The organism is Maricaulis salignorans, from assembly GCF_900103475.1.
Classification (GTDB): Bacteria; Pseudomonadota; Alphaproteobacteria; order Caulobacterales; family Maricaulaceae; genus Maricaulis; species Maricaulis salignorans.
Genome location: NZ_FNHG01000014.1, coordinates 1 through 57,671 on the forward strand (window position 1 = coordinate 1; position 57,671 = coordinate 57,671).

Annotated in this window: 50 protein-coding genes and 1 tRNA gene (1 of these 51 running past the window's edge); 27 read left to right on the plus strand and 24 right to left on the minus strand. The window is 61.2% G+C overall.

From position 1 onward, the window contains the following. Positions 1-353 (plus strand): transposase (locus BLT42_RS10875; protein WP_176780335.1); only part of this gene is annotated, 353 nt, incomplete at its 5' end. On the opposite strand, the gene BLT42_RS10880 is transcribed toward BLT42_RS10875, so the two are convergent. The 9 genes from BLT42_RS10880 to BLT42_RS10920 form a co-directional block, all read right to left on the minus strand. After that, positions 350-1,399: a DUF4760 domain-containing protein gene (locus BLT42_RS10880; protein ID WP_143024114.1), complete on the minus strand. Its 1,050-nt coding sequence runs from the start codon at positions 1,397-1,399 to the stop codon at positions 350-352. The two genes, BLT42_RS10875 and BLT42_RS10880, sit on opposite strands and share 4 nt — an antisense overlap. Positions 1,400-1,426: 27 nt before the next feature. Beyond that, positions 1,427-2,542 (minus strand): hypothetical protein, encoded by a 1,116-nt coding sequence (locus tag BLT42_RS10885; RefSeq protein ID WP_091770691.1) that lies wholly within the window; start codon positions 2,540-2,542, stop codon positions 1,427-1,429. Between the two features lie 156 nt (positions 2,543-2,698). After that, positions 2,699-3,136 carry an arsenate reductase (glutaredoxin) gene (arsC, locus tag BLT42_RS10890; RefSeq protein WP_091770693.1) on the minus strand — a complete coding sequence of 146 codons (438 nt, stop codon included), beginning with the start codon at positions 3,134-3,136 and terminating at the stop codon, positions 2,699-2,701. Beyond that, on the minus strand, positions 3,133-4,161 hold the full coding sequence (gene arsB / locus BLT42_RS10895) for an ACR3 family arsenite efflux transporter (RefSeq protein WP_091770825.1): 1,029 nt from the start codon (positions 4,159-4,161) through the stop codon (positions 3,133-3,135). The genes arsC and arsB overlap by 4 nt, the downstream gene beginning before the upstream one ends. Then, a complete protein-coding gene (locus BLT42_RS10900) occupies positions 4,161-4,634 on the minus strand; it encodes an ArsI/CadI family heavy metal resistance metalloenzyme (RefSeq protein WP_091770695.1) in 474 nt (157 codons plus the stop codon). Before BLT42_RS10900 ends, arsB begins: the two co-directional genes overlap by 1 nt. Continuing rightward, entirely contained in the window at positions 4,631-4,993 is a 363-nt protein-coding gene (locus BLT42_RS10905; RefSeq protein ID WP_091770697.1) for an ArsR/SmtB family transcription factor, read from the minus strand. The genes BLT42_RS10900 and BLT42_RS10905 overlap by 4 nt, the downstream gene beginning before the upstream one ends. Before the next feature lie 47 nt (positions 4,994-5,040). After that, positions 5,041-5,379 carry a DUF983 domain-containing protein gene (locus BLT42_RS10910; RefSeq protein WP_091770699.1) on the minus strand — a complete coding sequence of 113 codons (339 nt, stop codon included), beginning with the start codon at positions 5,377-5,379 and terminating at the stop codon, positions 5,041-5,043. Next, the gene (locus tag BLT42_RS10915) at positions 5,372-7,108 is read right to left on the minus strand and encodes a SulP family inorganic anion transporter (protein ID WP_091770701.1); all 1,737 of its coding nucleotides are present in this window, start codon (positions 7,106-7,108) and stop codon (positions 5,372-5,374) included. The genes BLT42_RS10910 and BLT42_RS10915 overlap by 8 nt, the downstream gene beginning before the upstream one ends. Before the next feature lie 64 nt (positions 7,109-7,172). Continuing rightward, positions 7,173-7,448 (minus strand): helix-turn-helix domain-containing protein, encoded by a 276-nt coding sequence (locus BLT42_RS10920; RefSeq protein ID WP_091770703.1) that lies wholly within the window; start codon positions 7,446-7,448, stop codon positions 7,173-7,175. A 175-nt stretch (positions 7,449-7,623) separates the two neighbouring features. Here BLT42_RS10920 and BLT42_RS10925 point away from each other — a divergent pair, with 175 nt between their 5' ends. From BLT42_RS10925 to BLT42_RS10935, 3 genes are all read left to right on the plus strand, one after another. Further along, positions 7,624-8,199 (plus strand): hypothetical protein, encoded by a 576-nt coding sequence (locus tag BLT42_RS10925; RefSeq protein ID WP_091770705.1) that lies wholly within the window; start codon positions 7,624-7,626, stop codon positions 8,197-8,199. 238 nt (positions 8,200-8,437) lie between these two features. Continuing rightward, positions 8,438-9,106, plus strand: a complete 669-nt coding sequence (locus tag BLT42_RS10930) for a hypothetical protein (RefSeq protein WP_091770707.1) — start codon at positions 8,438-8,440, stop codon at positions 9,104-9,106. Continuing rightward, positions 9,096-9,953 (plus strand): hypothetical protein, encoded by an 858-nt coding sequence (locus tag BLT42_RS10935; protein WP_091770709.1) that lies wholly within the window; start codon positions 9,096-9,098, stop codon positions 9,951-9,953. Before BLT42_RS10930 ends, BLT42_RS10935 begins: the two co-directional genes overlap by 11 nt. 298 nt (positions 9,954-10,251) lie before the next feature. On the opposite strand, the gene BLT42_RS10940 is transcribed toward BLT42_RS10935, so the two are convergent. Further along, positions 10,252-12,318, minus strand: a complete 2,067-nt coding sequence (locus BLT42_RS10940; RefSeq protein WP_091770711.1) for an amidohydrolase family protein — start codon at positions 12,316-12,318, stop codon at positions 10,252-10,254. A 241-nt stretch (positions 12,319-12,559) separates the two neighbouring features. Between BLT42_RS10940 and BLT42_RS10945 the strand changes: the two genes are divergently transcribed. The 9 genes from BLT42_RS10945 to BLT42_RS10985 all read left to right on the plus strand — a co-directional run bounded on the left by BLT42_RS10945 (position 12,560) and on the right by BLT42_RS10985 (position 24,808). After that, positions 12,560-14,434, plus strand: a complete 1,875-nt coding sequence (locus BLT42_RS10945; RefSeq protein WP_091770713.1) for a cation:proton antiporter domain-containing protein — start codon at positions 12,560-12,562, stop codon at positions 14,432-14,434. A 107-nt stretch (positions 14,435-14,541) separates the two neighbouring features. Further along, positions 14,542-16,116 carry a L,D-transpeptidase family protein gene (locus BLT42_RS10950; RefSeq protein WP_143024115.1) on the plus strand — a complete coding sequence of 525 codons (1,575 nt, stop codon included), beginning with the start codon at positions 14,542-14,544 and terminating at the stop codon, positions 16,114-16,116. A 331-nt stretch (positions 16,117-16,447) separates the two neighbouring features. Continuing rightward, the gene (locus tag BLT42_RS10955) at positions 16,448-17,605 is read left to right on the plus strand and encodes an OmpA family protein (protein WP_233342444.1); all 1,158 of its coding nucleotides are present in this window, start codon (positions 16,448-16,450) and stop codon (positions 17,603-17,605) included. Between the two features lie 214 nt (positions 17,606-17,819). Next, complete coding sequence (locus tag BLT42_RS10960) at positions 17,820-19,106, plus strand: cystathionine gamma-synthase family protein (protein ID WP_091770719.1); 1,287 nt, start codon at positions 17,820-17,822, stop codon at positions 19,104-19,106. Between the two features lie 78 nt (positions 19,107-19,184). Then, the gene (locus tag BLT42_RS10965) at positions 19,185-20,453 is read left to right on the plus strand and encodes a hydrolase (RefSeq protein WP_091770721.1); all 1,269 of its coding nucleotides are present in this window, start codon (positions 19,185-19,187) and stop codon (positions 20,451-20,453) included. Positions 20,454-20,469: 16 nt separating this feature from the next. Beyond that, positions 20,470-21,480 carry an arginine N-succinyltransferase gene (locus BLT42_RS10970; protein WP_091770723.1) on the plus strand — a complete coding sequence of 337 codons (1,011 nt, stop codon included), beginning with the start codon at positions 20,470-20,472 and terminating at the stop codon, positions 21,478-21,480. Positions 21,481-21,490: 10 nt separating this feature from the next. Further along, a complete protein-coding gene (gene astD / locus BLT42_RS10975) occupies positions 21,491-22,936 on the plus strand; it encodes a succinylglutamate-semialdehyde dehydrogenase (RefSeq protein WP_091770725.1) in 1,446 nt (481 codons plus the stop codon). 20 nt (positions 22,937-22,956) lie between these two features. After that, the gene (gene astB / locus BLT42_RS10980; RefSeq protein ID WP_091770727.1) at positions 22,957-24,297 is read left to right on the plus strand and encodes an N-succinylarginine dihydrolase; all 1,341 of its coding nucleotides are present in this window, start codon (positions 22,957-22,959) and stop codon (positions 24,295-24,297) included. Positions 24,298-24,382: 85 nt separating this feature from the next. Continuing rightward, complete coding sequence (locus tag BLT42_RS10985) at positions 24,383-24,808, plus strand: response regulator (protein WP_176780336.1); 426 nt, start codon at positions 24,383-24,385, stop codon at positions 24,806-24,808. 56 nt (positions 24,809-24,864) lie between these two features. On the opposite strand, the gene phhA is transcribed toward BLT42_RS10985, so the two are convergent. The 3 genes from phhA to BLT42_RS11000 all read right to left on the minus strand — a co-directional run bounded on the left by phhA (position 24,865) and on the right by BLT42_RS11000 (position 29,449). Then, on the minus strand, positions 24,865-25,746 hold the full coding sequence (gene phhA / locus BLT42_RS10990; protein ID WP_091770731.1) for a phenylalanine 4-monooxygenase: 882 nt from the start codon (positions 25,744-25,746) through the stop codon (positions 24,865-24,867). Positions 25,747-25,905: 159 nt separating this feature from the next. Continuing rightward, on the minus strand, positions 25,906-27,168 hold the full coding sequence (locus BLT42_RS10995; protein ID WP_091770733.1) for a beta/gamma crystallin-related protein: 1,263 nt from the start codon (positions 27,166-27,168) through the stop codon (positions 25,906-25,908). Positions 27,169-27,307: 139 nt separating this feature from the next. After that, positions 27,308-29,449, minus strand: coding sequence for an AsmA family protein (locus tag BLT42_RS11000; protein WP_176780337.1), 2,142 nt, complete (start codon positions 29,447-29,449; stop codon positions 27,308-27,310). Between the two features lie 132 nt (positions 29,450-29,581). On the opposite strand from BLT42_RS11000, the gene BLT42_RS11005 reads away from it, so the two are divergent. Together BLT42_RS11005 and BLT42_RS11010 are read left to right on the plus strand one after the other, a co-directional pair. Further along, positions 29,582-30,376, plus strand: a complete 795-nt coding sequence (locus BLT42_RS11005) for a M48 family metallopeptidase (RefSeq protein ID WP_091770737.1) — start codon at positions 29,582-29,584, stop codon at positions 30,374-30,376. 108 nt (positions 30,377-30,484) lie between these two features. Next, positions 30,485-30,561, plus strand: a tRNA-His gene (locus BLT42_RS11010). Between the two features lie 30 nt (positions 30,562-30,591). Here the strand turns inward: BLT42_RS11010 and BLT42_RS11015 are convergent. Both BLT42_RS11015 and BLT42_RS11020 read right to left on the minus strand, forming a co-directional pair. Beyond that, complete coding sequence (locus BLT42_RS11015) at positions 30,592-33,195, minus strand: EAL domain-containing protein (protein ID WP_091770739.1); 2,604 nt, start codon at positions 33,193-33,195, stop codon at positions 30,592-30,594. A 286-nt stretch (positions 33,196-33,481) separates the two neighbouring features. Continuing rightward, entirely contained in the window at positions 33,482-36,340 is a 2,859-nt protein-coding gene (locus tag BLT42_RS11020) for a S8 family peptidase (RefSeq protein WP_091770741.1), read from the minus strand. Between BLT42_RS11020 and BLT42_RS15010 the strand changes: the two genes are divergently transcribed. Next, positions 36,339-36,536 carry a hypothetical protein gene (locus tag BLT42_RS15010; RefSeq protein ID WP_143024116.1) on the plus strand — a complete coding sequence of 66 codons (198 nt, stop codon included), beginning with the start codon at positions 36,339-36,341 and terminating at the stop codon, positions 36,534-36,536. The two genes, BLT42_RS11020 and BLT42_RS15010, sit on opposite strands and share 2 nt — an antisense overlap. Positions 36,537-36,583: 47 nt before the next feature. Here the strand turns inward: BLT42_RS15010 and BLT42_RS11025 are convergent, their stop codons facing one another. Continuing rightward, the gene (locus BLT42_RS11025) at positions 36,584-36,985 is read right to left on the minus strand and encodes a DUF6491 family protein (RefSeq protein WP_143024117.1); all 402 of its coding nucleotides are present in this window, start codon (positions 36,983-36,985) and stop codon (positions 36,584-36,586) included. Positions 36,986-37,166: 181 nt separating this feature from the next. Here BLT42_RS11025 and BLT42_RS11030 point away from each other — a divergent pair, with 181 nt between their 5' ends. Both BLT42_RS11030 and BLT42_RS11035 read left to right on the plus strand, forming a co-directional pair. Next, positions 37,167-37,967, plus strand: coding sequence for a hypothetical protein (locus BLT42_RS11030; RefSeq protein ID WP_091770745.1), 801 nt, complete (start codon positions 37,167-37,169; stop codon positions 37,965-37,967). 80 nt (positions 37,968-38,047) lie between these two features. After that, entirely contained in the window at positions 38,048-39,184 is a 1,137-nt protein-coding gene (locus tag BLT42_RS11035) for a SpbR family protein (protein WP_091770747.1), read from the plus strand. On the opposite strand, the gene BLT42_RS11040 is transcribed toward BLT42_RS11035, so the two are convergent. The 4 genes from BLT42_RS11040 to BLT42_RS11055 all read right to left on the minus strand — a co-directional run bounded on the left by BLT42_RS11040 (position 39,160) and on the right by BLT42_RS11055 (position 42,044). Continuing rightward, entirely contained in the window at positions 39,160-39,684 is a 525-nt protein-coding gene (locus tag BLT42_RS11040; protein ID WP_091770749.1) for an Hpt domain-containing protein, read from the minus strand. The genes BLT42_RS11035 and BLT42_RS11040 overlap by 25 nt on opposite strands. A gap of 13 nt (positions 39,685-39,697) precedes the next feature. Beyond that, on the minus strand, positions 39,698-40,198 hold the full coding sequence (locus tag BLT42_RS11045) for a response regulator (RefSeq protein WP_091770751.1): 501 nt from the start codon (positions 40,196-40,198) through the stop codon (positions 39,698-39,700). 84 nt (positions 40,199-40,282) lie between these two features. Next, entirely contained in the window at positions 40,283-41,047 is a 765-nt protein-coding gene (locus tag BLT42_RS11050) for an NAD kinase (protein ID WP_233342445.1), read from the minus strand. Between the two features lie 28 nt (positions 41,048-41,075). Continuing rightward, positions 41,076-42,044, minus strand: a complete 969-nt coding sequence (locus BLT42_RS11055; protein ID WP_176780338.1) for a DUF2336 domain-containing protein — start codon at positions 42,042-42,044, stop codon at positions 41,076-41,078. A 192-nt stretch (positions 42,045-42,236) separates the two neighbouring features. On the opposite strand from BLT42_RS11055, the gene egtB reads away from it, so the two are divergent. The 3 genes from egtB to BLT42_RS11070 all read left to right on the plus strand — a co-directional run bounded on the left by egtB (position 42,237) and on the right by BLT42_RS11070 (position 45,099). Beyond that, complete coding sequence (gene egtB, locus BLT42_RS11060; RefSeq protein WP_233342446.1) at positions 42,237-43,493, plus strand: ergothioneine biosynthesis protein EgtB; 1,257 nt, start codon at positions 42,237-42,239, stop codon at positions 43,491-43,493. A 74-nt stretch (positions 43,494-43,567) separates the two neighbouring features. After that, positions 43,568-44,335 (plus strand): class II aldolase/adducin family protein, encoded by a 768-nt coding sequence (locus BLT42_RS11065; RefSeq protein ID WP_091770756.1) that lies wholly within the window; start codon positions 43,568-43,570, stop codon positions 44,333-44,335. Positions 44,336-44,412: 77 nt separating this feature from the next. Then, positions 44,413-45,099, plus strand: a complete 687-nt coding sequence (locus BLT42_RS11070; RefSeq protein WP_143024119.1) for a hypothetical protein — start codon at positions 44,413-44,415, stop codon at positions 45,097-45,099. Here the strand turns inward: BLT42_RS11070 and BLT42_RS11075 are convergent. Continuing rightward, positions 45,096-45,587 (minus strand): c-type cytochrome, encoded by a 492-nt coding sequence (locus tag BLT42_RS11075; protein WP_091770760.1) that lies wholly within the window; start codon positions 45,585-45,587, stop codon positions 45,096-45,098. The genes BLT42_RS11070 and BLT42_RS11075 overlap by 4 nt on opposite strands. Before the next feature lie 206 nt (positions 45,588-45,793). Here BLT42_RS11075 and BLT42_RS11080 point away from each other — a divergent pair, with 206 nt between their 5' ends. The 6 genes from BLT42_RS11080 (at position 45,794) to BLT42_RS11105 (ending at position 52,588) form a co-directional block, all read left to right on the plus strand. Next, the gene (locus BLT42_RS11080; RefSeq protein ID WP_091770762.1) at positions 45,794-46,636 is read left to right on the plus strand and encodes a sulfotransferase; all 843 of its coding nucleotides are present in this window, start codon (positions 45,794-45,796) and stop codon (positions 46,634-46,636) included. A gap of 7 nt (positions 46,637-46,643) precedes the next feature. Next, a complete protein-coding gene (locus BLT42_RS11085) occupies positions 46,644-48,080 on the plus strand; it encodes a sulfotransferase family protein (protein ID WP_091770764.1) in 1,437 nt (478 codons plus the stop codon). Between the two features lie 6 nt (positions 48,081-48,086). Beyond that, positions 48,087-49,919, plus strand: coding sequence for an ABC transporter ATP-binding protein (locus BLT42_RS11090; RefSeq protein WP_091770766.1), 1,833 nt, complete (start codon positions 48,087-48,089; stop codon positions 49,917-49,919). 586 nt (positions 49,920-50,505) lie between these two features. Further along, complete coding sequence (locus BLT42_RS11095; RefSeq protein WP_091770768.1) at positions 50,506-51,786, plus strand: tyrosine-type recombinase/integrase; 1,281 nt, start codon at positions 50,506-50,508, stop codon at positions 51,784-51,786. Then, positions 51,783-52,004, plus strand: coding sequence for a helix-turn-helix transcriptional regulator (locus tag BLT42_RS15355; RefSeq protein ID WP_091770770.1), 222 nt, complete (start codon positions 51,783-51,785; stop codon positions 52,002-52,004). Before BLT42_RS11095 ends, BLT42_RS15355 begins: the two co-directional genes overlap by 4 nt. After that, entirely contained in the window at positions 52,004-52,588 is a 585-nt protein-coding gene (locus BLT42_RS11105) for a hypothetical protein (protein ID WP_091770772.1), read from the plus strand. Before BLT42_RS15355 ends, BLT42_RS11105 begins: the two co-directional genes overlap by 1 nt. A 566-nt stretch (positions 52,589-53,154) precedes the next feature. On the opposite strand, the gene BLT42_RS11110 is transcribed toward BLT42_RS11105, so the two are convergent. From BLT42_RS11110 to BLT42_RS11120, 3 genes are all read right to left on the minus strand, one after another. Continuing rightward, positions 53,155-54,036: a hypothetical protein gene (locus BLT42_RS11110; RefSeq protein WP_143024120.1), complete on the minus strand. Its 882-nt coding sequence runs from the start codon at positions 54,034-54,036 to the stop codon at positions 53,155-53,157. A gap of 228 nt (positions 54,037-54,264) precedes the next feature. After that, complete coding sequence (locus tag BLT42_RS11115) at positions 54,265-56,949, minus strand: DEAD/DEAH box helicase family protein (RefSeq protein WP_091770776.1); 2,685 nt, start codon at positions 56,947-56,949, stop codon at positions 54,265-54,267. Further along, a protein-coding gene (locus BLT42_RS11120; RefSeq protein WP_091770778.1) for a site-specific DNA-methyltransferase crosses the window boundary here: on the minus strand, positions 56,946-57,671 show its end. It continues 918 nt past the right edge of the window; only the last 726 of its 1,644 coding nucleotides appear in the window; its start codon lies off the right edge, out of view; the stop codon is at positions 56,946-56,948. Before BLT42_RS11120 ends, BLT42_RS11115 begins: the two co-directional genes overlap by 4 nt.

Sequence of the window (57,671 nt, forward strand, 5' to 3'; positions counted from 1 at the left end):
TGCTGATCACACCCGGCCAGGCCTCGGACAAAACGATTGCGCCCCAACTCCTCGGTGCCTTGCCGCCCGGATGTGTGATCGCCGACCGAGGTTATGACAGCATGGCGCTCGTGAATTTTGTCCGGGACCGCGGCGGCGAGGCGCATATCCCCACCCAGAGCCGGGTTCGCATCCAGCGCAGCGTCCCTCCGAGCCTTTACCGTCAGCGCAATCTGGTCGAGCGCTTCTTCTGCAAACTCAAACAGTTCCGCCGCATCGCCACACGCTTCGAAAAACACGCCGACAATTTCATGGCCGCCCTCGCGCTCGCCTCAGCCCGAATTTGGATGCGCGCAATTGAGTCCACGCCCTAGGCGTCGTCGATTTCGGCGAGGCCGCCATATTTGAATCCGGACGCGGGCTGGGGTGTCGGCTCCGTCGGTTTGCGCAATCGGCGCGGGTCGATCCGTCTGTAGGGATGGAGGTCTGAATTGATGCGGGATTTGTCATCCATTCGCATGATCAGCCAGATGAAATTCTCCCACATGTCATTGCCGCGCCGGTAATGGTTCTTCCCGCGCCGGTGCGGTGGATTCTCCGTCGCTGCGGACTGGTAGATAATGACGTAGAACAGGGTGTTGAAATACAGCATGAGGCGGCGGCGGCGCTGTCGCTGGATGATGTCGAAATCAAAGATGCCGACACGAATGCTGATCGCGACATGTTCGAGATAGCCGAGGAAGTACCGGCAGACTTCGCGAAATGTGTATTCCTTGCCCTCGACAATGACGGTCGGGGCGTTTTCCCAGAGGTCTTTGACCGCGGCCAACGAAAAGGTGAGGTCCCCGATTCCATCCACGCCTTCATGATGCTGTTCCGCTATGAAGGCTTTGAGAGCGCTGGCATAATTGCGATGGCGCTCATTCGAGTTGATGTGACTCAAATGTTCGATGGCGGCGACATGCCGGGTCTTCAGCGCGTTGACATAATTGGTATATAGCCAGCCGGCACTCGCCATGATCGCGCTGATCAGAATGAAAATCGGTCCGAGATTGCTGGTATTGAGGGCGGCGTGGCGGATCAGGTCCACGATGGCAAAGCCGAGGACGATCGTTTGCGGGTAGGCGATCAGGATCAGATTGCGCAGCAACCGCAATTGCAGCGAGATCGGCTTCTCCGCAGTGCGGAAATGATAGGCGGTCTGATGATCGCTGGCCGTCAGGTCGATCCAGACGGTCGCAACAGCGATGGCGAAGGGCAGAACCAGCGCCGCGGCCATGACCGCCTGCCAGGTCTGCAAAGTCATTCCGGTGCTCTCGCCGCAGAAAAGCAGAAATAGAACCAGCAGAATGACGCCGGAAATCAGCGCAGTATAGCCCGTGATCGCGGCCATTGCCCGGCCTGATAATTCAAATGTCATCCGCCTCCCCCGAGGTTTCAGGTCCACTCAGCTATTGCGCTGGCCCCCATTGAACCGGCTCGCGCTGATCGTGCGCACAAAGCTCTCCACCATGTCGGATATGTCGTCGAAATAATTCCCGGTTGCTGCGGACTCATCCTCGACCAGTTTGGCAAATTTCTCGGTCCAGATGTCGCCGGGGAACCAGTGGAGGATCGCCCAGGAATAGATCAGTGCCGGGATCGCCACGAGGGCAGCGATGACACGGAACAGATCCGTGTGGACCGCCAGGCTGCCATCGGGCGCCGCGTAAAGGCTGACCGCAATCGTGAAACAGACATAGGTCCCGATGGCGATCTTCGCGCCCAGCGAGATGATATGAAACATCTTGATCGTGAAGCGCGCCTTCCAGCCCACAGTGGTCGCGTACCGGTCGAGATATTCCGAGCGCTTCGAGCACCAGAGGGCGATTTTTGTCCAGAGACTGGCCCGCTTTGCCCAATTATCGCTTTCCAGCAGGGCGTTGCGCGTACACTTGTCCATCCGGGACATGATGTCGTCGTAGCGGGACTTGACCTTGTAGGCGAATTTCTCGCCATTGATTTCAATCTCGCGCTTGAACAGGGCGCGAATGACAACACGCAGGCCGGCGAAGACCACCAGCCCAAACGCGGCGTAGGCGTAGACGAGTTCGCTATTGCTGCCCACGCCCGGGAGCTGGGCCATCAGCTCGACCAGTACGCCCCAGACCAGCAGGTTCTGCATCTCGGGATAGCCGGCATGAATGGTTGAGCTCAGCACGACCATCAGGATGACATAGGCCAGAAAAGTACTGACGCGCATCAGGCCATAGCCGACCTGGACGTCAGCAATGGCCTTGTCCGCGATGTCGTGGATGTCATTGTCGGACGGGAAATCATCGCGCATTGCCTTGCGCAATTGGCGCGAAAACGGAGCGATATGGTCACCGCCAACGCCGAAATGGGCGCGCCCGATCAGCGCGTCGACCTGTTCCAGCTCGGCGGCGCCCTCGAACTCGAATCCGAGCCCGTTGTCAGGTGTTGTCTCGACCTCTTGCGGCTCGGCCGTGACCTCCGCCGCCGCCACCTCGTTTTCGGGTGCAGTCTCCCCTGGACCGGGCGTGTCCTCGTCCGTCTCCGCCATTTCGATTTCCCCCACACGGCCTGCTCGAGGCCGGCCGACATTGTTCGACCGCATCGGGAAAAGATCAACCCCTTGTTGTAATGCTTCACGAAGCTGCGTGTAGGTGCCTGTTCGGGTTGAGTAATTCTGACCCGGCCGGCACGCTGCGAGGCGGGATCAGCCCGGGTGAGAGGGCGTGGCGGCGCGCTGGCCGGCGGCGTCGATGATGATCTCGCCATCCTCCTTGGCGAAGGGGCCTTGTGGCCAGCGTTCGAGCAGATCGAGTACGGTTTCGCTGGGGCGGCAGAGCCGGACGCCTTTTTGTGAGCAGACGATAGGGCGGTTCACCAGCACCGGATGCTCGAGCATGGCCTCGAGGATGCGCGCATCACTGATGCCGGGCTCGAGCAGGCCGAGCTCGGCGGCGGGCGATTTGGTTTCGCGCAGGGCGCTGCGCGGTGTCAGCCCGGCGGCGGCGAACAGGGCGAGCAATTGCGGCCGCGTCCAGCCCTGTTCGAGGTAATCGATCACCACGGGCGTATAGCCGGCGGCCTCGATCGTGCGCAGCACATTGCGCGAGGTGGCGCAGGCCGGGTTGTGATGGATGACGATCATGGATTGGCTCCGGGGAAACGGGCGCGCGTCGCATTGGCAATGGCGACCAGGGACAGCATGACCGGCACCTCCACCAGCACGCCGACCACAGTCGCCAGTGCCGCGCCGGAATTCAATCCGAACAGGCTGATCGAGACGGCAACGGCGAGCTCGAAGAAGTTCGAGGTCGAGATCATCGCACAGGGGGCGGCCACCGCATGGGGCAGTTTCCAGGCCCAGGCAGCGCCATAGGCGAGCGCGAAGATGGCATAGGATTGCACGATGATCGGCACCGCGATCAGGGCGATGATCAATGGCCGCGACAGGATGACCTGCCCCTGGAAGCCGAACAGCAGCACCACGGTTGCCAGCAGGGCCATGACCGAGGCCGGTTTGATCCGGTCGGTGAAGGCACTCACGGCTGCCGGTCCGCCGCGGCGGATCAGGACGCGCCGTGTCAGCATGCCGGCGATCAGCGGGATGACGACATAGAGCCCGACCGAGAGGAGCAGGGTTTCCCAGGGCACGGCGATATCGGTGACGCCGAGCAGCAGCGCGACGATCGGTGCGAAGGCGAATACCATGATGGCGTCATTGACGCTGACCTGGACCAGTGTGTAGGCGGCATCGCCGCGGGTCAGCTGCGACCAGACGAAGACCATGGCGGTGCACGGTGCGGCGCCCAGCAGGATCAGGCCGGCGAGATAGCCCTGCGCATCGGCGGGCGGGATCAGTCCGGCGAAGACATGCTTGAAGAAGAGGACGCCGAGCGCGGCCATGGTGAAGGGCTTGATCAGCCAGTTGACCGCCAGGGTAATGACCAGGCCCTTGGGCTGTTTGCCGACTTCTTTCACACTGGCCAGATCAATGCCGATCATCATCGGCCAGACCATCGCCCAGATCAGCAGCGCGACGGGCAGATTGACGTGGGCGATTTCCAGCCCGGCGAGGGCGCCCAGCAGGTCCGGCATGAGCTGGCCCAGCCCGATCCCGACCGCAATGGCGATCGCGACCCAGGCGGTGAGATAGCGTTCGAACAATCCCATCAGCAGCACGCGCCCTCGCGCTTGACCGACGGGGTGCAGCAGGCCTGCGTGCCAGTGTCGGCGACAGCGGAGGGGGGCAGGTCGCTGGCGGCAGCGGCGCCGCCATAATCGACCGCCTCGCCGGTGGTGTGGAAGACTTCCCAGGCGACGCCGCTGGGATCATGGACCCAGCTTTTCTCCGATTTGGCGTAGCAGCAGGTCGTCTCACCCTCTTCGAGCACGGCCGCATCGGCTTTTGCCAGGCGTTGATAGACTTCAGCCAGTTCCTCGCCGCTCTCGACCTGGATGCCGAGATGCTCGACGCCGGTCTTGGCGCCGCGGGCGCTTATGGCGAAATTGACGCGCGGATCCTCGAGCATCCATTTGGCGTAGTCGGGTTTTTCAACCGAGGGCGCGGTGGCGAACAGGGTGGAATAGAAGCCGATCGAACCGGGCAGGTCATCGACAGCGACGTGGATGTGCAGGCGTTTCATGAGCAGGCTCCCTTGGATGGGGTTGAACAGGCGATGCGATCAGTGACGCCGGCCAGTGGCGCGCAGATACCGGCATCGCCCTGGCAGCAATCCTCGACCAGATAGACGATGAGCTCGCCCATTTGTTCGAAGGCGGCGGTGTAGATGATGGAGCGGCCATCGCGGCGGCTATCGACCAGGCCGGCATTGGCCAGCACGGTCAGCTGGGCCGAGAGTGTGTTGGGGGCGATCTCGAGCTGGCGCGCAATTTCGCCCGCCGCCAGGCCCGACTTGCCCGCTTTCACGAGCAGGCGGAAGACCGCCAGGCGATTGGCCTGGGCCAGGGCGGAGAGACGAAGCAGGGCGGTTGAAGTTTCCATACTTCAACGATTATGGAAACGAAGGGCCGTGTCAAGCGGGATCTGCGTCAGGGGCGGGCCATGATCCACAGCACGGCGATGAAGACACCCTTCACCCGCGGCAGGGCAACCAGCACTATGCCGAACGCGCCCAGCAGGAGCAGGGGCAGGGTGAGCCAGATCGGCGCGCCGCTCATCGATACCATGAAAGCAATCGGCACCAGGAAAGGGCCCAGCCCGAGAATCGTCCAGGCGGCCGGCCCGTCCTCGGCGCGGATCTCACCGAGCGGTTCGCCGCAGGCCGCACACACCGCGACCGGTTTGAGATAGCGGCGATAGAGCGCGCCCTTGCCACAGGCCGGACAGTGCAGATTGAAGGCGCGCCAGATCGGCAGGAGCTTATTCATTGCGCGCGTCGATCCGGGCCCGCGCCGCCGTCATGGCCTGCGCCAGAGCCGGTTCATAGCTGACCAGGGGCCTGGTGATTTCGAGCGCAACCAGCTTGTGCTGCACGATGTCCGAGGCACCCGAGATGATCACCGGAAGGCCGCGCTTCCGGGCCCGGTGCGCCAGGCCCAAAATCATGTGGGCCGCGGTTGAATCGACGAAGGGCACGGCGGCGAAATCAATGATCAGGACGCGGTGCGTGTCGGCGATGCGTTCCAGCACCGAGCCGATCGAGGCGGCGGCGCCGAAGAAGAAGGCTCCGCTGATGCGGTAGACCAGGATTTCCGCATCCTGCTCGGCCGGCCCCGCCCTGGCGTCGGCCGGAGCGGTGATGCGGTCGGGCTTGTCTTCATCGACGAAGGGCGTCCAGCTCTCGATCGCCGTGGTTTGCGACATGCGGTGGATGAAGACGACCGAGCCGATGGCAAAACCGACGACAATGGCTTCGGTCAGATCGCGGAAAATCGTCAGGCCGAAGGTCGCCAGCAGAATGAGCGCATCGGCGCGCGAAGCCCGCAGCAGGATCATGAAGGCGCGTTTCTCCACCATATTCCACGCCACCAGGGCCAGGACGCCGGCGAGGCAGGCGAGCGGAATGAAGCTGGCCAGCGGCGCCACGATCAGGATGAAGAGCAGCAGAAATCCGGCATGCATGATGCCGGCGACCGGCCCATGCGCTCCGGCGCGGACATTGGTCGCGGTGCGGGCAATCGTGCCGGTGACACAGATCCCGCCAAACAGGGCCGCACCGATATTGGCGACGCCCTGGGCCACCAGTTCGCTATTGGAGCGGTGATGCCGCCCGGTCATGCCGTCGGCGACGACCGCGGAGAGCAGGGATTCAATTGAACCGAGCAGGGCAAAGGCAATCGCGCTCGGCAGCAGGGCGATCAAGCGCGGTCCCGACATCTCCGGCAGGGAGGGCCAGGGCAGGCTGGAGGGGATGCCGCCGAAGCGCGAGCCGATGGTCTCCAGCGGCAGGTTGAACGCGGCGGTCGCGCCAGCGGCAAGGGCGACCGCGATCAGCATGCCCGGCCAGTGCGGCCGCCAGCGCCGGATACCGAGAATGACCAGCACGGTGGCGGCCGAGACGGCGATGGTCAGCGCATCCGTCGTCGGCAGGGCATTCCACAGCACCGGGAGTTTTTCGAGCAGCGGGCCGGGTTCCGGCTCGGCGAGTTGCAGGCCGAGCAATTCCTTGACCTGACTGGCGAAAATGATGACGGCGATGCCCGCCGTGAAACCGACCGTGACCGGGTAGGGGATGAATTTGATATAGGTGCCCAGTTTGAGAAAGCCGATCCCCATCAGGATCAGTCCGGCCATCATTGTCGCCAGGATCAGCCCGTCCATGCCGAAGGTCTGCGCGGTCGTTGCCATCAATACGATGAAAGCCCCGGCCGGGCCGCCAATCTGAAAACGGCTGCCACCAAGCAGGGAGACGAAGAAACCGCCGATGATCGCCGTGATAATGCCCTGGGCCGGCGAGGCGCCGGCGGCAATCGCGATCGCCATCGAGAGCGGCAGGGCCACAATCGCCACCGTCAGCCCGGCAACTGCATCGCTGCGCAGATGCGCGAGCGTATAACCCTCGCGCAATACGGTGATCAGCTTGGGCATGAACAGCTCGCCCAGCGCGGGGGCGGGCGGTGTTTCGGGCGTGATCGTCTTTTCAGTCGTCTTGGTCATGTCCACCTGCCTTGGTCAGGCGGCGGGATCGTCGGCATTTGTCGGCGGTCGCCGTCGCGAAAATCTAGTCTGTCGTTGAAGTCTCATCGGCCGGGGGCGCCTTGAGCCGGACGCCGCGCCCCGTGCCCTGGCTGGGTGCCTGCTCGCCGATCAGCTCGACCCCGAGCCCGTCGAGCGCCTCGACCACACGCACCAGCGATCCGACCACGCCGCGCACATTGCCATCACTGGCCTCCATGCGCTGGATGGTCGGCACCGATACGCCGGCCGCAGCGGCCAGGGTTTTCTGGTCGATTCCGAGCAAGGCGCGGGCCGCGCGCATCTGGGCTGAGGTGATCATGGGGATAATCCTGAGGTCTGAACCTAGCATATACATTGATTATGATATTTCAAACATCATTATTGCTGGTTTTTCTTGGGGTCGGGACGATATCGCCTTCGGGCCTTGCCCAATCGGCCGGCCTCGCTCAAGCTCCGGCGATCAATCAGGTTTTTCTGGAAAGAGGGGGTGACACATGTTGAAGGTTTTGAGGTCTGCAAAGGGGCTGCCAGCGAGCGCGCTTCTGGTCGCGACACTGGTCCTGGCGTCTTGCGGTGGCGAGGCCGATCCAAATTCTCCGGCTGCGGACGAGGCTGCGCCTGCGGCCAGTGACACCGTTGAAGCGGCAGACGTGCCGGCGGCCGATACGCCAGAGCCACAGGCCGAAACGCCACAGCCGGAAGCCCAACAAGCGGCAGATCCCCTCAAAGGGGCCGCCCCGGCCAGCTCTCCGGCACAATCCATTACCGCAGCCCAGCCCGCCTATGTCGGCACCTGGGGCAATGACCTGGCCCAGTGCGCCATCGCGCAGGAGTATGAGCAACCGCCTATGATCATGCGCGCTGACGGGTTTGATCAGCACGAGGCGCATTGCGAATTTGGCACCGTCACCGAAACCGGCCCTGCGCAGTGGCACGTGACCGGACAGTGCAGCGTGGAGGGTGATGAACAGCCGCTCGACTATAATATGGCGATCGTCGACGGAAATCTGCAGCACTGGTCCGGCGACGCCCGCAAGGATGCCTGGACGCTGGTGAGGTGCCCGGACTAGGCCCCGGGACAATTTGGGCTGCCTCACCCGCTCTTTTGGTGTGGGGTAGCCCGGTGGCGTTACCAGGAAACGATCAAAAGACGGGCCGGCTGCGGCCCCGGCGCCAAAGCAGACGGCGGGAGATTCGCCCTGCGTCCAGCGAGCGGTCTTTGGCGGTGCGGTAGACAGAAACGCGACATTATCTTAGAGTGCATTGACGGCATCAATCAACCTGCGGGTTGGATGAATGGAGCCAGCAATGACGGATTCAGAAGCGTCCAGTGCCAGATCGAGGGACGCCTGGCAGCGGGATATCCTGCCGTTCGCCAAGCGGGGTCTCATTGTTCTTGGTGCCACGGTTGTCGTTGGGCTCGTCTTGGCCGGATGGGGTATGTACTCGATCATCACCCAGGGCTCCGCCGGGACGCGGGAGCTCACAGACACCTACGTGCAGATAGCCACGAGCGATGATCAGTTTGATGCCGTGCGTGCGGGCTCAACGCTCGGGGCTTACCAGGCGGCACGTCGGCATGATTTCGCGCGAGCATCGCTACTGACGCGCGACACGCTTCGGCTGGCCGGCTTCCTGATTGGCGCCGCGCTCACATTTGTTGGGTCGATCTTCATCCTCGCTCAGATTGGCGACAGCACTGAGTCCAACCTGGGGGCGGCCGCGGGGGGATATCAGTTGACCTTGGCGACGTCGTCCCCCGGGTTATTCACGATGACGTTGGGTTCGCTCATAATCGGGTTTTCCCTGCTCATACATACCCCAATCGAGGTGAATGATGCTGGCATCGAGGCGTCCTCGAGAGGCGAGCCGACGACAGAGTCCGGCGAGGCGGCGCAACAGAACGTCGAGGGCGGTGTGGCTCCTTTTTCCAATATAACGCCACAGGATGTTTCGGGAGAGACCGATGGCGGCTAACCGATCCATTCAACGCGCCCTCTTGCACCTGATGATATTCTGTGTGGTCGCAATCGGCGCAGACGGATTTGCTGATGCGACCTGCAAGGACCTCAATGATCTGCGCGAGGTGATTGATCGGTTGGACGTGCCGACCGAAACCGACACAATGGCACTGTACGCGGTCCATGAAATATATCTCAGGCTGGCAGGCCCTCTCGGCGGGTGTGGGAATGACAGTGAAGCCGCCGACCGGATTTCCAGATCCACCAGCCGAGCCCCTCAGTTGGCACCCCGCGTGCTGGCACAGCTTTGCCGCGACCGGCCTTCGGTCTGCGGTGTCGAGAATGTGGTCGGTAGGCCCGATGGAGGGTTCAACACCGTGCGCATAGGCCCCACTGGCGCGTCGGCATCTATGCCCCCGGACTTTATTATGGCACGGATATCAGCCAATCTGGTTGAGCAAGCACCCAGCCTGACGGCCCCGCATAACGAACTGATCCTGGAAGCGGCCCGCGAGCATTGGGCTCAGACGGCCCACCTTGTTGATCGCCCTGTGTTCCAGCGGTATGGCGAGCAGGGGAATCCCCATTTGACCATTGTTTCTCCGACGGCAATCCGCGAGCAATTCTGGAATGGGCTTGATCAATCGGTGCGAGCAGTGGCGGAACGGGGCAACTTGCCAAGCGCGGACGTCAATCGTCTGGCAGGGGTGGGTGAGCTTGTGGCCAGGGACCTGCAGAGCAATGAATATCTGCCCGTTCTTCCAACGGTCAAAATCACTGACAGTATTGATATGACAAGAGCTTTATATAACTTTTCCGGGAACGCGCAGATGCTCGGCGACGCTGAGGCGGGGCCGTATTGATGGCGTGTTGTGTCGGGTGTTCGCCGCACATCCCGCACTAGCAGCGGGCTAGTGTGGAGTCGCGGCGCTCACTCATATGATGGCGAACAGGCCGCGATTGCGAGTGAGCTGTATCGAAACTGCGCCGGCCGGTGGGATGGGGACTTTGCTGAATGACGATAGCATCAAGCTTGCCCCCATCCCCCCAATAAGGCTGCGCCATGGCGCACAGCGTCTGACCGCATGGCGCCCCCAACCCGGTTCGCAGGAGGGCGAAAACCCTCCCCGGGAAGCCGACGCTGCGGTATTCGGGCAAGCCCTACTGCGCCATCATCACATTCGGCACCTCGGTAAACGGCCGAATTCCGAACTCCGGATAGATCTCGCTCGGGTAATAGATCACACCGTCGGAGGCGACCATGGAGATGGTCTTGATTGCGGCGAGGTCTGCGGTCGGATCGCCGGGAACGAGGAAGAAATCGGCCAGCATGCCGGGCTCGATGGCGCCGAGTTCGTCATCCACGCCGAGATATTCGGCCATGCCATGGCTGGCCCAGGCGAGGATTTCCGGGGCCGTCATACCGGTGCGCTGATACAGTTCCAGCTCACGGTGCAGGGTGAAGGAACCGCCCAGATCGGTGCCGGGCACGATGAAAACGCCGGCTTCGCGCATCATCGATACCGTGGCGAGGACCTGGTCGAAGGCGCCCCGATAATTGGCGTCATCCTCGGCATTGGCGATATCGGCCCAGGCGGCGCGGGCGCTGCGCTGCTCGTCGACCGGCATATGGTCGATATAATCGACGGCGCCGGGGGTGAGTTCGCCATTGCGTGACAACAGCAGGGCCTCATGGATCGCCAGGGTCGGATCAATCGCGACACCGCGTGCCGCCATCGCATTGATCGTGTTCTGCACCGGCTCGCTGGTGAGATCGAGCGCCGGCAGACGGCGCAGCGCGGTCAGCCGCAGGAGGGAACGCGTATCCTCGCCCTCTTCAAGCACCCAGCCGAGCATGACCTGGTTGATATGGGTCATCTCGTCATAACCGGCCGCAATCATGGCGTCGGCATTGGTGAAGGCGGGCACATGGCCGGCCACGCGCAGGCCACGCTCATGGGCACGTTCGATCATGGCCGGAACCCAGTCGGGATTCATCGAGTTATAGATCTTGATCTGGATGTATTGGCCGCTATCGGCATAGGTGTCGACGGCCGCTACGGCTTCTTCAAGGGTTTCAACGAGAATGCCGTTATTGGAGCTGAACGGACTGCGGCCTTCGATGAAGCCGCTGCGGAAGACGCGCGGTCCGGCCAGCTGGCCCGCTTCGATCCGGCCGATCAGGGCCGAGAGCACTTCGTTATTATTGCCCATATCGCGCACGCTGGTGACGCCGGCGGCAATATTGAGGAGGGCATCAGCCTCACCCATATGGCCATGCATTTCGAACAGGCCGGGCAGGAGGGATCCGCCGGCACCGTCGAGCTCGACCTCGCCGGCGCGCGTTGCGACATCAAGGGCATCAATCGCGGCAATGCGATCGCCCTCGATCACGACAGAGACCGGTGCACCGAGAGCCTGGCTTGCCGGGTCGAAGACGCGGACATTGCGGATACGGACCGGAGCGCCGTAATCATGCGCCGTGCGCGACTGGATATTCTCGAGGCGCGCGGCACCATAGGCGGCGGCGATGCCGCGCAGGCGTTCGTCCTCGGCTTCAAAACCGGTTTCCAGGATCGCGAAGCCGGGCGTGATCAGGCCGAAAAAGGCGCGGCCGTGCATCAGGATATAGGTCGGATCCAGGCTGGTGCCGGTCATGGCATAGCTGGTGACCGTCCGCGAGGCCTCGCCATTGCTGACGGGCAAGGTCTCGATTTCGTTCAGCTGCAGGGCGCCGCCAGGGATGGCGTTGAGAGCGGCGTCGCTCGTATCCATCAGGGCGCGCGCTGCGATCGCCAGCCAATAGGGGCTGGCATTCTGGGGCACGTAGAAGGCATCGCCCTCGATCACCGCTGCATCGCTGCCGGTGGCATCGGTCCAGCTGGCCTGGTCGTCCTCGAACTCAAAGCTTTCCGAGATCGGGTTGCCGAAGGTCGAGGCGCCTTCAATCGTCCAGTGGGTCGGCAGGCCGGCCGCGCTCAGGGCCACGGTTTCGGAGATGGTCGGGCCACGGCCATTATTGCGGTACTCGTATTCGACGCCATAGCCGGTCCCGGAGGCGGTGATTTCGAGCGCACCGATTTCGGTGCCGCCGACCAGGATGGTAAAGCGCGAGGCCTCGGTGGTGGCGGTCGCGGTTTCGCTGTCCGGCGTGGTGCCGGAATTGCCACAGGCGGCAAGGCTCGCGGCCAGCGCCAGCGCCAGGCCGAGTTTGGACGATGCATGCATGAGAACTTCCCCCGGATATCTTTGGACTTGTGCCCAGCACTAGCACCGAATCCCGGGGCTGTCAGCGCAGCGGGGCCGGGGGCTCGTCCCCGCCGGTGCGTGCTGTGCGATCATGTCGGCCGGGCCTCGCCCCGCGACCGACTGATAATAGTTGTAGTCGCAGCGCATTTTCGCCCGATTTCCAGAATTTTCCAATCCCCGCCCGATTGAGCTTTCGCCCGGGCGCGCGCACTGTGCCGCCATGGAATCATTTCTGCTGCAGGCGGCTATCTATCTCGGGGCCGGCGTCGTCGCTGTGCTGATCGCGCACCGGCTCGGGCTCGGCTCGGTGCTGGGCTATCTGCTGGCGGGGATCGCGATCGCGCCCCTGCTCGAACTGGTCGGCTCGCACACCGAGGACGTGCAGCATTTCGCCGAATTCGGTGTTGTTATCATGATGTTCCTGGTCGGGCTGGAATTGCAGCCACGCCTGCTCTGGGACATGCGGGTCAGGCTGATCGGGCTGGGCGGCATGCAGGTCGCGGTGACGGCCCTGACCCTGGCCGGCGGTCTTGCCCTGGGGATGGACTGGCGGGTCGCGATCGCACTGGGCATGATCCTGTCGCTCTCCTCGACCGCCATCGTGCTGCAAACGCTCGGCGAAAAGGGCTGGCTACGCAGCGAGGGCGGCCAGTCGGCCTTCTCGGTTCTGCTGTTCCAGGACGTTGCCGTGATCCCGATGCTGGCCCTGATGCCGCTGCTGGCTGTCAGCGCCGGCACAGGCGAAATGCCCATGGCCGGCGGCCCGCTCCTGGCCGATGCGGCTGACGCGCCGGCCGCGGATATCAGCCTGATCATGCACCTGCCCGCCTGGGGACAGGCATTGCTGACGCTCGGGGCCGTGGTCCTGGTGGTCCTGGTCGGCCGCTATCTGACCCGGCCGGTCTTTCGCGCCATCGGCCGCACCGGCCTGCACGAGATTTTCTTCGCCGCCTCGCTCCTGCTGGTGATGTCGATTGCCCTGCTGATGGGCTGGGTCGGCCTGTCGGCCGCGCTGGGGACTTTTTTGGCCGGCGTCGTGCTGGCCGACAGCGAATACCGCCACGAACTGGTCAGCGTGCTCGAGCCCTTCAAGGGGCTGTTGCTCGGGGTCTTCTTTATTACGGTCGGCGCGGGGATGCAGTTTTCCCTGCTGGCGCAGACGCCAGGGCTCATCCTCGGCCTGGTCCTGGCGCTGATCCTGGTGAAGGGCGTGATCCTGTGGGGGCTGACCCTGGTCTTCGGCATTCGCGGACACGCCCGCTGGCTCTTCACCTTCTCGCTGGCCCAGAGCGGTGAATTTGGCTTCGTCCTGCTGACCTATGCCGTCGGAGTGCAGGTCCTGCCCGATCATATCGCCAACATCACCGGCCTGGTTGTCGCGCTTTCGATGATGGCGACCCCGCTGGTCATGATCGTTTTCGAGCGCTGGGTCTCGCCGCATGTCTCGCCGCGCGGCGGAGCGTCCCGGCCGGCAGATCTGATTGAGGAAGAAGCGCCGGTCATCATCGCCGGTATGGGCCGTTTCGGTCAGATTGTTCAGAGGCTTCTGGTGATGGATGGTCACCGCCCGGTCGTGCTCGACAATTCGCCCGCCCATATCGAGGTGCTGCGCAAATTTGGTATCCAGGTCTATTATGGCGACGCGCTGCGCCCGGGTCTGCTGGAAGCGGCAGGGATTGCCAAGGCGCGCTTGCTGATCGTGGCGACCGACAGCCAGGAGCGGGCGGTCGAGCTCGTCCAGCACGTCAAACAGCGCTTTCCCCATATCCGCATCATCGCCCGAGCAGCGAGCCGGGAGCATGTCTATCAGCTGCGCGCGGCCGGTGCCGACAGTGCGATCCGCGAACTCTTCGGCTCATCGCTCGAGGCCGGGCGGCAGGCGCTGGAATTTCTCGGCCGCTCGCCGAGCCAGGCCGAGCGCAAGATCAAGGCTTTCGCCGAACATGATGAAGAAAGCCTGCGGCAACTCTTCGAGGTCTGGGATGCCGATACCGATGTGTTCGACAACGCTGCCTATATGGAGCGTGCTCATTCGCGGGTCGTTTCGCTTGCGGAGCTGATGGCGGAAGACGCCGAAGAGCGGCTCGAAAGCTGAGCCGACCGGCGCGCCGCGCCTTGTTTGGCGGGCTATTGGGCTTTCAGCTTTCGGTTGCCGGCGAATATGGTTAACATCCGGCTTCGGGTTCTGGGGAGGGGCCGATTGTGCTGCGGACAGTTTTGTTTCTGACGCTATTTCTGATGCTTGCCGGCGGCCCTGCCGCGGCCGGTGCTGATGATGTGCGTCCGGCCGAAACGGGCGCGGTACTCACAGCGCGCAGCGCGCCGGCGCCTCTGGCGCCCCTGCCAGCCTGGAGCGAAGCCGCCATCGAGGAACTGGCGATCGCCCTGTTCGATGCGCCCAGTCATGGTTTGCCATCGCTGGACGGGACGGCTGAAGATTTGCTCGACCGCTCGCTGCCCCATGAGCACCGCGCTTCCATGGCGACGCGCGCCTTCCTGCGCTTTGGCGGGTGGTTACGCTATGGCCTGACCGATTCGGAGACCCACGCGCTCTATACGCCCGACGATACGGAGCGTGCCGGGCTGCACAATGCACTCGCTGCGGCGCTGGCCGATGGCGGTGTCGCGCAAACGCTGGACGGCTTCGCGCCGGAGCTTGGGGAATACCGTGCACTCCGGGCTGAAATGCTTCGGATGATGGCTTTGCAGCCAATCTGGCCACGCATCGAGCCAGGTTCGAGCCTTGCGCTCGGTGATCGCGGCCCGCGGGTTGATCAATTGCGCGCCCGGCTGGCGGCGGTCGGTGTTTACCGGGAAAACTGGGCCGCCGGTGAGGCCTTCGATGTGCGGCTCGAGACGGCGGTGCGACGCTATCAGGGCCGAGGCAATCTTTCGCCGTCCGGGCAGATGGATCAGGCGACGCTGCGCGAACTGAATATTACGCCGCAGGAGCGCATGGCGCAGTTGCGCGTCAATCTCGAACAGCGTCGCTGGCAGAGCCGGGAGCCGGGTCGCCGCCATATCCGGGTCAATCTGGCCGACTTCACCCTTGAGGCCTGGCAGGATGGTCAGCTGGCGCGGCGGCACCGCGTCATGGTCGGGCGCCAGGTCAGCTCGACGCCGGAGTTCTCCGAGGACATGCAGTATCTTGTTCTCAATCCCTGGTGGGGCATTCCGGGCGGGCTGGCCCAGAGCCGCTTCCGGTCATTCCGCCGGAATCCCGGGCTGGCTGCCCAGATGGGGTTTCGCATCTATGATGCGAGCGGCACCCAGATCTCGGTCTATGATATCGACTGGAGCCGCTGGGGGCGCGGCTGGCCCTACCGAATGTCGCAACCGCCGGGCAGCAATAATCCGATGGGTGAGGTGAAGTTCATTTTCCCCAATAGCCACAATGTCTACATTCATGACACCACCGAGCGGGACCGGTTTTCCGAGACGCGGCGCGATTTTTCCGCAGCCTGCATCCGTGTGCATGACCCGCTCGTCCTCGCCGAATGGGTGTTGAGCAGCCAGCCGGGGTGGGACGCCGAACAGATCGAACAGGTCGCCGCCGGCAATACGCCGACTGTGGTCTGGCTCGATGAGCGCCTGCCGGTGCACATCAACTACTGGACCGTGGTGAGCGATGCCGATGGCGATGTGCGCTATCTCAATGACCTCTACCGGCGCGACGGTGCCGTGATACGCCGGTTCGAGGGCGCCTATGCGCAGGCCTCTGGCCCGGAGAACGGACGAATCGCCAGCCGGGGCGGGGTGCAGGCATCGCTCAACTAACCGAATCGGCGACGCGATCCTGTTCCAATGAGCGTCAGGTGACACGCCTCCGTCCGCGCACACGCTCAGGGTGATGCCGCAGTGCAGCATTCGAGACTTTGTACGGTTGTCCGCCTCCAGCCGCCGCCCCACCCGGCCGGATCCATGCTCTGGCAGGTTTATTCGTCAATATTGCCGCCATTTGGCCGACGGACCTCGCCCAGCTTTCGCCGCAAAGGTGTAGCGTCTCTGCAACGGCATCAGAAATTTGCACCGAATACGTGTTTTCTCGGACTTCGTTGTGGCGAAGCTGGACAGGTTGTTGTAATGAAATGAATGGGAAATATCCGGAGTGGGTGTTTTCGATTTTCTCGGAACGTTTCCGGGAATCCACTTTCACACCAAGGAGACGCGAGTCTCCGGAGGGGGTATAATGAAAAATCGGCTTTTTACGGCGGTCGCCGTCGGAGCCTTCCTGGCAGCGGCTCCCGCGTTCGCTGACGAAGGCTGGTATGGTCGTGGTGCTGCCGGTTATGGCGGCCCAGGCGACACTGATGTGTCTGGTTCGCTGAATGGCGAAATCAATGGCGAAGGCAATTGGCGCGAAGCGGCAGCAATCGGTTACGAATGGGCCGATGGTTTCCGTTTTGAAGGCGAATTGGCGCATCGGTATAACAATACCGGCGCGGTTGGATCTTTCGAAGATAGCTCCAGCAAGTTCCAGATCTGGTCGTTGATGGCCAATGCCATCTTTGATTTCAATCCAAATGGCTCCTACCACCCTTACGTCGGTGTCGGTGTCGGTATTGCTGAAACCAACGCGACTCTGTCCGGTTGGTCTGCGGGCACCATGCCAGTTGGCGCGACGCCAGCTGACTATGTGATCTCGACGGACAGCGACAGCCCGTTCGCTTGGCAAGTCATGGCCGGTATCGGTTGGGAACTCTCCCAGCGCCTGACCCTGGATACCGAATACCGGTATTTCTCGGCTGGCAGCTCTGACTACTCCCCAGGCGTGAGCGTTGATGCGCTTGCTGGCCATGAGGCATGGGTTGGTCTGCGTTATTCCTTCGCAGCTCCGCCACCACCACCGCCTCCACCACCGCCACCACCACCGCCACCACCGCCACCACCGCCACCGCCACCACCACCGCCACCAGCGGTCGTGTGTAACGATGTGCAGTTCCCAGTCTACTTCGAGTGGGATCGTGCGGACCTGACGGATCAAGCGCGTGCAGTTATCGCACAAGCTTCGAACCAGCGCGGTTCTTGCGGCGTGACACGCGTTTCGGTTTCGGGCTTTACCGACCGTTCCGGTGCAGCATCCTACAATGTGGGTCTGTCCGAGCGCCGTGCCCGCGTTGTTCGTGATGAACTGGTTCGCCTCGGCGTTCCTGCCAGCACGATCTCGCTGGAAGCCTTCGGCGAAACCCGCAATGCGGTTCAGACGCCAGACGGTGTGCGCGAGCCGCTCAACCGTCGTGCAGAAGTGGTCATCGTCCTCAACTAATCTTGAGTATGATGCCTGAAATCGGGCGGTCCGGCTTTTTGCCGGGCCGCCCTTTTTCTTGGAATAATCGTGCCGTAAAACCGGTTGATACGGGCAGGGTGGGCCGGTTTTTCCGGCGTCTTCAGGACAGGCTTGACCCGCGCTCGAAGCTGGTTCTAATCCCTCCGACACGCAGCGGGGTGGCCCCGCCCGGCGCGATTTCGAGGACATACCGATGAGCAAACCCGACAAGCCCTACCGCAAACATGCCGTGGCCGGCCATACGCTGAGCCCCGAGACCCAGATGATGAGCTATGGCTATGATCCCAAGCTCTCGGAAATGTCGATCAAACCACCGATCTTCCTGACCTCGACCTTCGCATTTGAAACCGCCGAGGCTGGCGCCTCCTTCTTCCGTGTGGCACTGGGCCAGGCCGAAGAAGGTGATCCGGAATCGGCCGGCCTGATGTACTCACGCTTCAACAATCCGAACATGGAAGTGCTGGAAGACCGTCTCGCACTCTATGATGCGGCTGAAGAAGCGGCGGTGTTCTCATCCGGCATGGCAGCGATCTCGACCACTTTGATGGCGCTGGCACATTCCGGCTCGGTGATCCTGCAATCGACGCCGCTTTATGGCGGCACGGAAAGCCTGTTGCGCAAATTCCTGCCCAATTACGGCATCAAGACGGTCGACTTCTTCGCTGCGGCCTCAGAGGCCGAAATTCGGGAAGCGGCGGAGAGCGCCATGGCGCTCGGACCGGTCTCCGTCATCTACACCGAGACCCCGACCAATCCGACCAATGATCTGGTTGACCTGGCGGCCTGCAACCGCATCGCCGACATGATCGCCGAGATGCAGGGCAAGCGCCCGTGGATCGTGGTCGACAACACTTTCCTTGGCCCCGTCGGCCAGGCGCCGCTCAAGCTTGGCGCCGATGTCCTGGTCTATTCGCTGACGAAATATGTCGGCGGCCACAGTGATCTGATCGCGGGTTCTGCACTGGGCGCGTCAGAGCCGATGGCGCTGGTGCGCGGCTTGCGCGGCTATCTCGGGACCAATCTGGATCCGCACACCTGCTGGATGCTGCTGCGTTCGCTGGAAACCGTGAAAATCCGCATGGATGCCGCGGCGCTGGGTGCTGAAAAGGTCGCCGCCTTTCTGCGCGATCATCCCAAGGTGAAGCGCGTGCGCTATCTGGGCTTCCTGGGCGAGGGCAATCGTGATGCGGAGGTCTTCAAGACCCAGTGTATCTCGGCCGGTTCGACCTTCGCCTTCGATCTGGCTGACGAAGCCAGCGCGTTCCGGATGCTGAACGCCCTGCAAGTCATGAAGCTCGCTGTCAGCCTCGGCGGCACCGAGACCCTGATCTGTCATCCCGGTTCGACGACCCATCGCGGTGTTGATCCGGAATTGCGGAAACGCCAGGGCTTCTCTGAAGGTCTGGTCCGGATCTCTGTCGGCATCGAGAATCCCGATGACCTGATCGCCGACCTGGCGCAGGCACTCGACAAGGCCTGAGCCGAATTTGACAGTCTAGCCCCGGCGGATATGTCCGCCGGGGCTAGACCACTTCTTTTAAACCATTATCACTGAGCCATGCTGAATCCTCTGGAGCTCAATGCTGACGAGCGCGCCGTCCTCGACTGGGTCGATACGCGCAGCGATGCGATGATCGAGACCGTCAAGGCCTGGTCCGCGATCAATTCCGGCAGCCGCAATCCCGAGGGGCTGGAGCGGATGAGGGCCTGTCTCGAGACCGCATTTGGCGAACTCGACGATGCCCGTATCGATGCCGTCGAACTGCAACCGTCCACCGTGGTCGAACCCGATGGCCGCGTGCATGAACAAGCTTATACGCCGTCCTTCCGCTGCCGCATCCGGCCGGAAGCGCCCATCCGCATTGCCATGACCGGACATCACGACACGGTGTTTCCGCTCTCCAGCGCCTTCCAGTCGACGACGCTCTGGGATGAGGACACGCTCAATGGGCCGGGCGTGGCTGATATGAAGGGCGGGATATTGGTGATGCTGCACGGCCTGCTCGCCCTGCAACGCTCGCCCTGGAAAGACCAGATCGGCATCGATGTGCTGATCAGCCCGGATGAGGAAATTGGTTCCCTCGGCTCGGCGCCGGTGCTGGCCGAAATCGGTGCCCGCGCGGATATCGGCATGACCTATGAGCCGGCCCTGGCCGATGGATCCCTGGCCGGCGCCCGCAAGGGTTCGGGCAATTGGTCGCTCAAACTGTCCGGCCGCGCTGCCCATGCCGGCCGCGAACACCATCTTGGCCGCAATGCGCTCGCCGCAGCCTGCGCCTTCGGTCTCGAGCTGGACGGGTTGAACGGCCGCCGCGAAGACGTCACCTTCAATCTCGCCCGCATTGATGGCGGTGGGCCGCCGAATGTGGTGCCGGATAATGCCGTGGTGCGCTTCAATATCCGGGTCAAGACCGAGAATGACCGGATCTGGGTCCTGGCCGAACTCGAGCGTCTGCTCGATATGGTGCGCATCCGTGACGGGATTGGTGCCGAGCTCTATGGCGGTTTCACCCGCCCGCCCAAGCCGATGAGTGCGGCCAATGCCAAAATGTTCGAATGGACCCGCGCCGCCGGATCGAGTCTGGGGCTGGATATTCGCTGGCAGGATACGGGCGGCGTCTGCGAAGGCAATAATCTGTGGGCGGCCGGCTGTCCCAATGTCGACACGCTCGGTGTGCGCGGGGCGGATATCCATTCCGATCGCGAGATCGTGAAACTGTCCAGCTTGGGCGAGCGCGCCAAGCTCTCGGCCGTGATGCTGATGAAATTTGCTCAAGGCCGGTTCGACGCGCGCGAAGCGCGCGCACTGGTGCAACAACAAGACTGACGGGTCGGGGAAAACAATGCTGATCGTACGCGCCGCCAAGGCGGCTGATATCGATGCCTTGAGCCTGTTGGCCGAGGAAGCCGGGACCGGTTTCACCAGCCTGTCCGTCACACGCGATGTGCTGGCAGAACGGCTGGAGAAGTCGGAGGCGGCCTATCTGTCTGACCCGAAGGGGCAGACCGAGGATACCTATCAGCTCATGCTGGAGGACACGGAAAGCGGCAAGATTATCGGCTGTTCGGCGATCAAGGCGATGGTCGGTGTGTCGAAACCCTATTGGGACTTCAAGATCATCACGATCGCCCAGCATTCCGTGGACGCCCAGCGCCGGTTCGATATGGACGCCATGCTGCTGGTCAATGACTTCGCCGGATCGACCGAGGTCGGCACGCTCTTCGTGTCCGAAGCTGGCCGCGGCGGCGGTGCCGGGCGCCTGGTCGCCCAGTCACGTTATCTGCTGATGGGCGCCGCGCCGGAACGTTTTGGCGAGAAAGTCCTGGCCGAATTGCGCGGGGTCGTGCTCGAGGATGGTTCCTCGCCGTTTTTCGACCATGTCTCGCGGCCCTTCTTCCACATGGATTTCGACGAGGCCGACCGGTTGAGCGCCTCGACCGACAATCAATTCATTCTCGATCTCGGCCCGCAGCATCTGATCTATGTCGATCTTCTGCCGGAGTCCGTGCGCGAGGTGATCGGTCAGCCGCACCGCGATGGTGTCGGCGCCATGAATTTGCTGCGCTGGGAAGGCTTCCATTACGATAAATACGTCGACATTTTCGATGGCGGACCACTGGTGTCGACCTGGACGGAAAATATCCGGACCCTGCGCGAGAGCCGTGAAGTCACAGTGCGCGCCGCGACCACGGTCGGTGGTGTCCAGGGCATATTGTCGACCGACAGGATTGAAGACTTTCGCACGTGCGCCGTCGAGGCCGTCGATGACGGCGATGTGCTCGGTATCTCCTATGAAGTGATGCAGGCGATGGATTTGCGAGACGGAGAGCGCGCCCGATTCTGGCGCCGGTAGAGGTAACACAATGAATTTCATCAATGGACATTGGCGCGACGGAACAGCTGCTGCCTTCACCTCGACCAATCCGGCCGATAATTCGCTGGTCTGGAAGGGCCAGGCCGCAGGCGCTGATGATGTCGCCGAAGCCTTTGCAGCTGCGCGCCAGGCATTTTCGGCCTGGGGCCGGACCTCCTTGGCTGACCGCATTACGGCCGTGGAGCGCTATAAGGCTGAGCTGAGCAGCCGCAAGGACGAGCTCGCGGATCTGATCGCGCGCGAAACAGGGAAGCCCCTGTGGGAAACGGCCGGCGAAGTTGGTGCGATGATCGGCAAGGTCGATATTTCCATTGCCGCCCATGCCGACCGCACCGGCGGCTATGAGAATGATACGGCCTTCGGCTTCGCCCGCATGGCGCACAAGCCGCTTGGCGTGATGTTTGTGCTCGGCCCCTATAATTTCCCCGGCCATCTGCCCAATGGGCATATTATCCCGGCCTTGCTGGCCGGCAATACGATCGTCTTCAAACCGTCGGAGATCACGCCGGGTGTCGGCGAAGCCATGATCCGCGCCTGGGATGCGGCCGGGCTTCCGGCTGGCGTCATCAATCTGGTTCAGGGCGCGCGCGAAACCGGTGCTGCGGCGCTGGACAATGGCGAGCTCGACGGCGTGCTCTTTACCGGCTCCTGGGGCACGGGCAAATTCATCCACGAGACATTCGCCGGCCGTCCCGGCATCCAGCTGGCGCTGGAAATGGGTGGCAATAATCCGCTGGTGATCTGGGATGCCGCCGATGCGCGCGCCGCAGCCAGTATCGCGGTGCATTCGGCCTATATCACAGCGGGCCAGCGCTGTTCCTGTGCCCGCCGCCTGATCGTGCCGCGCGGCGAGGCTGGCGATGCCGTGATCGCCGCCATCATCGAGATGGCCGACCGGCTGACGATCGGCAAGTGGAATGACGCGGTTCAGCCCTTTATCGGGCCACTGGTTTCCGCCCGCGCCGCGCAGGCCGTTCTGGACGCCCAGGACGATCTCATCGCCCGCGGGGCCATCGCCCTGCGCAAGGTCGAGCGCGATGCGCTTGGCGATGCCTTCCTGCGTCCGGGCGTGCTCGATGTTACCGGTATCGACGTGCCCGACGAGGAAGTTTTCGGGCCGATGCTGCAGGTCACCCGTGCTGCCAGTTTCGAGGATGCGATGCAGGTCGCGAACAATACCGCTTACGGCCTGTCCGCCGGCCTGGTGTCTGACAGCCGCGATCTGTGGGAACGCTTCTGGGTCGAGAGTCGCGCCGGCATCGTCAACTGGAACCGCCCGACCTGCGGTGCGGCGTCCAACATGCCGTTCGGCGGGCCAGGCCAGTCAGGCAATCTGCGCCCGAGCGCCTATTACGCGGCCGATTATTGCGCTTTCCCGGTTGCCACCCAGGCGGCGCCTGAGCCGGAATATATGGCGATCAAGGGCATTGACTGAAGCTGTGAGAGGCCTGTGCCATGACTGCCATTGAAGCCAATTTCGACGGGCTCGTCGGGCCGACTCACAATTATGGTGGGCTGTCAGAGGGCAATCTGGCGAGCGCGCGCAGCGAAGGTCTGGCATCCTCGCCGCGCGAAGCCGTGCTCGAAGGCATCGCCAAGATGAAATCCCTGGCCGATATCGGCCTGCTCCAGGGGGTGATGCCGCCGCATGAGCGGCCTTATCTGCCCCTGCTCAGGACCTTGGGGTTTTCCGGCAGCGATACGCAGATCATCGAGCGGGTCTCGCGCGAGGCGCCGCATTTGCTGCGCCGCGCCAGCTCGGCCTCGGCGATGTGGGCGGCCAATGCGGCCATGGTATCGCCTTCGGCTGACAGCGCCGATGGCCGCGTGCATTTCACCTCGGCCAATCTGCTGACGACCGGGCATCGCGCGATTGAGGCGCCGCAGACGCAACGCGCCCTGGCCCGTATTTTCGCCGATGATGAACGCTTCTGCGTCCATGAGGCCTTGCCCTATCAATCGGACTTCGCCGATGAGGGGGCCGCCAATCATGTCCGCCTTTGCGCGGATCATGGCGAGGCCGGGGTTGAATTGCTGGTCTGGGGACGCGACGCCGCCTCCAGCTATGATGGTCGATTCCCGGCGCGGCAGACGCGCCAGAGCTGCGAAGCGATTGCCCGGCGGCATCAGCTTGATCCGGCCCGCACCGTCCTGGTGCAGCAATCGCGGACCGCGATCCAGGCGGGCGCCTTCCATAATGATGTGGTCTGCGTCGGCACGCGCACCTGTCTTTTCTATCACGAACAGGCTTTCGAGGACCGTAAGGGTGCGGTCGCCGCAATCCGGCGCGCCGCAGATGGCCTGTTCGAGCCGGATTTTGTCGAAGTGCCAGCCAGCGAAGTGTCGCTCGACGATGCGATCACCTCCTACCTGTTCAATTCCCAATTGCTGCAGGTCCCCGGCGAAGACCGTCTCGTCCTGCTCGCCCCGGAAGAGACCCGTGAAAACACGGCGACGCGGGCCTATTGTGATCGTCTGGTCAGTGGCAACGGGCCGATCGGTGCCGTTCATTTTGCCTCGGTCCGGCAATCGATGCGCAATGGGGGTGGACCCGCCTGTTTGCGGCTGCGTGTCGTGCTGACGCAGTCCGAGCGCGAGGCGCTGTCGGCAAATGTGATCATGACGCCTGACCTGTTCGCAGCGCTCAATGCGTGGGGCGCGAAACATTACCGGGAGAGCTTGATGCCCGCCGACCTCGCGGACCCGCAATTACTGGTCGAGAGCCGGCAGGCGCTGGATGCGCTGACCGGCCTGCTCGACCTCGGATCGGATTTCTATCCCTTCCAGCGCGGTTGAGGCCCGTTTGCAAAGATTGCGGGCATTTCACCCGAATCAGGATCGTATCGCGGCGAACCAGTTGCGGTTGTTATGGGGAGACGGTGTGAGCCAAGGCGTTCCAATCATTCTGATCGATGACGACCCGGACGAGCACTTCCTGTTCAGGACAGATCTTGAGGATGCCGGGTTTGAGCTCGATTTCGAGAGTTTCACCCACCCCGAGGCGGCCCTGGCCCATTTGTTCCGGCGGGCCGGCGGGCCTGTTCTGGTCCTGACCGATATGGGGTTGGCCGGTGATGATCCGATTGAATTCATCAGGCTGGCGAGCGGCGTGCTGCATGGCGGTGCGATTGGTGCGTTTTCGGGCGCGCTGAACCCGGACAAGGAAGCGCGGTGCCGCGAGGCCGGCGCCAGTTTCTACATCGTCAAGCCGATCTCGGGCGAAAAGCTTGAGGCCGCTCTTGCGAATACGCAATCCCTGGGCATTGAGACCCTGGCCGACGGGCGCCGGCGTCTGATCTGCCGCTAGGCAAGCTCCAGGACGGCTCAGGGTCGCCTCTGCGAGAGTGAGCCGCTGGCGACTCCCTAGAGCGCTGCGGCCTGTTTCAGCAGCCCGCCGGCCAGGGCATATTCCTGGCTGCCTTTGCTATACACCTTGTCGCCCTGGATGATCTGGGATGGCTTGAGGTCGCTCTGACCGCGCAGGCGCTGATAGATCGACTCAAAGTCCTGATAGGTCGCCTCCATCAATTCCTCGAAACTGTCGATCACGAAATAGCTCTGCTGAAAATCATCATAGCGGTAATCGGTTCGCATGATCCGCTCGATATCGAAATGGATGCGGTTGGGCGAGCGCGCTTCGAGGCTGAAGATCGACTCCGCACGCGATGAGACGATGCCGGCGCCATAGATCCGTCGCCCCTCGGGCGTGTTGATCAGGCCGAACTCGACTGTGTACCAGTACAGGCGGGTAATCTGCTTGATGGCATCGAAGCCGATCGAGCGCAGCCCGCCGCGGCCATAGGCGGCCATATAGTCGGCGAAAACCGGCAGGCTGAGTAGCGGGACGTGGCCGAAGACGTCGTGGAAAATATCGGGCTCGGGCAGATAGTCGAGTTTCTCGCCATCGCGAATGAAACGGCCCGAGACGAAGCGGCGATTGGCGAGGTGTTCGAAGAATTCCTTCTCCGGGATGAGCCCGGGCACAGTCACCACGGTCCAGCCGGTCAGAGCTTCCAGCTTTTCATTGATGCGCCGGAAGTCAGGAATGCCGCCTTCATTCAGGTTGAGCAATTCCAGGCCTTTGAAGAATTCCGGGACGGCCCGGTTGCCGAGGATCTTCATCTGCCGTTCGTACAGCGTGGTCCAGATGGCGTGTTCCTCGGTCGAATAGCGATCCCATTTCTGCTCGATCGTGAAATCCGCAGCCGGAGTTTGTTCGGCGACGACGGGATCATTGACGGGCATGGCGGTTATCCTGAGCGAGATTTAGTTTCGTTTGTAACCAATATACGCCGCTTTGCGCCGGGACGAAACGGGTGATTGGACCTTGCGCTGTCGCAGACAGCAAAACGCCGCCCCCGGGAGAGGACGGCGTTCTGTGCTCAGCCATCGCGCTGTTGCGGATCAGTTCGTGCAGAGCAGGTCGACCATCGGTTCACACCGTCCTGCGCGGCACTCCTGGTTGGCGCCAATAAACCAGGTGCGGCTGCGGCTGTAGCGGTCCACGGAGAAGTGGGCCGCCCGGCTATAGCCGGCCGACCGGCAGACGCGGCGGGCGACTTCCTCGTCGCAGAAACGTCCACCTTCGCCAAGGCACCGGTCAATGCCCATACCGTTGACTTCCGGCCGGGCGAAGAAGGCGGCATCGACGCCGCGCACACCACCGCGCACATTCATGCCGCGATCGCTATCGGGGCCGGGATAGCCGTTGCCGCCGCCCGGTCCCGGGTAACCATTGCCGGGGTGGCCATAGGCGCCATCCACGCGGCGCAGCGAGGAGATCGTATTGCGCAGGTAGTAGCGCGTCAGATCCTCGACACTGTCGCCTTCGAAATACTCACAGCGGCCGCGGTAGTCCGCATGCTCGCAGACCTGCCAGGTCTCGCCGCGGGCAACAGCGAGGCTATCGGCACGGTCATTGAAGCCAACCCGTTCCAGGGTGGTCGTGTCCTGCTGGACGTCGACGCGCTGGCCAGTGAAATCGGCACCGTCGAAGAGCCAGACACCATTGCGCGGCTGTGGTCCGTAATTCCCGCCCGGACCGCCTGGGCGCGGGCCACCGGGATTGCCGTTATAATCCGGTTCCACCGAACTGATCCGGCCCGCCAGGCCGCCAGGGATGGTGGGGAGATCACCATTCACCTGCATGCAGGCCGCGCGGAAATTGGAATCATCACAGACGCGCCAGCTGCCGCGCCCGCTATAGCGGATCGACTGGGTGGCATCATTGAAGCCAAGCCGGCTCAGATCGGACTGGGAGTCGGTGACAACGACGGCGCGACCGGAAAAATTGGGTCCGGAATAAAGTGTGAGGGAATTGCCGCGGCCGGGCCGGCCCGGATTGGTCTGGGTCGGCGCGACTGGGCGGACGCCTGTGTAGAGGTTATCATAGCGGCCGAGATGGGCCTCACTGCTCGTATAGGTGAAGCAGCCACCGGAATAATTGGAATCGACGCAAAACTCCCACTGACCCGACACGATCCGGAAGGAACTCGTGCGATCATTGAAGCGCATCGCGGACAGATCGCTTGTCGCCCGATTGATTGTCAGGCTCTGGCCCTGGAAATTGGGCTGGTCGAAGAGAATGATTTCCTGGGCACTTGCAGCGCCGGTGGCGCCAGCGAGTAGCAGAGCGGCCATGGCCGTCAGTCGATAGCGTATCTTCATCGGTGATCTCCGTCAGTACAGGATGGTGAGTGTATCGCGATAATCATGGCGCAGGAAAGCTGAACTCAATTGCACAACCGTGTTCAGGGGGCATTCAGGCGTCGGGGCCGGGTGGCTGGGCACCCGGCTCCGATCCCGATCAGCGATTGCCATTTCCGTCTGCGGGGTCTTCGGCGGGCGCGGGGTCGGGTGGCGGCGTATTGCGTCCACGATTGAGCAGTCCACGCAGGAGTTGTTGAGCCGGGTCCTCGGCCTGGGGCTGGGCGGGTTCCTCACTGCCTTCCGGCTGATCGCCGGCGGGCTCGCTGCTGCCACCCAGACCCAACGCGTTGAGCAGGGTGTTGCGGACAGCGTCTTCCGGTGTCGTTGCGTCACCGCTCGAGCCGCCCAGCGCGTTTCTGACGGCGCCGGTGAGCAGGGCCTGACCCACGGCTTCGGTGTCGACGCCGATGTTGACATTGTTGAAGCCACCGCGAATTCGCACCGGTACGGTGATCCCCTGCAGGTCACGATCGCCTCCCTGTCCCTGGATTGAGGCCACGGCGCGTGGCTGCAGGCGGTAATCCACGGTTTGTTCGGGCAGGTTTACCCAGCCACTCCCTGTGATCCGCAGGAGCGGGCTGAGCAGCAGAAGATCGGAATTGCTGATGCGTCCGGCGTTGGCGGTGAATGTACCGGTGAGGGCGCTGAAATCCGTCTCTGCGCTCTCGCCCGTGGCGGCCGGCGTTTCTGAATCGCCGGCCGAGCTATTGCCATTGCCGGAGACGAAGCTGGAAACATTGCGGATGGTCTGGGCCACGTTGAGGCCGGTGATCGCGCCATCGGAAAAGCTGAACTGACCATTGCCGGCCAGACCTTGAATGATGGCGGCCTGGCTCGCGCCGGAACTGGTGAAGGCCAGTTCCATGGCCCCCGTTCCGCGCAAGCGCTCAAAGCCCGCGACGGCGGTGAGGAAGGGTTCTGCGTCAAGCCCTGTCAGGTCAGCGCGCAGCGAATAGGAGGGGGTGCGCGAGCGGCCATTGACGACGATGTCGGCCGTGCCGCGTCCCTCGTAGAGCGCGATCTGGGTTAGATTGGCTTCCAGCCGGCGATTGAGGACGCGCATGCGCAATTCGGTCTCGCTGACCTCGATCTCGCCGAATTTCAGCGTCCCGACGCTGAGCCGCAAATCGGCATCGACGAGGCCGAGTCCGGCCAGGTCAATCGGAGCTTCGCTCCAGGGGGCAATGCCGGCCGGGTCGGCGGCAGGCTCTGCAGCCGGCTCGGGCAGATACGGGGTGATGTCGAGAATTGCCAGACTCAGCGCGCCGTCGAGGCGCGGCTTTGCATTTTCCAGATTGACGGTCAGGCGGCCGGAGCCGGCAATGTCGTCGAGCCGGATGGCGTCGGCCGTCAGGGCGATATGGGCCGGGTCTCCGGCGATGCGGCCGCTGGTGCTGAAACGGCGCAGGCCGTCACCCGGCGGCATGTCGACGCCGGCAAAGCGCGCCAGATTGCGAATCGAGGGCACGGTTGTATTGAAGGCGCCATCGACGGACAGATCAGCAGATTCGCGGAAATTGCCGTCAAAATGCGCGGTCACCAGATTGCCGCCCAGGTCGAACAACAGGCCGGTCTCGCGACCTTCAAAGAAGCCCCGCAGCGAGGCGATGCGGGCGCTGAAGCTCATGCGCTCGCCATTGGCGCTCAGGGCACCGTCCAGCTGCATCGGACCGTCCAGGGAGGGAAGACCCATGGCGAGGTCGAGGCCGGTGATGTCATGGCTCTGATCGCCATCGGAATAGCTGATCGTGCCGTTCTCAATGCGGACATCGCCGAAACTGGCTTCCAGCGGCAAGGCGCCGGGCCGGCGAAAACCGCCATCGCCCCCAGTCGCCGCCGGTGGCGTATCCCCAGCTTCCGCCATCGTCCAGTTATTGCGCCCGCCGCGCTGCTGCAGCCGGATCACCGGGTCGATCAGCACGAATTCGGCAATCTCGATCCGGCGCGACAGGAGTGGCTCCAGCTTCACGGCCACCCGCATTTCACCCATTTCCGCAAACGACGCATCCCCAAATCCCTCGGCATTGGCGATCGAGACATTGCTGGCCCGGATCTCGATGCGCGGCAGAAGGCGAAGTTCAAGCTCGCCATCCAGCGTGACATCGCGATGCAGGGCCTCGCTGGCGGCAAGCCGGACGCGCTCCTGATAGAAGGAAGGTGGCAGGACGAAGGGGATGATGATCGCCGCACCGATGACGAGCACGATCAGGACGAAGATGACTTGCAGCAGGCGTGTCATGGTAGCGGACTCCAGGCCGGTTACTTGCAGATGCCGCGCGATCACCATTCCCGCCGATTTCGGGCGAGACGGAATGGCAGCGCTACGATAGTCTTACGGTCAATTGACGGAAAACCGAAGGGGGAGTTGAGGATGAGTAAGGGCAAACTAACAGAACTGATCCGCCGCCGCGAAATTTTGATGGGTCTGGCCGCCGGGACGATGCTTCCATTTATCGCCGGCTGTGCCGAAAATGCGGCCCTCGGGCGCAGCCAGCTGATGCTGGTCTCCGACTCACAGCTGGCGCAATTATCGGCCCAGGCCTGGCGCGAAAGCCTGCAGCGCGAGCGTGTCTCGCGCGATCCCGCCTATACCCGCCGGCTCGACCGCGTGGGGCAGCGGATCGTCAATGCCTCCGGCCAAACTCATCTGGATTGGGAATTCGTGGTCTTTGACAGCGATACCGTGAATGCCTGGGTCCTGCCCACGGGCAAGGTCGGGTTTTACAAGGGCATTCTGGATTTGATGGAGACTGACGATCATGTCGCCACCGTGATGGGCCATGAGATCGGTCATATCGCCGGCCGCCACTCGGCTGAACGTGCCAGCCAGCAGATGGCCGCCCAGATCGGTATGAGCCTGGTGAGTACAGCGCTCACAAGCAATGCCGACATTGCCTATAGCGACCAGCTCGGTGCCGCGCTCGGCATGGGGGTAAGTCTCGGTATTATCCTGCCTTATTCGCGCCAGCACGAGTTTGAAGCCGATCGTCTCGGCGTCGATTACATGGTCGCTGCCGGCTATGACCCGCGCCAGGCGATCGACTTCTGGATCGCGATGTCGACCACCCATCAGGGCGGCCAGCTGGAATTCGCTTCGACCCACCCGTCCGATGAACACCGGATCGAGGCGATGCGCGCGCATATGGCTGCGCGGGGCTATGTTTGAGGCGGGATGAAGCAGGCCTGCAAATGGCCTGATTGCATGGTTGCCACCGCACGATGGTGGCGCTAGTTTCCCGCGCCTCACGCCCTGTGCAACAGGTGCGTGCCCGGTGCCGCCTTAGCTCAGTTGGTTAGAGCGCTAGAATGTGGATCTAGAGGTCCCCCGTTCAATTCGGGGAGGCGGTACCATTTTCGACCACCCAACCTGTATTTGTCGGGTCAGCGAGGCTGTTGCGACGTGTTCTGTTCGGCACCCGGAGCGGTATCCGGAATTGCCGTCTGCGCGTGGGTTTCGAGAAATTCAATTAGTGAATTCAAAGGCATTGCCTTGGCCAAAGCCCACCCCTGGGCCCAGTCGCAACCCATCAGTTTGAGCAGGGCCAGGGATTCGAGCGTTTCAACACCCTCCGCCGTCATTTCCAGCCCAAGACCATGCGCCAGATCCGAGGTCGACTTGACCAGCATGCGGTCGCGCTGTGACGAGGCCATGTGGGTGACGAAAGCGCGGTCGAGTTTCAGCTCGTGGCTTGGCAGGGTTTTCAGATAGGCCAATGATGACAGACCGGAACCATAATCATCAATCGCCAGCCTGATACCCGCTGCCGCCCATTTCTCCAGATTGGCCAGGGCCCGCTCGGGATTTTGCATCGCGGCGGTTTCCGTGACTTCAAAGGAAATGCGCTCAGGGCCCTGGGTTGCGATGTGCAGGGCGAGTTCCGCGAAATCCGGGTCCGAGATGAGCGAGCCGGAAATATTTACCGCAAGGCTGATTTCGTGACCGGCCTTCCACAGGGCTTGTTGATCGCGCACGACCTGTTCGATCGACCAGAGCGTGAATTCGCGAATGTGTCCGGTTTCTTCAGCCAGGGGAATGAAATGATCGGGGAAGATGACGCCCTGTTCCGGGTCGGTCCAGCGACACAGGGCCTCGGCAGCCAGATATGTGCCTGATGCGAGGTGCAATTTCGGTTGATACTGCATCGCCATATCGCCATTGCGAGTCGCTCGGATCATCCGGCTCATCAGCGTCAGATTCTGGTCCGGGTCACCAAACTGCTCGGCGTCGAACACCGCGGCAGCGCTGGACATGGCCCGGGCCTGATCAATTGCGATCACAGCTTTCATGACGCATTCCTCGCCAACCGTGCCGGCATACAGGCCTGCTGTAACAGCCACGTCGATATCGACGCCGTCGAGTGTGATCGGGCTGTTGAAGCAGACCCGGATCCGGTCGGCCGCCGGCAGGACCGCGCTGGCGTCCGGAACGGCGATGATGATGCCGAGCATGTCCGGACCCAAGGCTGCGACCATTTCGGCGCCAAGATTGGCCCGAATCCGTTCGGCCATCGCGATTTTGAGCTGAGCGGACCGGGTGAAACCCAGGGCGATCTTCAGATGTTTGAACCGTTCGATGCCGAGGGCGATCAGCGTGACAGGACCACCGGTGCTGGCGGCGAGTTCGGCGATGGCGCGTTCGGCCGCCGGGCGTGAGGGCAGGGCGGTTTCAACATCCTGATAGAGGGCGGTCTCCAGCACCAGCTGGCGCTCACGGGACGCGCGCTGCCGCATGAAGATCAGCATCAGTATGGCTATCGAGAGCACCAGAAGGGCACTCACTGCGATGAGACGTTGCCGGGCGTGGGCGTTGGCCAGGCGCAAATCCTGTTGCGAACCCTCAAGGCGAAGTTGTTCGATCCGCAGATTTTGCTGGGCGAAGTCAAATTGGGCAGCCAGCAGGCTTGTGTTGGCCGAGGCTGCGACATCACGCGCCTCGTCATCAAGGCGCTTGAACGCGCGCAGATGCGGCAGGGCCGCGTCGGCATCGTTCAGGGTCTGGAAAATGTCGGCAGCCGCGGCGTGAAACTCGGTGAAGCTATGCGTCGTACCCGCGATCGAGACACCGTCAAAGGTCCGGTCAATCTCGTTGCGGGCGCTTGGCAGGTCGCCGCGCCCCAGAGAAATCTGCGCCCGGGTCCCCCAGAGAAAGCGTGTCCACTCGCTGCCATCGACATCGCCAATGATCGCAAAGGCATTGTCTATGGTCGTTGCGGCGGCGTCCAGCTCGCCGAAAACGATCTGAAGTGAGGCAATATTGTTGAGAATGCGGGCCTGGAGCGTGTCGCTGTCCATTTCTGCGGCAATCGCGTAAGCGCGCTGGAAGCGGTCGAGCGCTTCGTAGTATTCGCCCAATTCACGATAGGCATTGCCCAGATTGTTGTTGGCGGCGAGATCGAGCGCGGGGTCGCCGGGATGACGGTTCATTGCGTCGAGATAGTAACTCTCGGCACGCCGGTATTGATGCGCGTCATTGTAAATTGAGCCAATCGACTGAAGCACAATCGACTCGCTGCGCGTATCGCCGATTTCTAGATAGACCTCATAGGCGCTCTGAAAGTTCTCCAGCGCCAGCCCGTACTCGCTGACCACTTTGTAGATGCGGCCGAGCGAAACGAGGATGTCTGCGAAAAGTTTGGTTGGGGCCGGATCGGCTCCGAGCTCGGCCAATGCCTGTTGGGCGATCGGCCGGGCCTCGACGGGGCGTCCCAGACGCGTCAGCGCTTCAGATTTCAACCACAGGACCGTGGCAAGTTCACTGTCGACTTCGCCCGGGTCAGGGCGTGCTGCGAGAATGGCTTCGGCGCGGTTGATATGGGCCAGTGCGGCATTCGGGTCGCCCATCATATTCGCCCGGGCCGACGCGATTTCCGTTTCGAATGTCGCCGCTTCAACCACCAAAATTTCGGAGGTCGCTTGCAGGGCTTGAGCCGGGCTGGCCAGCAACCAGAGTGCGCTGACAGCTGTGACCGCGAGATGCCTGATCATTTCAGAATCGCTCCGCTCTTGGAGACCGGCAAGGCACAATGCGGCTGCAGGTCAGACCTGCGAGCGGTGTGGTAGCAGCGATGATCTCTGGCGCGGGGCATTGCGGTCCTGATTGCGGCCGGATGGTCTGGTCAGGCTACAAACTTGAAGTGGAATAGTTAAATTCACGCGAAGACGGGCGTACTGGTCCTGGGCAGGCGCGCGCGGCCTGAGCTGGCAAGAGAAAACCGCCGCCTCAAAGGCTTGAGACGGCGGTTCCTTACTCTGCGAAATCTCGGCCTGCCGGTTAGAATTCCAGCCGGAACCGTGCGCCGCTCGCCATGCCGGCTACATCCTGGGCCGATGTTTCCCCGGCCAGTTCAGCACGGGTGAAGAGGCTTAGATCGGCGCGGCCGTCGAACATCGGGGTGGCGTAAAGAACTTCAGCGAAGAGGGGGCGTTCACCACCCAATTCCCAGCGCTGGAGGTCGGGGCCCAGTTCGCCTGTTTCGCGGTCGACAATCCGGGTCGAGCTATATTCAAGCGCGCCGGACTCGACGTGCAGGGGCTGGATAATGCTGAAGCGCACGGCATCCACAGAGGTGAAGAGCCCGTCGCGCCGTGCGGTCAGCTGGAATGCACTGGAAACAGTGCCGTCCGGCAGGCTCAGCAGGGAGTCGTCGAAGTTGACTGAGCGGGTGCGAGCCAGGGTAGCAGAACTGCTCAGGGTCACCGCCAGGGGCAGGCGGGTCTCCGCGCCGACCGTCAGGGCGTCCGTCGTGGCTCCGCCCGCCAGGCCGAGGCCGCTACTGCCCTGGGCGCCAAGCAGACCCGTTGCTTCATTCAGGCTCGTATAGGTCATATGAGCCGTCAGGCTGTCATTGAACTCATGCGACACGCTGGCGAGGAATGCGGTCGCCTGATAGCCGGCGACGCCCTCGACGAGGGCTTGCTCCTCGCCGCTGATCGGGTTGACGAACAGGCGTTCATCCTGCGAGGTGGTGACGCCCAGAGCCATCCGTGTGCGATCTCCCAGAGGGATGGTCGACATCGCATAGGCACCGCCGGAAGCGAAGCCGAGCACTGGATTGACGCCGCCCGTTTCAGGTCGGTGATCAGAGAACAAGCCGAAACCGTCCTGCGGGTTCAGGGCCATGGCGCCTTCGCCGGCGCCAAGGCGGAACTCTCGTCCGGTCTCGGTGTCTCGAAAATTCACACCGGTCTGGAATGGCAGGCCGCTGCTCGAGACCGGTGCACGTGGATCGGCCGCCGCGGCGACACTGGTGATTTGCATCCGGCCGTCTGCCGAGAGCTGGTAGCTGGTTTCGCCGGTATCGTTGAACTGTCGGCCATTGACGAGCCACCAGGTGCGTTCGCGCAGATAGGTTTCGGCATTGGCGCGCATATTCCGGTCGCGGCTGGAATCATCGAACATGAGATCGGCAACCGAGATTTCGAAGTCGCGATAGGTATCGCCGATTGGCTCAAAAACGGTGATCGAGTTGTCGCGAGCCGAGCGGAATGACAGACGCCCGCTGGCCAGCGAAATGACATCGATCGATTGCTCGCTGTAACCCCTGCGCCGGGATCGTTCCAGATGGACCAGGTTTGTCATGTCGATCGGCGACATGGCGGCGTCGATATCGAGCATGCCCCAGCCATAGACTTCGTCGACGCCCGGTGCGCCAAGATCTTCGGCCGTGAACAACAGCACATCAGCCACGTCGGAAGCCTCGAGCCAGTTCCAGCGTCCCAGCACCAGCGCTGCGGCGCCAGTGACCAGCGGCGCTGCGAAGGAGGTTCCGGACAGGCGCGTGACACCACCGGAGCCGTCAGAGACCAGCAATAGCTCGCCGGGTGCGACCAGGAAGCGGTCCATCAGCCGGTTGCCGTCCCGGCATCGTCCGCGCACCGTCAGGCACGCCGTGCCGGGGCGGTTTGAGAAGGAGGAGATTTCGCCATTTGGATTGACCGACCCGACGATGATCAAATTGCTCAGGGTGGATACGCCTGTCCAGTCAAGGTCAGCGGTCTGGCTGACGCCGTCATTGCCGGCGGCGACGACGAGCAGGACGTCATCGGTCGCACGAGCGACGCGCTTGTCGCTGAAAATGGTGCCCCATTGCTGATGCAGGGTCCAGCCGGGCAGCCCGAGCGACATGTTGATGATATCAGGGCCCGGGCGGGCCAGCTTCAGCAGACCGGAGCGAACATCAGCCCAATTCGTGCTCAGCGTTTCATCGAATGGATTATAGGTGCGGAGGGTCACGTCCGGGGCGACGCCCATCACACCGCTGCCATCATGGGGCGCAGCGATCAGACTGGCGACGGCCGCACCATGATTGAAGTCAAGATAGTCGCGTTCGCCATGGGATGTCCGGACATCCATGCCGTCATCGCTCTGGAAACTGAAGTCGAGCAGGCCGACCAGAACACCATCACCGCCACCGGCGGCCTGTGAGAGTGCAGGGGACCAGTTGATGGCCGGCATCCAGTGGTCGAAGCGATCCGTGCCGGAGAAGTTCATCAGGCCATCATAGAAGGCCAGGAAGAAGGCGGAACGCTGCTGCGCCGTAACCTGTTCCAGGGAGTCCGGGGCGCTCGGATCAATTCCGTGGCGGACCAGCAGGTCCTGGAGGAAGTGATTGCGGAAGGACTGTCCGGTCTGCGCTTCGATGGACGCGCCGAAGACTGTTTCAGCCTGACCGAACAGGCCTTCCAGCTGGGCTGCCAGGGAGGCCGAATCTCCGGTGAATGGGTCGATATCGCCCCAGAAGGCGTCGATATCACCCCACAAGGGGCCGACATCGCCCCAGAAGGCATCAATATCACCATGGAAGGGATTAATGTCGCCATGGAACGGGTCGATATCGCCCCAGAAGGCGCTGATATCCCCGTGGAATGGATTGATATCTCCCCAGAACGGGCTGATATCGCCCCAGAATGGCGAGATGTCGCCGTAGAATGGGTTGATGTCACCGTGGAACGGGTTGATGTCGCCATGGAAGGGATTGATGTCCCCATGGTAGGGCAGGACGAATTGTGCGTCGTCCCCTGACGCCCCGGGGCCTGATCCGTTCCCGGCCAGGGCGGCGGGGGCGAGGATCGAGCCTGCGGAGGCCGTCAGCATCAGCGTGGCCGTTGTCTGCAGAAGGAAATTTTTCATGTCGATCCTGTCCAAAAAAATTATTGGCGTCTTGGATCAATCATGGGGCTCTGAATGTAAGGCGATGCTAACAAGCGCGGTTAGCAAACCCTTAATCGGCGTAGCGGTTTACAGAGGCTTTATGGCTACCGACAAATGCGCCGCTTTTATTGAGCGCTGCACCAATCCCGGCCGACCGCAAACTCTGCCCCTTTGATGGGGAGTGTCGAGATGCGGACCCGACCGGGCCTGGTTGTGTTCGTACTACCGGATCGGCGCGGAGGTGTCCGAGCCAGCTGCGGCTTCTTCCGCTGCGCGTTGTTCGATCAGTGCGCGCGCGGCATCGACACTCTCGACGGCCTCGATCGTGTCGATGGCACAACGACTGTCCTCGCGCGTTGAAACATATTCGAGGAAGGGCGTGTAGAGTGTCGTCGTCGACGGGAAGCTGAGGCCGACTTCGACGCCATGACGCAAGCCCGCGCAGCGGCTGCGCATGGTGACAAGGTGGTGACGATTCGGGCCTCCATTGAGGACCAGATGTTCCTCATCAATGACGCTGTAGCCAGTGATATTGACAAGGCGGATGCGCTCTGCAGCTGCCGGAGCGCTGAGGACCAGCAGGCCCGTCAGTGCGGCGGCGACGGTGATATGCGTTCGTTTCATTTTCAACTCCCGCTTCCTGATGTTTTTCGCGAGCGGATTGCCTTTTGCGATCGCGAGCAAGCCTGTCATCTTTAACGTGCATTATGCGCGTCAGCAAGCAATATCATCGTTAACGCGCGGTTAGGCGAAGGGGCGCGATGCTTGTCCACGAATCGATTCAGCAAAATTGCGGAGGTCTGACGTGGTCAGCCCGATTGAAGTAAGCCAGCAGGAATCCACGACGCGTCTGATCCGTCAGGCGGCGCAGGAGACCGGCACAGATTTCAACTTTCTGCTGCGCACGGCGGCGCGCGAAAGCAATTTCGACGCCAGCGCGCAGGCTTCGACCTCCAGCGCAGCGGGGATGTATCAGTTTATCGAGCAGACCTGGCTGGGTGTGATGCAGCGCCATGGCGCCGAGCACGGGCATGGCGATGCGGCACAATCCATTACCCGGGATGAGGGCGGCCGCCTGGCTGTCTCCGATCCGGCTGAACGGGCGCGAATCCTCGACCTTCGTTTCGACCCGGAAACCGCCGCCCGTATGGCTGGTGAACTGGCTTCGGAGAATGCGCAGGTCATCGAATCCCGACTGGGCCGTCCTGCCTCTGGCGGAGAGCTTTATGCCGCGCACTTTCTCGGCGCCCATGGCGCAGCAGGCCTGATTGCTGCCGCAGAACGTTCGCCCGGGATCCGGGCCGACGAACTGTTTCCCCAGGCTGCGCAGGCCAATCGGCCGATCTTCTATGACGGGTCGCGGCCGCGTTCGGCGAGTGAGGTGCTGGCTTCGCTGACCCGGGAGCGGCCGGTCGTCAGCCTGCCGGATACGGGCCCTGCCCAGCCGGTTACGCCAAGGGTTGGCTCGGGTGCGCCGGGCGGACTGTATGCCGGACGTGTCAATCCGGGCAGCCAGCGTGTTGGCGATGGTGAGTTGTCCCCGGCCCTGATGGAGATACTCGCTTCGCTGGACGCTCCGGCCGCAGGACGTGTGCGTGAAACGTAAACAGAGTGGAGTGCCGACAAGCTTTCATTAAGCATGTCGGCGTTAAGCTTCATTAAGTTCTGAAAGAATTCGGGAAAACCATGACCGTCGTAGCGCTGCGAAATCGCCTGACTGAAACCGATGTCCGCCGCCTGGTGCGAGGACAAACGGATGAAGAGCGAGCCCTGGCGGCGCGCAAGATCTGTCACCGTATCGACGCTGCGAGCCTGTCCGATGTTGAGCGCGCAGCGGCCCGCGATATTCTTGACCTGATCGCGCGCGACGCTGCCGAGCTGGTCCGGCGGGCGTTGGCGGTGACGCTGCGCCAGTCGCCTAACCTGCCGCGCGACATTGCCGTGAAGCTCGCGTCAGACGTCGACTCTGTTGCTGCTCCTGTGCTGCTATCCTCGCCTTCACTGACCGATGAAGACCTGATCGAAATCCTTCACGGGGCGAGTTCGGCGAAATTTTGCGCCGTGGCGGCCCGCGACCAGGTGTCGGCGATCGTCGTGCACGAAATTCTCGATTCAAAGGATGAGGGTGCGGTCGGGATCGCGGCGTCCAATGACGGGGCCGAATTCGATGAAGCGGCCTATCAGCGGGCCTTCAGTGAATTCTGCGAATGCCAGGCGGTGATGGACGCTTTTGTCGCCCGCTCCCACCTTCCGCTGGACATCACCGAACGCCTGATTTCGCACATCAGCGACCAGGCGCTTGACCGTCTCGTCAAGAATCATGCCCTGCCGCCGCAGCTCGCGGTCGAGATCGCCGAGGGCGCACGTGAGCGTGCGACGGTCGATCTGGTGGACCAGGCCGGACTGGCACATGATCCGAAGCATTTCGTACAGCAATTGCGGATGAACAGCCGGCTGACGCCATCACTCATCCTGCGGGCCCTGTTCCGCGGTCATGTGGCGTTTGTCGAGCATGCTTTCGCCGAATTGTCGGGTCTGCCGCACGCGAAGGCCTGGTTGCTGGTTCATGATGCCGGGCCATTGGGCCTGCGTGCGATCTATGACCGGACCGGCATGCCGCCGCGCCTCTATCCGGCGATCCGGGCCGGGCTCGACGTGTATCATTCCACCGAGATGCCCCATGACGGCGAGAGCCGTGAACACTTCCGCCGCGTGCTGGCGGAGCGGGCCATTACGCGGTTCCAGGGTATTCCCGAGGAAGATCTGGATTACATGCTGCGGCGGTTCGCCGAAGACGCTCAGCCTCTGGCCGCGGCTGGCTGAGCGTCGTCCTTCCAGGGCGCCGCGAATTCTTCTGCCATGATTTCAAGCTGATCAGCCAGTTCGGCAGCGACCGGATCGGTGCTGTCGCGGATATTCTGCACCAGGGCCGCGCGGATCGCATTGACATGCGCAAGCACGAGGCCGATCGGTGCGACGGCGCGTTTTTCCGGCATGTCGATCATCTTGGTCATTGATGAGGCGATGCGGGTGATGATCGGGAATTCATAGGTCGAGCCGAGGCCGCGCAAATCGTGGGCGCGGATGAAAAGCTCCTCGCCTTCGGACCCCTTCAGCCCTTCCTTGCGGGCAATGCTCGCCGACTTCTCAAGCTTTTCGACCTCATCCTCGAGCCAGAGCGCGAAGTCCGACCGCATATCATTGAGGGCGTTGTCCGCCTTCTCGATCAGGTGCAGGTCGGCGGCCCCGATCGGCCCACCAATCTTGATCTGTAGCATATTGGGCGCGGCAATCATTTCGACATCGGGATTGATCTTGGCCATGCGTGAGATCCTCTTAGTGGGAAGCGGTGAGTTGGACGGCCGAACAGGGCAGGTCAGACCGGTCGGTCTCCCGGCGTTCAGGGCCGACATAGGAATCGGTTTCGACAAAGCCCTGGTCACCGGTCAGTACGTCGCGCAGGCAGCTGGCGAGGGCCGAGGCGGTAACGGGCTTGATCAGGAAGGCGTTGACGCCGGCGCGGCGCGCCTGGCGAATCTTGTCGGTGCCGTCATAGGCCGTCAGCATGATGACCGGCAGGCCGGGGCAGGGGCTGGAAACCGGTGAGCGGATACTGCTGACAAGATCGATCCCGTCGCGCGGTTTCATTTTCCAGTCAGTGATGACCAGATCAACCGGTTGTGTTTTCAGGATGTCGAGGGCTTGCGCCACCGAACCGGTCTCGATCACCTTCGCGCAACCGAAAGCCTGCAGTGAGACCCGGAGGACGCCCCGCAGTGCGGCATTGTCGTCCACGACCAGAATACGGGTCTGGGACAGGGTAGCTTCGAGCGCCATTTGTATCGTCTCGCCGGTGCAGGTGCGAATTGGGTTACTTGCCGAGACTGTACCGTCTGGTGCTTAACACCGCCCTAAGCAGGGCTAACTTTCAAACTGTTCTGCCAGGATCCGCTCCGCCAGATCGCGGCCACGGTCGAACAGGATTGTCAGCGTCACATCATCCGCCTCGACAACGTCCACCCAGCTCACCTCGCGGAATTCCTGGTTATCGGCAACGGCGTGCACCGGGCGCAGGCGGGGTTCGGAAATTTCAAACCCGACCTTGGCGCTATGCGGCAGGAGGGCGCCACGCCAGCGGCGCGGGCGAAAGGCACTGATCGGCGTCAGCGCCAGGACCTTCGAGTTCAATGGCAGGATCGGGCCATGGGCCGACAGGTTGTAGGCGGTTGAGCCCGCCGGTGTCGCGACCAGGACACCATCCGCCTGTAACTCGCCCATCCGGGCACGGCCATCGATCTTGATGCGGATTTTGGCGGTCTGGCGCGTGCCCCGCAACAGCGAGACCTCATTGATCGCCAATGCCTGGAACGGGTGACCATAGACATCCTCGCCGGTGGCGCGGAGCGGGTGCAGACGGGCGTGCTCGGCATCGGCCAGGCGGGCGAACAGATCGTCTTCGCGGAACTCATTCATGAGGAAGCCGACCGAGCCGAAATTCATGCCATAGACGCTGGCACCCGACTTCATCGCCGCATGAAGGGCGTCCAGCATGAGCCCGTCACCGCCGAGTGCGACGATGATCTCGGCCTCTTTCAGATCGACATGACCGTATTGCTGCTCCAGCCGGAGTTTGGCGGCCTTGGCATCGGGGCGAGGGCTGGCGAGAAAAGCGAGTGTAGGGGGCAAGGGAGCGTCCGTTATGACCGGCGCGTATTCAAGACCTGCTTCCCAGTTGACGCAAGGTGTTGGCAGCTTTCTCCGGCCCGTACATGCGGAAGACATTGGCGGCCGCATTCATGGCCTCGCCCTCGAGCTGCTGGTGCATGCGGCCGCCGCGTTGCAGCGCCCGGTGAACCGTCGGGTAGTCGGTGCGATCGAGACCGCAAGCCTGGCAGGCCATGGCAGCCGCGCGCACGCCGCCCATGGCCAGCGCCACGCGCCATTGTGCCGGCGTCAAACCGCAAAGCCGGGCGACCGCGTGGTCAAACACTGCGGGCTTGCCGGCGCGCAGGGCCGTCAGCGCGTACTTGCCCGTCAGGGCTCCGGACTTTTCGGCGGCGTCGATGGCCCGGACAGCCTCGTCGTCCACGCCGGCCGAGGTCGCGCTCAAGGCAGCCTTGACGGCGAGGCCTTCGACATACTCCTTGTCGAGGCCAAAGCGCCGGTACAAATCCTCACGCCAGTTTTCCGGCAACATGATGCAGAGCTGTGTCGCGTATTCAGCTGGCAGGTCGTGGCGCCGGGCCAGCGCTTCGCGCAGCTTCATATGGTCCTTGGCGACGGTCAGGCAGATGTCGAGCGCCGACTCGCTGATCTGGGCCGTGTTATTATTGGCCAGGGCCCGAAGAATGACGGCTTCGCCCGGCTTCACGAGAACATCGGTCACGGCGAGGCCGAGATTGGGCCGGCTCGCAAGATGGCGCCTGTGGTCGACCGAGCCGGTTTCTGCGAGGCTGATCATGTCCTGCTGGGTCAGGCGCGGGCTTTTGCGAATAACGACGCAGGCGATATCGATTTCGTCGAAGGCAAAATGCCGGATCGCGGAATGCGGTGCCCAATCCGATGCCGCGAGCTTTTCCACCATGGCGAGTTTGGTCGGGCCGTCGATCGCACCGGAAAGCGTGATCAGCAACTCGCCGACGACGGGTTCGGCGGTCGGCGTCAGCGGTTGTGCCAGGCACATATCCGTGACCCCCATCGCAAGCTGTTGGCGCTTGGAGGGGTCTCGCAATTGTGCGAGTTGGGCTATAGCTTGTGCAGAGTTGCTGACCATGGACCTGGCATGAGTTTGCTTGTTCTTGTGTAGCATTAAGGCTGATCGGCCTTGAAAACTTGTTAATGAGGCTGAGCCGGGAGGCAACTGGCAGTGAAGGACGTGTCCGAACCAATACTCTTGGTTGAATATTCGCGCGTCAGGGCGAATACACAAGCAATGGTAGAGCGTCTCGACTGTGAGGACATGGTGATTCAAACCATGCCCGATGTCAGCCCAACCAAGTGGCATCTCGCCCATACCAGCTGGTTCTGGGAGACTTTCCTGCTCCTGGAGGAGCTCGAGGGATATCGGGAATATAGTTGCGAATATAATTATTTATTCAATTCGTACTATGACGCGATCGGAGAGCGTCACCCGCGCAACCAGCGCGGTTTCCTTTCCCGGCCCGGACTGGCCGACGTGCTGGGCTACCGCCGGCATGTCGACGAAGCGATGACGCGGCTGCTCTCGAGCCTTGAAGGAGAGCCGCTTGAACGGCTCGAACCCCTGTTGCGTCTGGGGTTGGCGCATGAAGAGCAGCATCAGGAGCTCATTCTCACCGATATCAAACATGTGCTGTCGCACAATCCGTTTGCGCCGCAGGCATTCCCGGAAACCGGCCGCGGCGCGGCGAGCGATGAGGCAGGCGCCTCCTGGATCGGGTTTGATGGCGGGCTGTTTGCCTTCGGCGTCGAGGGCTTGCCCTTCCAGTTCGACAATGAAGGTCCGCGTCACGAAGCCTTGCTGACCCCTTTCGCACTGGCGGACCGGCCGGTGACGAATGGGGAATATGCCGCCTTCATCAATGATGGGGGCTATCGCACTCCTTCGCTCTGGCTGTCGGACGGCTGGGCCCGGGTCAATGCAGAGGGCTGGCAGGCGCCGCTCTACTGGCATGAGCGCGACGGGGCGTGGCGCCAATTTACCTTGCATGGCGAGGCGGCGCCGCAGCCGGATGCTCCGGTCGCGCATCTCAGTTTCTATGAAGCGGCTGCCTATGCCGAATGGGCCGGCGCGCGTCTGCCCTCGGAGCGCGAATGGGAGCTTGCCGCCCAGCGTGGCGCGGGGCCGGACGGCCGCTTCGCGATGCCGGGCTGGTCGGCGCATCCCGATGTCTGCGAGCCGGGTAGTGGGCTGCGTCAGATGTTCGGCGGTGTGTGGGAGTGGACCCGGTCCGATTATGCGCCCTATCCGCGCTATCGGCCGGCGGCCGGTGCGGTCGGCGAGTATAATGGCAAATTCATGAGCGGACAGTACGTGCTGCGGGGCGGATCCTGCGCAACATCGCAAGGGCATATCCGCCCGACCTACCGCAATTTCTTCCCGCCGCAGGCGCGTTGGCAGTTTTCCGGCCTGCGGCTGGCAAAGGACATTTGACCGAACCCGCCCGGCATCGGATGATTGCCCTCACAAAAACATAAAACGGCAACACCTTGCGGGAGGTAACAAGTATGGACGATCAAACGACGCTGTCGGTTCAGGATCAGGTTTCGGCCGAAGAGTGGAAAGCGCGCTGCGACCTGGCGGCGCTTTATCGCCTGGTGCGGATGCATGGATGGGATGATCTCTTCTTCACCCATATCTCGATGCGCGTGCCAGGCCCGGAAGAGCATTTCCTGCTCAATCCCTTTGGCCTCCTCTATGAGGATGTGACCGCGTCCAATCTGGTCAAGGTTGACCTTGAGGGGAATGTGCTTCCGCCGTCACGCTATGGCATCAACCCGGCCGGTTTCACCATTCATTCCGCCATTCACGCGGCCCGGCCGGATGTGCATGTCGCGCTGCACCTGCATTCCGATGCCGGCGTTGCGGTGGCAGCCCAGAAGGGTGGTCTGAGGCCGATTTCGCAGCTGGCCATGAATGTTTACAATGACGTCGCTTACCATGGCTATGAAGGCATCGCGCTGGAAGCCGACGAAAAAGAGCGGCTTGTCGCCGATCTGGGCGACAAGAATCTGATGATCCTGTCGAGCCATGGCACCTTGTCGGTTGGCGATCACCCGTTTAGCGCGTATATTCGCATCTACCTACTGGAGCGTGCGTGCCGTATCCAGGTGATGGCGCAAGCTGGCGGAGAGCTGATCGAATGGGATCAGAAGATGCAGGATCGCGTGTTTGGCCAGTCCTCGGAGATCGCGGGCAACGAGTTCTTCAAGGAAATCGCCTGGGCGGCTCTGCTCGACCGGGTTCGCCGGGAGAGTCCTGGCTTCGACGCCTGATCCTGGCGCTGGCGCTGTTCGCGGCCACGTCCCCCGCCAATGCCGGGGCGTGGCCGCAAGCGCGCGGCGAAGGGTTGATGATAACCACGACATTGTTTGATCGCGCCGACCTGTCCTTCGATGATGCGGGGGAGCGGCGCGATGACGGGTATTTCTACAAGGATGAACTCGCCCTCTATCTCGAATACGGGCTGAGTGATCGTTTTACCCTGGTCTCGCGGGCGGCGTGGCAGACTGTGGAGCGCCGCAGGGGCCCCGATTTCGATAGCGCCCAGGGCTTCGCGGCCACCGAGATCGGCTTGCGCGGCGCGCTCTATTCCAGCGCGCGGCAGGTCGTTTCGCTCCAGGCGATGGCGGTGCTGCCCGGTGAGGGCGAGAATATCTCCAATCAACCGCTGGGCGATGGTGGCAATGCCTGGGAGGTCCGGGCGCTCTGGGGCGCAAACGTCGCCGATGACGGGTTCGCCGACGCCCAGCTTGCCTATCGCCAGCGCGATGGCGTGTATTCAGATGAGGCGCGGCTTGATCTCACCCTGGGCTGGCAGCCGGCCCGGCGCTGGCATGTGCTGGCCCAGTCGTTTTCCGTCTGGAGTCTGGATGCGGCCCGGCCCGGGGCCCCCGAGTTCGAGCAACACAAATTGCAGGTATCGGTCGGCCGCGAGTTCGGGGCGGTTGAATGCCATCTCGGCGCGACGATGACGCCGTCTGGACGCAATACGATTGAGGAACGGGCGCTCTTCGTCTCGGTCTGGCGCCGCTTCTAGTCGCCCTGGGCGGTCGTCGCTGCCATATAGGCAATCACGTCGCGGCGATCCTGCGCATTGCGCAACCCGACAAAGCTCATCCGGTTGCCCGGTACGAGTTCACGCGGATTTTCGATCCAGGCGTCCAGCGTTTCCAGGTCCCAGGTCAGGCCCGCCTCGCGCAGGGCGCGCGAATAGCTGAAGCCGGCCGCACTGGCCGCAGGATGGCCGATCACATCGTGCAGATTGGGGCCGACTGTATGGCGACCACCCTCATTGAGTGTATGGCAGGACTGGCAGCGCCGAAACTGGCGTTGCCCATTGGCCAGGTCCGGACCCGATGTGGCCAGGGCGACGGCCTGCTCAACCGGTGCAGCGTCTGGAGCGGTCAGGTCTGCGCTGACTGATTGCGCTGCGGCGGAGGTGCCGCCTGACGCGGCCGGGTCTGCGCCATCGCTGCAGGCAAGCAGGGCGAGCGAGGCGAGGACAGGCAACAGAATTCGGGACATATTTCTTCTCCGCATGCGATGTGAGTATCCGGTATAGTGCGACCGCGAGGCAATGCCATGTGGCAGCATGCCGCTCTCGGCTGCTCGCCAGGTTTGGCAGGTGGAGATGCAATTTTTCTTGCAGTGGGGCAGGATTTGGAGTTCCACATCGCCGATCAGGGACAATCGGTCCGTGAAGGGCTGGATTGGCCGATCAAGGGGGTCGCATGAATCGCGTTGACGAGCTCAAGGCAGTGCTGATGTGCGGTGCCGGGCATTCCGGATCGACGCTGTTGGGCATGATTCTGGGCAGCCACTCACAGGCGTTCTACGCCGGTGAGGGGGCCAAGGTGCGCAATCTCGGTGACGAGAAAAAGCCGCTGCGCAAGCGGGTCTGCAAGATTTGCGGCGAAGGCTGCGAGGTCTGGGCCGGCTTTCGCTGGGACCGCGAGCGCCCGCTTTATGAACAGATTTCCGCTCACGTTCATCGCACAGTCATCATCGATTCGACAAAAGATGAGGCTTGGATCGAAGCGCGTGCCGCCGAGATGAACCAGGCTGGAGGACAGGCCTTCCTTCTCTTTCTCACCCGGGATGGCCGGGCCGTCGTCAATTCACGGATCCGCAAATATCCCGATCGCGGCGCCGAGGCGCAGATCCTGCAATGGATGGGCAAAATGGCGTTGAGCAAGGCATTGTTCGACCGGTTTGAGGGCCCCAAATTGCAGATCAGCTATGAAAACCTGTCGACCCGGACCGAGGCCGAGGTGCGCCGCGTTTGCGATTTGCTGCAGATCGGGTTCGAACCTGCCATGCTGCGTTTCGCCGAACAGTCGCACCATGTGCTGGGCGGCAATAGCGGCACCCAGTTTATCGCCGCGAAAACGCGGTTTGACGATCCCGACGAGGCTTTTGTCAGCCTGACGGACCGCACCAGTGCCTATTACGAGAATCATTCCGGCGGAATTGAACTCGATCTGCGATGGAAGCAGGAACTTGATCCCGCGCATCTGGCCTTGTTTGAAGACCTGGCCGGATCGTTGAACGCGCAGTTCTGTGTTGGAGCATAAGCATATTATGGCAAAAGTTGACCTGGTTTTCCGGCAGATTGACGAGCGTACGCGCGACGTCGCCCTGGCCCTGGCGCAGGAGCATATCCGGCCGGAAAACACCTTCGTCCTCGACGATGTCCGCCCCTTCACCGAATGCGTCAATCAGATGCTCCAGATCGAGCATGATTGCGATTACGTCGTCTATGTCGATGCCGACTGCCTGATCCTGGAGGATATGCGCGCCTTCATCGATGCCTGCGATGCGCCCTATGTCGACGCCTATGTCAGCGACCGTTTCCGCGGCCGTCTGCATTGCGGTGTCCATATCACCCGCATCGATGTGGTGCGGGCGATGGCGGCGACGAAAGTGCCCGAGAATGATCTGAAATACGTGCTGCGTCCGGAATCGCGCCTGCGTAATCTGGCGATGAAGCCAATGGGCTCGAGCAAGCAATTCCGCAATTTCGACATTCTGCACGACCATTTTCAGTCCTATCACCATGTCTTCATGAAATACGCCCTGCGCCAGTTGCGCAGCCGCACCAAGATCCAGGCGCAACGCCTGACCCGCGCGATGCGGGCCTGGAAGACCGAAGACGGGGAGATGTGCGATCTGACCATGGCGCGCCACGCGGTCGAATTCGCCCGCAAGTCTGTGCCGGCCTCGGCGACACCGACAGAAGTGCATGATTTCATCGAGGCCCTGCCGCAGCATGCCAGCGCCGAGATCGCGCGCATGGGGCTTGAGGAAAAGGGCGATTTCACGCGCCAGGAACTGGATGCCTGGCTGGTGGAAAACCGCGGCCGGGTTGCCTACGGCCAGAGCGCCCAGAAGCCGAAAGTCTTCGGCCTTGGCCTCAGCCGCACCGGCACGCGCAGCCTGACGGGTGCCCTGCAAATGCTCGGCTTCGACTGCTCGCATTATCCGATCGACGAGGACACTTATATCGAGCTGTCCAACGCGCAATATGACCTGACCCTGCTGCGCGATCTCGACGGGCTGACAGACATCACGACCATTCCCTTCTACCCGCATTTCGACAAGCTCTATCCGGGCAGCAAATTCATCCTGACCGTGCGCGACAAGGATGACTGGCTCGCCTCCTGTTCGCGGCATTGGTACAACCGCCCGGCCTTCAAGGATTTCGATGATCCTGATGAGGGCATCCATTTGCGGATGCGCCAATTCCTGCGCGCCGCGGTCTATGGTTGCTATAATTTCGATCCGGACCGCTTCTCCCACGTCTATGACGAGCACGTCCGTTCGGTGATGGAGTATTTCAAGGATCGGCCGGAAGACCTTCTGATCATTGATATCTGTTCCGGCGAAGGATTCGACAAACTGTCCGGCTTCCTCGAACGGCCGGTTCCGGCGGCACCCTTCCCGCACAAGGGCGCGGTCCTGTCGGCGATGATGACGGCCGAAGCCGGGACCGAGTCGCAATCGGTTCGTGTGGCCTAGATCATCATGTCCAGAACCGGTGAGTCAGAGGATGCCGTGACGCCGCCGGTTCCCGGATTCGCCGAGGCCGCCGGCCATGCCTGGCGCACGCTGGGCCTGACCTGGTCGGCCAGCCGTGGCCTGACCATCCTCATCGCCGCCCTGACGGTCTTCGTTGCCCTGCTGCCGGCGCTGGCGCTCTACCTGTCCAAACTGGTGATGGATGGCGTCGTCACGGCGATGGACAGTGCCAGCCCGGCCGATCGGGATCTGGCCCAGCTCTGGGTCGCAGCCGAAGCGGCGACGCTGGCCGTCCTGCTCGCGGCGCGACGCCTCCTGACCTTTTACAAGACCCGCCTGCACGCCGAGCTCGGCTTCGCCGTCACCTCGCTCATTCTGCGGAAGTCGGCAGCCCTGTCGCTGGCCCAGGTCGAGGATGCGGCGGTGCAGCAGCAATTCCTGCTGGCGCGGCAATATGCGGCGAGCCGGCCCTATAATCTGGTCAATCGCCTGTTCGACGCGGCCCAGCAAGGTCTGACCCTGGCCTCGGTCGCCGCCTTGCTGGCCGGTTTTTCACCCTGGCTCTTCCTGCTTGTGGTCGCCGGCGGCCTGCCGCTCTTTATCGGCAATCTCCACTTCGCCGGCACCGCCTACCGCTTCTACACCGGCCGTTCGCCGCAAATGCGCGAGCGCAGCTATCTGGAAAGCCTGGTCACGACCGAGGCCGCCGCGCGCGAGCGCCTGCATTTCGGTTTCGGCGATGAATTGCTGCGCCGCTATGGCGAGCTCTTCCACTCCCTGCATGCCGATGACAGCGCCCTGCATGCGCGCCAGGCCTGGATCGCCTCGGCGCTGGGCGTTCTCAGCTCGGCGGTGTTTCTTGGCGGCAAGGTCTGGATTGTCTGGGTGACGATTGGTGGCGCTATCTCGCTGGGCCAGATGGTGATGCTGGTCGGCCTGCTCAAACAGGGACAGGCGAATGTCTCCTCGCTGATGGCGGCCTTCAATGGCGTCGTCGAGGATCTGCTCTATGTCGCCAATCTGTTCGCGGTGATGGAATTGCCCGAGGAGGATCGTAGCAGCGGCGCCACCGCCGGGCCGGATCCGGAGGACGGGCTGCGCTTCGACAAGGTCAGCTACAGCTATCCCGGTCGCAAACGCCCGGCGCTGGACGCGGTCAGTTTTCATCTGCCCCATGGCAGCCGGCTGGGTATTGTCGGCGCCAATGGTTCGGGCAAGACGACGCTGGTCAAGCTCGCCACCGGCCTCTATGCGCCCGATAGCGGCCGCGTCACGCTTGACGGTCTGGATTTGCGGGACTGGCAACGCGCCGCGCTGTCGCGGCGTCTGGGCGTGATGTTCCAGCCCTATATGAATTACAAGCTGACCGCGCGCGACAATATCGCCGCCGGGCGCGGCCTCGCCGAGACCGATGCGGCAAGCCTCGCCCGCGCCGCCCGGCTGGGTCTTGCCGAGGAGCTGATCGCCGAATTACCGTCCGGTCTCGACACGCGGCTGTCGCGCCATTTCCTGGACGGACATGATTTGTCCGGCGGCCAGTGGCAGCGCCTCGCCATGGCGCGTGCCTATCTCAATGATGAGGCCGATATCCTGATCCTGGACGAGCCGACCGCCGCCATGGACCCCGCCGCCGAAGCCGAATTCATGCAGCGTCCGCTCGATGGCAAATCGGTGATTCTTATCTCACACCGCCTGTCCAATCTGCGCCATGCCGACCAGATCATCGTCCTCGACAAGGGCAAGCGGATCGAGATGGGCTCGCACGACACACTGATCGCGCAAGGCGGGCTCTATGCGGACCTGTTCGAGAGCCAGGCGGATCCTTACCGCGAAGGGTGAGGGGGGTGCCGGCGGCTATTGGCAACAACACATCGCCGCGCGTCCGCAAAAATCGAATGGTGCCGGCTGAGGGCTCCGCACAACTGGTCCAGCGGTATCTCATATCGGCTCATGAACGCCCACCAGCAAAGGGATTGCGGATGAGACAACGTCTCAGCCGGTCTCACAATATGGCATGTGATCCCACGATTTTGTTGGTCGCGTTGTTGGTCTCGTTTTTTGGTGCGAGGATGCCTCGTCCCCTCGGGAACCGCCAAGAAGGTTGCAAGTGAGGGATGCGAATTGACCTCAACGCACAGCTCGAGAGGTGAGATCAACGCCAAAAATGCCATCCAACTGCAATTAGTTTGCTTGAATCACAAGTTGAAAACGCATTTGGAAAAATATTTTACTTAATAAGTAGAATAAAATTGGCGTCATCTATATATCTCCGACCAACAAAAATGATAATTGGCACACATTTAAAATGTCAAAATACTTATTATAAGCAAAATTTTATTCAAATGATTATTAATGGCGTGTACAGGCCGACCTATGCTTGACTCACAAATTTGTCGTTACTATCTCCACGGTATAGGAGATTGTCATGAAGTTAACGACGACGAAATTGAATGCTTTGCGTGCCCCCGAGAACGGATCATCACTCAAGCGGTCAGACGGGCGTGGCCTATTTATATGGGTGCACCCGACAAATACCAAGACGTGGAAGTATTCATGCCGTTCTGGTGGCAAGCAGAAGACCTTTACTCTTGGCAACTACCCAGAGATTGGGTTGGCGGATGCCCGTGAAATGGTCACCAAGTTGCGGTCAGCTCAACAGACCGGCCAAGATACGAACGAAGCCCTTCGGGTGATTAAGAACGGCGGTTTGGAAGCGGCGCCCTCGCTGAGGTCCTTTGTCGATGAGGTCATTGAGCATGCGCAGCGGGAAGGAATGGCTCCCGCAACCGAGTCCAAAAAGTGGTGGCTAAGGGACGCGATCCCGACCGTTTTGCTCGACAAAGCGATTAATCGCGTCACACGCGCTGAGTTGGCTGAATTTGTTGGGAGGCTCGTAAGCTTAGGTCACCTCGACAAGGCCCGCAGGGTTGCAAGACTCTTGGTGAAAGCGTGCGACCGTGCGGTCATTAAGGGGTGGTTGAGCGACAATATTGCGGAACGCCTCTCCTGTCTCGTTCCCGCAAGAGCCGCCCGCCATCACCCGGCTATCGTTGATCCGTATGAGGTGGCGGGTGTTTTGGGCAAAGTCTACTATTACGGCGGATCGAGTGCTGCCCGCATGTGCCTACGGCTGGAGCCTTACCTGCTCTTGCGGCCCGGTGAAGTCAGAGCTGGCCGATGGTCTGAGATTGACTGGAAGAACTCTGAGTGGGTCATCCCGGCGGAGAGGATGAAGATGTCTCGTGACCACATCGTTCCGCTCAGTCCATTTGTAGTTGACCTCCTCCGTCGCCATCGTTCCCAAAATCCCGAGGGAGAGCTGATCTTTCCATCGAGACGTTCCGCGGACGTCTATCTCTCTGAGAACACTATGAATCAGGCGCTCTGGCGGTTGGGATATAAGGGACGTATGACGGCACACGGATTTCGGTCAATGGCGTCCACCCTTTTGAACGAAATGGGCTGGAATTCAGACTGGATCGAAGCGCAGCTCTCCCACTCCCAACGAAATGCCGTCAGAGGCGCGTACAATCGGGCTGAATATTTGGAGGGTCGGCGCACGATGATGCGGTGCTGGTCTGAATATCTGCTCGAGCTAGAATCTTACGCCCTCGGGAATAGCCCCACTCTGCCAATCCTGTTGAGGTACGGGCCATTGGGGCAGTCTGATCAGCTTCCACCTTACACGGAGGCACCAGAACAATGAGCGCCTTATCAGAGATACAAGTTTGTCCCCTGCGGACAGGTGATGAATTGGTCAGTGCCCGCCAAGTCGCCAGCCTGTTGAAAATTAGTAGGGCGACGTTCTACCGCTGGAGGCGTCGTCCTGATTTTCCAATTCCCTTGCGCATTTCGCCGTTCACAGTTCGGTACTGGCGTTCAGAGGTTATTGTTTTCGTTGAGTCAAAGCGAGGGCTGCAATAATGGCTGGTTGCAAGCAATACGTTTCACAAAAGGCGCAGGATGACTTCGATACCCGGTCAACATGGTCGCTTTATCGAACATATGCCGTAGAGCGCCTTGCTGAAAATATTGCCAATGATCGGGCGTATCTGGTGACGATCACATTTGATCCGGGGCTTCGACAAAAAAGTCCGGTCATCGAGGATGTCCTGCATCCGTTGATCGAAGGGTGTCTTAGTCACTGCTGGAATGCTGTCAACGAGGTGAATTTTGGCAAGCGAGCATTCCATAAGGCTGGCGATTACAAGGATCAGTTTGGACGTGGCGTTTTTACCGTCGAGCGCCACTCAAAGGATGGATCGACGTATGTTGGTCCGCACATTCACGGCACAATATTCGTCTCCAACGCTCGACACGGAGTGATCAAAAATCCGCGCAAACGGATGAAAGAAAAACTTGAACGGATCGGTCGAAAAATCTGGCCGGCCTTTGATGTCCACATCGCCGAACTTTTCGGCGCGAATGATCGACTTGAGGGCCTTAAATACGCGCTTAAAGAACACGGCTGCGAAACGCGGTCACTGTTTCGGGAGGGGCGTTTCTAAGGCCTTGAAACGCACCTTTCGTCTGTCCGGATCATCGTGCCAAAGGTGCTCCGGAAAACTGGCCGGTGTGCACATCGGTCAAAATGAGGCCCCTGTGGCAGAGGCTTCGACCATCTAATCGATTGCAACGATTAGGTTATTTGTGATGTCGGCGTGACGATTGGCAACAATCGTCCTGTGCGTGGGTCTGTAAGGATAACGCACGCCGGCTCAAAATATCTATCAAACTTCACCCGTTTATTTGAGTGAGGTTTGTATTCTATGGTTGAAGAGTAAGAGACAAATAGGTGATGAAAATCAAGACTATCTGCATCAAAAAAAACTTGAGAGAATTATAGGTATGAAGCTCCAAATGTGTGGGAGAAAAAAGTCAGTAGCTCTGTCTCAAATTGGCTAACAATTGGAACGTATTTGACGGCGTTATCCTGATGCAGCCTTTTCTAAATATTACCGACAATTCGCAATCATTTGAACCGGGTAACTGAGGTGGTCCCGTTTCGACCTTTTGCAAAGGACTTCTGAGACCGTTCCTCCTGCGATCGCCAAGTTGGTGCTTGGCCCTGTGCCTACCGGGCGTGGAATGACATCAAATCGTTGATCTTGGCGTAGAGTTCACCGGGTAGCTCGACCTGCTCATTTCCGAGGCGGTTTAATCTTCTGTCCAACTCTGATGGCCAGTCATTCACATAAACACTCTCATCCTGAATGCCGGCATCACCAAATACTTGGATGATTGTACTGCGGTCTGAGGGCGAGACTGGCATATTGTCGGGGGCGCTCATTTGGCTAATTACGCTTCGACCACCGACCCTTGGCGTGACCGATACCACAATCTGCTTTTCTCCATTGAACACATAGAAGCTTTGCTCACCGCTCAAGGCCTCGCCAATAAAATTCCGGAGACAAAGGTGAAGTTTGAGCCCGCATGAACGAAGCGAGTCCACGGTGCGGATCGGTGTGACACGGGGGTCAATAATTTTCGGCGCTTCTGGAAACGGAATGCAGCGGTCGAGGAAATGCGATGACGCCTTGTCCCAAAAGTCGGATCGGGATTGTGAAGTTTGTAATTTCGAAATCAGGGAACGGGATCGATCGATGCAGCCCATCGATATCCGGGAAATAATGGTGGCCTCATCTTCATTGCGGATGAATCGGATGACTCTCGGAATTCGAAATGGGCCGGGAAGTCGGTGCAAAAGGCGAACAAGGTTTGGAGAGACTGCTGGCGTGTGGCGCAAAATTCCGATCGCATTTTCGCTTTCGAGCAAATCGGAAAGCAGCCGGTAGTCAGCTTTTTCCCAAAGCGGCAGTGTCAGGGCTTTCAAGATACTCACGGTATCCGGGCTGAGCCGTGGGTCGGCCAAGCAACCGGCTTCCCTCCAGTCGCGAATGTGGTTGAAGGCGAGTTGGGCGTTGCCATTGCTGGCTATCGGGTTGGATATCATCATTGCGGCCGCGTGCATCTACATGGATGATCTCTCGAGGAAATCGAGGTGCGGGAAGGGCCATAAGCGGGCAATATCTAGCGCCATCGTACCCGCAACATGCGATAGTGCATGCGATGTCCGGGGCATTTTCTGATCTTGATTTACGAGATTGGTTTTTCTCATGGGGCCTCACCGCAGACTGCCGCAATACATGCGCGATGAGTAAAAATCAAGTGGAAAATCAGTATGTTATGACGGTTTCGCTTTCAGGCCAGCCAATGTTGAGCTCTCAGTGACCTGATCGTGTGCGATCAAAAGGTATTGCCAGCGTTTTCCATCGGCATCGCTGGCGTGTTCATTCGCGTATTCGACCCATTTGGAGGCAGCACGTGCCTTGGCCTGAACCAGTTCATCGTCAAGTTCGTTGCGGGCCTTGATCTCCACGATCAGCTTTTCGGTTTTGGTCTCGACTACGAAGTCAGGTTCATACCCGCGACCGGATTGATACTCGATCTGGAACTGCCTTGCGGCCGGCTTCAGCCATTTGATCACGGACGGTTCGCGGTCTGAATCAATCAGTACGGCAAATCGACGTTCGTCGTCGGAATCAAATTTTTGAATTGAGGAACCGCATTTGCTGAATCCCGAGAAGAGAAATTTCTTGGTATCTGACTTCGGTGTCACTGTTTCGCGGAAATCCCTCAACTTGTTCTGGGCAGTCGCATTGTAGGATTGGGGTTCAAGCGATCGAAAACCCATGGTCACACGGGCGCGATAATCGGTCGGGGTTTCCCAGTAATTCTCTTTCATTTGTTGGAAGATGAAGTCGGCAATGTTCTTTCCATGACCGAGGGCGACATTTTCCACCTCGTCATCTGACTTGAGATAGGTCCTGAGGTGAGCCGTCATCTGACCGGCCAGCTTGTAGAGAAGATCAGCTTGGGTGTCGTAATCGACTTCATCATTTTCGATCAGGTGCCTGACGATATAATTCTCGAGCCGCTCTTCTGTTGGACCGTCAACGCTACGTGCGAGAACCCTTTGGGATTCAGTCCGTATATTCCGCACAAGAATTTCATTGGAAATAGGCTGCCAGTGTTTTGACTCCACACCGGCGAGATCAAAGTCATTAAAACCGAACGACACTTCACGCGTTGGAATGACGATGATTTGCGGGATTTCGATCGTGTGGGCGAGAACGGCGTCCAGAACTGCTGCCGTGATTTTGGCCGCATCCGGTTGGTCATCCATCTGATCCACCAGATCACGTGAGCTTGTGATCTCCTTCTGAACCTCACTGCGTATCTGGGCGATGCTCTCAGGCGACGTCAGGCTACCAAGAGACGGCGATTTGCCGGCATGCCGCTGGATGGCCCGTTTTGCTGCGTAAGCGGCCTGTCGGTCTGCCTCGGTGACGAATAGCGGTGGTGAAATTTGCGTTTTCGCATCGTCCACGCCTTCAATGTCGGGTTTGAGACCAAACAAAATGCTGTCGAGCCGGCTTGGAGCTTCAACAACACGAGCCCGTTGGGCCGGAATGTCTCCGCCGGGGCCGATTGTGATCCGCTTCATCTTGACGATGGACTGGTCTTCGCGGGCTTTCTTGACCACTTCGTCAAACCGGTCATGGGCGATCACGGTGAGGGTGTCTACGGCTTCCTCGCCGGTGCGTTCTCCGTAGGGAAGTCGCAGGCCGCGTCCCAATGTCTGTTCCGTCAGAATATCCGAAGCTGAGGCCCGCAAAGGAACAATTGTGTAGAGGTTGGTGACATCCCACCCTTCTTTGAGCTTGTTCACATGGATGACGATCTCGGTGAGATTGTCGGTCTCAAGGCCGACCAATCGCTCGACGGCCTCGTCGCTCTCTTCGCCTGAAAGATTAGAGTGAACGACAGCGACACGCTTTTTGTAGCGTCCCGAGAAGAAGTCATCGCTATCAATCATTGCGCTCAGTTCGTCGGCATGTGTGGTGTCCTGAGCGACAACCAGAATGAAGGGGTGAACCAGCGGCCGGCCTGATTGGCGGTGATAAACATCCAGTTCCGCTTTCAGGTTCTCGTGATAATGCACGGCGTCTTCGAGCATGATCGTCTCGACCTGCTCGGGAGTGAAGTCCGCCTTGTTGAAGTTTGCCCGCGTCGCGACCGCCGGCTCCTTCACATAGCCATCCGCCATGGCATTGCCGAGGCCATAGTTCAGAATGACATTCTTGAACGGCTTGGACTGGGCGCCAACGGTTTTGGGCGTCGCCGTCATCTCTAGTCCGAGGATCGGCTTCAGCTCGGCAACGGCTCTCATGCCGGCTTTGGCACGATAACGATGGGCTTCATCCATCATCAGGACGAGGTCGGGCAATCCGGCCAGATAATCAAAATAGGATTGCCCGATATATTCGTGCAATTTTTTGATCTTGCCCTTGTCCTTGTTGATCTTGTCGACGTTGAAAATGTTGATCACGACATCGCCGCCGAACATGTCGCGTATCTTCACGCCCCGGCCTTCCTGCCATGTATCGCCGGTCACAATGATCGGAGGCTGTTGGGCGAATTGGGAAATACCCTTGAAGACATATTTGGGTGATGACGGGTTGGAAAAGTCATCGATCAATTTTTGGTAGATCGTCGTGTTCGGGGCCAGAATGAAGAAATTCTTCGACCGTCCACTCAGGAACAGGAAGGCGCACATCGCGCCCATGAGCCGGGTCTTGCCGACGCCGGTTGCAAGGGCGAAGCAGAGCGAAGGGAAATCTCGCTCGAAGTCTTCTACGGAGGGGTATTGTGACTTGATGTCTGCCAATGCCTCTTCGAGATCAACGGCCTTCGACAAATCGATCCGGGTGAAGACATCGCGCAGGATATCCAGTGAACGCTCCTGCGGTTTGCGTAGCGAGAGGCGCTGGCTGATCTGCTGGACGAGCTTTTCATCGCTGATCATGACTTGTCTCCGCTCCGCTCGGTGAACAAGGGAAGCCCCTCGTCAGGGTCATCCGGTTCCGCCATCGGGAGGTTCGCGACATTCAGGCTGTAATCGTCACGGCCCCATTCGCATTTACGCAGGATCGTCTGAGGTATTTTCACGATCGTCAGATTGTCGAAGGCGTCCGCATCGGCCTTGAAGGCCTTGCAGCAGACCAATAGCGATCGATCCGGGCCGACATCTTCAGAAAGCTTGGTCAGCGCCGCATGGGTGAGGGATTGGGTTGTGACGTAGATAAAGTCCGTCTCGGTTGAACGGCCGTGCATCCAATAGTCTTCGGCATCGTCACTGGGCGCATAGGTGAATCCCAAATGCTTGCACATAGCTTCAGCCAGCATCTCGGGGCGATATTCCTTTGAAATGACCCAATTGCCGTACTTGTCCTGCTCAAGCAGGGACGGGGCCAGATTGAAATAGCGAAAGCCGCCGCCGCCTTTCCAGTCCATAGACATTGAGATGCCGCCGGTGTCTTCGCCATCGATCACCCGCTGCAGCCGCGGCCGGCAATGCGTGTCGCAATGGTCGCCCAGCTCGACCATGATCCATTTGCGACCCATCTTGTGGGCGACCGCGCCGGTAGTTCCCGACCCGGCGAAGGAATCGAGGACTAGGTCCCCGGGTTCGGTGGCGAGCTGGAGAATGCGCTGAATTAGCGCCTCAGGTTTGGGGGTCGGAAAGGG

Coding starts and splice junctions, on each gene's coding strand:
- BLT42_RS11085 (WP_091770764.1), top strand. CDS start 46,644: ATGGCAAAAGTTGACCTGGTTTTCCGGCAGATTGACGAGCGTACGCGC.
- BLT42_RS10935 (WP_091770709.1), top strand. CDS start 9,096: ATGGCGGCTAACCGATCCATTCAACGCGCCCTCTTGCACCTGATGATA.
- BLT42_RS10915 (WP_091770701.1), bottom strand. CDS start 7,108: ATGACCAAGACGACTGAAAAGACGATCACGCCCGAAACACCGCCCGCC.
- BLT42_RS11065 (WP_091770756.1), top strand. CDS start 43,568: ATGGACGATCAAACGACGCTGTCGGTTCAGGATCAGGTTTCGGCCGAA.
- BLT42_RS10940 (WP_091770711.1), bottom strand. CDS start 12,318: ATGCATGCATCGTCCAAACTCGGCCTGGCGCTGGCGCTGGCCGCGAGC.
- BLT42_RS10965 (WP_091770721.1), top strand. CDS start 19,185: ATGCTGAATCCTCTGGAGCTCAATGCTGACGAGCGCGCCGTCCTCGAC.
- arsB (WP_091770825.1), bottom strand. CDS start 4,161: ATGGGATTGTTCGAACGCTATCTCACCGCCTGGGTCGCGATCGCCATT.
- astB (WP_091770727.1), top strand. CDS start 22,957: ATGACTGCCATTGAAGCCAATTTCGACGGGCTCGTCGGGCCGACTCAC.
- BLT42_RS10970 (WP_091770723.1), top strand. CDS start 20,470: ATGCTGATCGTACGCGCCGCCAAGGCGGCTGATATCGATGCCTTGAGC.
- BLT42_RS10930 (WP_091770707.1), top strand. CDS start 8,438: ATGACGGATTCAGAAGCGTCCAGTGCCAGATCGAGGGACGCCTGGCAG.
- phhA (WP_091770731.1), bottom strand. CDS start 25,746: ATGCCCGTCAATGATCCCGTCGTCGCCGAACAAACTCCGGCTGCGGAT.
- BLT42_RS10925 (WP_091770705.1), top strand. CDS start 7,624: ATGTTGAAGGTTTTGAGGTCTGCAAAGGGGCTGCCAGCGAGCGCGCTT.
- BLT42_RS10900 (WP_091770695.1), bottom strand. CDS start 4,634: ATGAAACGCCTGCACATCCACGTCGCTGTCGATGACCTGCCCGGTTCG.
- BLT42_RS11095 (WP_091770768.1), top strand. CDS start 50,506: ATGAAGTTAACGACGACGAAATTGAATGCTTTGCGTGCCCCCGAGAAC.
- astD (WP_091770725.1), top strand. CDS start 21,491: ATGAATTTCATCAATGGACATTGGCGCGACGGAACAGCTGCTGCCTTC.
- BLT42_RS11110 (WP_143024120.1), bottom strand. CDS start 54,036: ATGATGATATCCAACCCGATAGCCAGCAATGGCAACGCCCAACTCGCC.
- BLT42_RS10910 (WP_091770699.1), bottom strand. CDS start 5,379: ATGAATAAGCTCCTGCCGATCTGGCGCGCCTTCAATCTGCACTGTCCG.
- BLT42_RS15355 (WP_091770770.1), top strand. CDS start 51,783: ATGAGCGCCTTATCAGAGATACAAGTTTGTCCCCTGCGGACAGGTGAT.
- BLT42_RS10945 (WP_091770713.1), top strand. CDS start 12,560: ATGGAATCATTTCTGCTGCAGGCGGCTATCTATCTCGGGGCCGGCGTC.
- BLT42_RS10960 (WP_091770719.1), top strand. CDS start 17,820: ATGAGCAAACCCGACAAGCCCTACCGCAAACATGCCGTGGCCGGCCAT.
- BLT42_RS11020 (WP_091770741.1), bottom strand. CDS start 36,340: ATGAAAAATTTCCTTCTGCAGACAACGGCCACGCTGATGCTGACGGCC.
- BLT42_RS11025 (WP_143024117.1), bottom strand. CDS start 36,985: ATGAAACGAACGCATATCACCGTCGCCGCCGCACTGACGGGCCTGCTG.
- BLT42_RS10885 (WP_091770691.1), bottom strand. CDS start 2,542: ATGGCGGAGACGGACGAGGACACGCCCGGTCCAGGGGAGACTGCACCC.
- BLT42_RS11105 (WP_091770772.1), top strand. CDS start 52,004: ATGGCTGGTTGCAAGCAATACGTTTCACAAAAGGCGCAGGATGACTTC.
- arsC (WP_091770693.1), bottom strand. CDS start 3,136: ATGATCGTCATCCATCACAACCCGGCCTGCGCCACCTCGCGCAATGTG.
- BLT42_RS10880 (WP_143024114.1), bottom strand. CDS start 1,399: ATGACATTTGAATTATCAGGCCGGGCAATGGCCGCGATCACGGGCTAT.
- BLT42_RS11090 (WP_091770766.1), top strand. CDS start 48,087: ATGTCCAGAACCGGTGAGTCAGAGGATGCCGTGACGCCGCCGGTTCCC.
- BLT42_RS10905 (WP_091770697.1), bottom strand. CDS start 4,993: ATGGAAACTTCAACCGCCCTGCTTCGTCTCTCCGCCCTGGCCCAGGCC.
- BLT42_RS11035 (WP_091770747.1), top strand. CDS start 38,048: ATGACCGTCGTAGCGCTGCGAAATCGCCTGACTGAAACCGATGTCCGC.
- BLT42_RS11070 (WP_143024119.1), top strand. CDS start 44,413: ATGATAACCACGACATTGTTTGATCGCGCCGACCTGTCCTTCGATGAT.
- BLT42_RS11000 (WP_176780337.1), bottom strand. CDS start 29,449: ATGACACGCCTGCTGCAAGTCATCTTCGTCCTGATCGTGCTCGTCATC.
- BLT42_RS11080 (WP_091770762.1), top strand. CDS start 45,794: ATGAATCGCGTTGACGAGCTCAAGGCAGTGCTGATGTGCGGTGCCGGG.
- BLT42_RS15010 (WP_143024116.1), top strand. CDS start 36,339: ATGTCGATCCTGTCCAAAAAAATTATTGGCGTCTTGGATCAATCATGG.
- BLT42_RS10920 (WP_091770703.1), bottom strand. CDS start 7,448: ATGATCACCTCAGCCCAGATGCGCGCGGCCCGCGCCTTGCTCGGAATC.
- BLT42_RS11045 (WP_091770751.1), bottom strand. CDS start 40,198: ATGGCGCTCGAAGCTACCCTGTCCCAGACCCGTATTCTGGTCGTGGAC.
- BLT42_RS11115 (WP_091770776.1), bottom strand. CDS start 56,949: ATGATCAGCGATGAAAAGCTCGTCCAGCAGATCAGCCAGCGCCTCTCG.
- BLT42_RS10995 (WP_091770733.1), bottom strand. CDS start 27,168: ATGAAGATACGCTATCGACTGACGGCCATGGCCGCTCTGCTACTCGCT.
- BLT42_RS11015 (WP_091770739.1), bottom strand. CDS start 33,195: ATGATCAGGCATCTCGCGGTCACAGCTGTCAGCGCACTCTGGTTGCTG.
- BLT42_RS11040 (WP_091770749.1), bottom strand. CDS start 39,684: ATGGCCAAGATCAATCCCGATGTCGAAATGATTGCCGCGCCCAATATG.
- BLT42_RS11055 (WP_176780338.1), bottom strand. CDS start 42,044: ATGTGCCTGGCACAACCGCTGACGCCGACCGCCGAACCCGTCGTCGGC.
- BLT42_RS11075 (WP_091770760.1), bottom strand. CDS start 45,587: ATGTCCCGAATTCTGTTGCCTGTCCTCGCCTCGCTCGCCCTGCTTGCC.
- BLT42_RS11005 (WP_091770737.1), top strand. CDS start 29,582: ATGAGTAAGGGCAAACTAACAGAACTGATCCGCCGCCGCGAAATTTTG.